This is a genomic window from Amantichitinum ursilacus (assembly GCF_001294205.1).
Lineage (GTDB): Bacteria > Pseudomonadota > Gammaproteobacteria > Burkholderiales > Chitinibacteraceae > Amantichitinum > Amantichitinum ursilacus.
In genome coordinates this window covers 1-56,863 of record NZ_LAQT01000031.1, presented here as the reverse complement: position 1 = coordinate 56,863, position 56,863 = coordinate 1, and the positions used below count along the sequence as shown (strand labels likewise).

Annotated in this window: 55 protein-coding genes and 1 riboswitch (1 of these 56 cut by a window edge); of the genes, 35 read left to right on the top strand and 20 right to left on the bottom strand. The window is 58.2% G+C overall.

Annotated elements, in window-relative coordinates; all coding sequences use genetic code 11:
* Positions 1-333: the 3' portion of a DNA topoisomerase (ATP-hydrolyzing) subunit B gene (gene gyrB / locus WG78_RS18195; protein ID WP_053939261.1), read on the top strand. It extends 2,094 nt beyond the left edge of the window; 333 of the gene's 2,427 nt are visible here — the last part of the coding sequence; the start codon falls outside the window, past its left edge; it ends in the stop codon at positions 331-333.
* A 139-nt stretch (positions 334-472) separates the two neighbouring features.
* Here gyrB and WG78_RS18190 read toward each other — a convergent pair whose 3' ends face one another.
* A complete protein-coding gene (locus WG78_RS18190; RefSeq protein WP_053939260.1) occupies positions 473-3,637 on the bottom strand; it encodes a DEAD/DEAH box helicase in 3,165 nt (1,054 codons plus the stop codon).
* Positions 3,627-4,445, bottom strand: coding sequence for a Hachiman antiphage defense system protein HamA (locus WG78_RS18185; RefSeq protein ID WP_053939259.1), 819 nt, complete (start codon positions 4,443-4,445; stop codon positions 3,627-3,629). Before WG78_RS18185 ends, WG78_RS18190 begins: the two co-directional genes overlap by 11 nt.
* An 869-nt stretch (positions 4,446-5,314) precedes the next feature.
* Between WG78_RS18185 and WG78_RS22550 the strand changes: the two genes are divergently transcribed.
* From WG78_RS22550 to WG78_RS18170, 3 genes are all read left to right on the top strand, one after another.
* On the top strand, positions 5,315-5,557 hold the full coding sequence (locus tag WG78_RS22550) for a hypothetical protein (protein WP_152969286.1): 243 nt from the start codon (positions 5,315-5,317) through the stop codon (positions 5,555-5,557).
* Between the two features lie 97 nt (positions 5,558-5,654).
* Positions 5,655-6,476 carry a DUF3800 domain-containing protein gene (locus WG78_RS18175; RefSeq protein WP_201782483.1) on the top strand — a complete coding sequence of 274 codons (822 nt, stop codon included), beginning with the start codon at positions 5,655-5,657 and terminating at the stop codon, positions 6,474-6,476.
* Between the two features lie 314 nt (positions 6,477-6,790).
* The gene (locus tag WG78_RS18170) at positions 6,791-8,152 is read left to right on the top strand and encodes a GPI anchored serine-threonine rich family protein (RefSeq protein ID WP_201782482.1); all 1,362 of its coding nucleotides are present in this window, start codon (positions 6,791-6,793) and stop codon (positions 8,150-8,152) included.
* 146 nt (positions 8,153-8,298) lie between these two features.
* On the opposite strand, the gene WG78_RS18165 is transcribed toward WG78_RS18170, so the two are convergent.
* The 5 genes from WG78_RS18165 to WG78_RS18145 form a co-directional block, all read right to left on the bottom strand.
* Positions 8,299-11,415, bottom strand: coding sequence for a type I restriction endonuclease subunit R (locus WG78_RS18165; RefSeq protein ID WP_053939256.1), 3,117 nt, complete (start codon positions 11,413-11,415; stop codon positions 8,299-8,301).
* Between the two features lie 44 nt (positions 11,416-11,459).
* Positions 11,460-12,395 (bottom strand): DUF5655 domain-containing protein, encoded by a 936-nt coding sequence (locus WG78_RS18160; protein WP_053939255.1) that lies wholly within the window; start codon positions 12,393-12,395, stop codon positions 11,460-11,462.
* Positions 12,392-12,772: a YggL family protein gene (locus tag WG78_RS18155; RefSeq protein WP_053939254.1), complete on the bottom strand. Its 381-nt coding sequence runs from the start codon at positions 12,770-12,772 to the stop codon at positions 12,392-12,394. The genes WG78_RS18160 and WG78_RS18155 overlap by 4 nt, the downstream gene beginning before the upstream one ends.
* A 23-nt stretch (positions 12,773-12,795) precedes the next feature.
* Complete coding sequence (locus WG78_RS18150; RefSeq protein WP_161805149.1) at positions 12,796-14,031, bottom strand: restriction endonuclease subunit S; 1,236 nt, start codon at positions 14,029-14,031, stop codon at positions 12,796-12,798.
* 98 nt (positions 14,032-14,129) lie between these two features.
* Positions 14,130-15,968 carry a type I restriction-modification system subunit M gene (locus WG78_RS18145; protein WP_053939252.1) on the bottom strand — a complete coding sequence of 613 codons (1,839 nt, stop codon included), beginning with the start codon at positions 15,966-15,968 and terminating at the stop codon, positions 14,130-14,132.
* Positions 15,969-16,675: 707 nt separating this feature from the next.
* Here WG78_RS18145 and WG78_RS18140 point away from each other — a divergent pair.
* The 5 genes from WG78_RS18140 (at position 16,676) to WG78_RS18120 (ending at position 19,501) form a co-directional block, all read left to right on the top strand.
* Positions 16,676-16,918, top strand: a complete 243-nt coding sequence (locus tag WG78_RS18140) for a hypothetical protein (protein ID WP_053939251.1) — start codon at positions 16,676-16,678, stop codon at positions 16,916-16,918.
* Positions 16,919-17,046: 128 nt separating this feature from the next.
* Positions 17,047-18,183 (top strand): helix-turn-helix domain-containing protein, encoded by a 1,137-nt coding sequence (locus WG78_RS18135; RefSeq protein WP_201782481.1) that lies wholly within the window; start codon positions 17,047-17,049, stop codon positions 18,181-18,183.
* Positions 18,184-18,687, top strand: a complete 504-nt coding sequence (locus WG78_RS18130) for a PIN domain-containing protein (protein WP_053939249.1) — start codon at positions 18,184-18,186, stop codon at positions 18,685-18,687.
* A 51-nt stretch (positions 18,688-18,738) separates the two neighbouring features.
* On the top strand, positions 18,739-19,038 hold the full coding sequence (locus WG78_RS18125) for a DUF3144 domain-containing protein (protein WP_053939248.1): 300 nt from the start codon (positions 18,739-18,741) through the stop codon (positions 19,036-19,038).
* A 112-nt stretch (positions 19,039-19,150) separates the two neighbouring features.
* A complete protein-coding gene (locus tag WG78_RS18120; RefSeq protein ID WP_053939247.1) occupies positions 19,151-19,501 on the top strand; it encodes a hypothetical protein in 351 nt (116 codons plus the stop codon).
* Between the two features lie 24 nt (positions 19,502-19,525).
* Here WG78_RS18120 and WG78_RS18115 read toward each other — a convergent pair whose 3' ends face one another.
* Positions 19,526-20,659: a DUF4034 domain-containing protein gene (locus WG78_RS18115; RefSeq protein ID WP_083459347.1), complete on the bottom strand. Its 1,134-nt coding sequence runs from the start codon at positions 20,657-20,659 to the stop codon at positions 19,526-19,528.
* 52 nt (positions 20,660-20,711) lie between these two features.
* A complete protein-coding gene (locus WG78_RS18110) occupies positions 20,712-21,746 on the bottom strand; it encodes a DUF4034 domain-containing protein (protein WP_161805148.1) in 1,035 nt (344 codons plus the stop codon).
* Between the two features lie 212 nt (positions 21,747-21,958).
* Between WG78_RS18110 and WG78_RS18105 the strand changes: the two genes are divergently transcribed.
* The 7 genes from WG78_RS18105 to cyoD all read left to right on the top strand — a co-directional run bounded on the left by WG78_RS18105 (position 21,959) and on the right by cyoD (position 28,366).
* Positions 21,959-22,531 (top strand): helix-turn-helix domain-containing protein, encoded by a 573-nt coding sequence (locus WG78_RS18105; protein WP_053939244.1) that lies wholly within the window; start codon positions 21,959-21,961, stop codon positions 22,529-22,531.
* Between the two features lie 5 nt (positions 22,532-22,536).
* Positions 22,537-23,094: a GNAT family N-acetyltransferase gene (locus WG78_RS18100; RefSeq protein WP_053939280.1), complete on the top strand. Its 558-nt coding sequence runs from the start codon at positions 22,537-22,539 to the stop codon at positions 23,092-23,094.
* A gap of 100 nt (positions 23,095-23,194) precedes the next feature.
* Positions 23,195-24,328, top strand: a complete 1,134-nt coding sequence (locus tag WG78_RS18095; protein ID WP_053939243.1) for a Fic family protein — start codon at positions 23,195-23,197, stop codon at positions 24,326-24,328.
* 110 nt (positions 24,329-24,438) lie between these two features.
* Positions 24,439-25,311, top strand: a complete 873-nt coding sequence (gene cyoA / locus WG78_RS18090) for a ubiquinol oxidase subunit II (RefSeq protein WP_053939242.1) — start codon at positions 24,439-24,441, stop codon at positions 25,309-25,311.
* A 3-nt stretch (positions 25,312-25,314) separates the two neighbouring features.
* Positions 25,315-27,303, top strand: coding sequence for a cytochrome o ubiquinol oxidase subunit I (gene cyoB / locus WG78_RS18085; RefSeq protein ID WP_053939241.1), 1,989 nt, complete (start codon positions 25,315-25,317; stop codon positions 27,301-27,303).
* On the top strand, positions 27,300-27,926 hold the full coding sequence (cyoC, locus tag WG78_RS18080; protein ID WP_053939240.1) for a cytochrome o ubiquinol oxidase subunit III: 627 nt from the start codon (positions 27,300-27,302) through the stop codon (positions 27,924-27,926). Before cyoB ends, cyoC begins: the two co-directional genes overlap by 4 nt.
* Positions 27,926-28,366 (top strand): cytochrome o ubiquinol oxidase subunit IV, encoded by a 441-nt coding sequence (gene cyoD, locus WG78_RS18075; RefSeq protein ID WP_083459341.1) that lies wholly within the window; start codon positions 27,926-27,928, stop codon positions 28,364-28,366. Before cyoC ends, cyoD begins: the two co-directional genes overlap by 1 nt.
* A 68-nt stretch (positions 28,367-28,434) precedes the next feature.
* Here the strand turns inward: cyoD and WG78_RS18070 are convergent, their stop codons facing one another.
* Positions 28,435-28,794 carry a helix-turn-helix domain-containing protein gene (locus tag WG78_RS18070; protein WP_053939239.1) on the bottom strand — a complete coding sequence of 120 codons (360 nt, stop codon included), beginning with the start codon at positions 28,792-28,794 and terminating at the stop codon, positions 28,435-28,437.
* Positions 28,781-30,070 (bottom strand): HipA domain-containing protein, encoded by a 1,290-nt coding sequence (locus WG78_RS18065; RefSeq protein WP_053939238.1) that lies wholly within the window; start codon positions 30,068-30,070, stop codon positions 28,781-28,783. The genes WG78_RS18070 and WG78_RS18065 overlap by 14 nt, the downstream gene beginning before the upstream one ends.
* Positions 30,071-30,271: 201 nt before the next feature.
* Here WG78_RS18065 and WG78_RS18060 point away from each other — a divergent pair, with 201 nt between their 5' ends.
* From WG78_RS18060 to WG78_RS18005, 12 genes are read left to right on the top strand one after another with little or no spacing between them, the layout of a single operon-like run.
* Positions 30,272-30,922, top strand: a complete 651-nt coding sequence (locus WG78_RS18060; RefSeq protein ID WP_053939237.1) for a cytochrome c3 family protein — start codon at positions 30,272-30,274, stop codon at positions 30,920-30,922.
* Between the two features lie 4 nt (positions 30,923-30,926).
* Entirely contained in the window at positions 30,927-33,791 is a 2,865-nt protein-coding gene (locus WG78_RS18055) for a 4Fe-4S dicluster domain-containing protein (protein ID WP_053939236.1), read from the top strand.
* Positions 33,778-35,145, top strand: coding sequence for an NrfD/PsrC family molybdoenzyme membrane anchor subunit (gene nrfD / locus WG78_RS18050; protein WP_053939235.1), 1,368 nt, complete (start codon positions 33,778-33,780; stop codon positions 35,143-35,145). The genes WG78_RS18055 and nrfD overlap by 14 nt, the downstream gene beginning before the upstream one ends.
* Positions 35,142-35,657 carry a DUF3341 domain-containing protein gene (locus WG78_RS18045; protein ID WP_053939234.1) on the top strand — a complete coding sequence of 172 codons (516 nt, stop codon included), beginning with the start codon at positions 35,142-35,144 and terminating at the stop codon, positions 35,655-35,657. The genes nrfD and WG78_RS18045 overlap by 4 nt, the downstream gene beginning before the upstream one ends.
* A complete protein-coding gene (locus WG78_RS18040; protein ID WP_053939233.1) occupies positions 35,654-36,226 on the top strand; it encodes a c-type cytochrome in 573 nt (190 codons plus the stop codon). The genes WG78_RS18045 and WG78_RS18040 overlap by 4 nt, the downstream gene beginning before the upstream one ends.
* A complete protein-coding gene (locus tag WG78_RS18035) occupies positions 36,223-37,230 on the top strand; it encodes a hypothetical protein (protein WP_053939232.1) in 1,008 nt (335 codons plus the stop codon). The genes WG78_RS18040 and WG78_RS18035 overlap by 4 nt, the downstream gene beginning before the upstream one ends.
* Complete coding sequence (locus WG78_RS18030; protein WP_053939231.1) at positions 37,227-37,580, top strand: hypothetical protein; 354 nt, start codon at positions 37,227-37,229, stop codon at positions 37,578-37,580. The genes WG78_RS18035 and WG78_RS18030 overlap by 4 nt, the downstream gene beginning before the upstream one ends.
* Entirely contained in the window at positions 37,577-38,359 is a 783-nt protein-coding gene (locus WG78_RS18025; protein WP_053939230.1) for an SCO family protein, read from the top strand. Before WG78_RS18030 ends, WG78_RS18025 begins: the two co-directional genes overlap by 4 nt.
* Positions 38,356-39,273, top strand: coding sequence for a cytochrome c oxidase subunit II (gene coxB / locus WG78_RS18020; RefSeq protein ID WP_053939229.1), 918 nt, complete (start codon positions 38,356-38,358; stop codon positions 39,271-39,273). The genes WG78_RS18025 and coxB overlap by 4 nt, the downstream gene beginning before the upstream one ends.
* A 6-nt stretch (positions 39,274-39,279) precedes the next feature.
* Complete coding sequence (ctaD, locus tag WG78_RS18015) at positions 39,280-40,866, top strand: cytochrome c oxidase subunit I (RefSeq protein ID WP_053939228.1); 1,587 nt, start codon at positions 39,280-39,282, stop codon at positions 40,864-40,866.
* Positions 40,863-41,480, top strand: coding sequence for a cytochrome c oxidase subunit 3 (locus WG78_RS18010; protein ID WP_053939227.1), 618 nt, complete (start codon positions 40,863-40,865; stop codon positions 41,478-41,480). The genes ctaD and WG78_RS18010 overlap by 4 nt, the downstream gene beginning before the upstream one ends.
* Positions 41,477-41,866, top strand: a complete 390-nt coding sequence (locus WG78_RS18005) for a cytochrome C oxidase subunit IV family protein (protein ID WP_053939226.1) — start codon at positions 41,477-41,479, stop codon at positions 41,864-41,866. The genes WG78_RS18010 and WG78_RS18005 overlap by 4 nt, the downstream gene beginning before the upstream one ends.
* 12 nt (positions 41,867-41,878) lie before the next feature.
* On the opposite strand, the gene WG78_RS18000 is transcribed toward WG78_RS18005, so the two are convergent.
* Together WG78_RS18000 and WG78_RS17995 are read right to left on the bottom strand one after the other, a co-directional pair.
* Entirely contained in the window at positions 41,879-42,205 is a 327-nt protein-coding gene (locus WG78_RS18000) for a hypothetical protein (RefSeq protein WP_053939225.1), read from the bottom strand.
* A gap of 27 nt (positions 42,206-42,232) precedes the next feature.
* Complete coding sequence (locus tag WG78_RS17995) at positions 42,233-42,451, bottom strand: hypothetical protein (protein ID WP_053939224.1); 219 nt, start codon at positions 42,449-42,451, stop codon at positions 42,233-42,235.
* Positions 42,452-42,631: 180 nt separating this feature from the next.
* On the opposite strand from WG78_RS17995, the gene bla reads away from it, so the two are divergent.
* The 4 genes from bla to WG78_RS17975 all read left to right on the top strand — a co-directional run bounded on the left by bla (position 42,632) and on the right by WG78_RS17975 (position 46,055).
* Positions 42,632-43,471, top strand: a complete 840-nt coding sequence (bla, locus tag WG78_RS17990) for a class A beta-lactamase (protein WP_161805147.1) — start codon at positions 42,632-42,634, stop codon at positions 43,469-43,471.
* A gap of 132 nt (positions 43,472-43,603) precedes the next feature.
* On the top strand, positions 43,604-43,957 hold the full coding sequence (locus tag WG78_RS17985; protein ID WP_152969285.1) for a hypothetical protein: 354 nt from the start codon (positions 43,604-43,606) through the stop codon (positions 43,955-43,957).
* A 232-nt stretch (positions 43,958-44,189) separates the two neighbouring features.
* Complete coding sequence (locus WG78_RS17980; RefSeq protein WP_053939221.1) at positions 44,190-45,074, top strand: EamA family transporter; 885 nt, start codon at positions 44,190-44,192, stop codon at positions 45,072-45,074.
* Between the two features lie 39 nt (positions 45,075-45,113).
* Positions 45,114-46,055, top strand: a complete 942-nt coding sequence (locus WG78_RS17975) for a 5'-nucleotidase (RefSeq protein WP_053939220.1) — start codon at positions 45,114-45,116, stop codon at positions 46,053-46,055.
* A gap of 114 nt (positions 46,056-46,169) precedes the next feature.
* Here WG78_RS17975 and WG78_RS17970 read toward each other — a convergent pair whose 3' ends face one another.
* Both WG78_RS17970 and WG78_RS17965 read right to left on the bottom strand, forming a co-directional pair.
* A complete protein-coding gene (locus WG78_RS17970; RefSeq protein WP_201782480.1) occupies positions 46,170-47,477 on the bottom strand; it encodes an aspartate aminotransferase type Ic in 1,308 nt (435 codons plus the stop codon).
* Positions 47,478-47,661: 184 nt separating this feature from the next.
* On the bottom strand, positions 47,662-49,638 hold the full coding sequence (locus WG78_RS17965; RefSeq protein ID WP_053939219.1) for a peptidase U32 family protein: 1,977 nt from the start codon (positions 49,636-49,638) through the stop codon (positions 47,662-47,664).
* 250 nt (positions 49,639-49,888) lie between these two features.
* Between WG78_RS17965 and WG78_RS17960 the strand changes: the two genes are divergently transcribed.
* Entirely contained in the window at positions 49,889-50,224 is a 336-nt protein-coding gene (locus tag WG78_RS17960) for a YegP family protein (RefSeq protein ID WP_053939218.1), read from the top strand.
* 95 nt (positions 50,225-50,319) lie between these two features.
* Here WG78_RS17960 and thiC read toward each other — a convergent pair whose 3' ends face one another.
* Positions 50,320-52,233: a phosphomethylpyrimidine synthase ThiC gene (gene thiC / locus WG78_RS17955; RefSeq protein ID WP_053939217.1), complete on the bottom strand. Its 1,914-nt coding sequence runs from the start codon at positions 52,231-52,233 to the stop codon at positions 50,320-50,322.
* 60 nt (positions 52,234-52,293) lie between these two features.
* Positions 52,294-52,389: riboswitch (TPP riboswitch) on the bottom strand.
* 90 nt (positions 52,390-52,479) lie between these two features.
* Between thiC and WG78_RS17950 the strand changes: the two genes are divergently transcribed.
* Positions 52,480-53,133, top strand: a complete 654-nt coding sequence (locus WG78_RS17950) for a protein-L-isoaspartate O-methyltransferase family protein (RefSeq protein ID WP_053939216.1) — start codon at positions 52,480-52,482, stop codon at positions 53,131-53,133.
* 95 nt (positions 53,134-53,228) lie between these two features.
* Positions 53,229-53,552, top strand: coding sequence for a rhodanese-like domain-containing protein (locus WG78_RS17945; protein ID WP_053939215.1), 324 nt, complete (start codon positions 53,229-53,231; stop codon positions 53,550-53,552).
* 19 nt (positions 53,553-53,571) lie between these two features.
* Here WG78_RS17945 and urtE read toward each other — a convergent pair whose 3' ends face one another.
* The 4 genes from urtE to WG78_RS23185 form a co-directional block, all read right to left on the bottom strand.
* Positions 53,572-54,264, bottom strand: coding sequence for an urea ABC transporter ATP-binding subunit UrtE (urtE, locus tag WG78_RS17940; protein WP_053939214.1), 693 nt, complete (start codon positions 54,262-54,264; stop codon positions 53,572-53,574).
* A 19-nt stretch (positions 54,265-54,283) separates the two neighbouring features.
* The gene (urtD, locus tag WG78_RS17935) at positions 54,284-55,114 is read right to left on the bottom strand and encodes an urea ABC transporter ATP-binding protein UrtD (protein WP_083459335.1); all 831 of its coding nucleotides are present in this window, start codon (positions 55,112-55,114) and stop codon (positions 54,284-54,286) included.
* Positions 55,111-56,286, bottom strand: a complete 1,176-nt coding sequence (gene urtC, locus WG78_RS17930; protein WP_053939213.1) for an urea ABC transporter permease subunit UrtC — start codon at positions 56,284-56,286, stop codon at positions 55,111-55,113. The genes urtD and urtC overlap by 4 nt, the downstream gene beginning before the upstream one ends.
* Positions 56,287-56,485: 199 nt before the next feature.
* Positions 56,486-56,863: hypothetical protein (locus WG78_RS23185; RefSeq protein ID WP_236692074.1), on the bottom strand; the 378-nt coding region annotated here is incomplete at its 5' end.

Sequence of the window (56,863 nt, the reverse complement as noted above, 5' to 3'; positions counted from 1 at the left end):
GAACTACTGGCCGGCCTGCTGGCCGAAGACGCCAAAATGCGCCGCGGCGAAAACACCATCGCCATCAAATCGTTTAAGCAAGGCCTGGACTGGCTGCTGAACGAAGTGCGCCGCAACGTCACCATCCAGCGCTACAAAGGCCTGGGCGAGATGAACCCGGAACAGCTGTGGGAAACCACGATGGACGTGACGGTGCGCCGCTTGCTGAAGGTGAACATTGAGGACGCGATTGCGGCGGATGAGGTGTTTACGACGCTGATGGGCGACCAGGTGGAACCACGTAGACACTTTATTGAGCAGAATGCGCTGGTGGCGAGGAATATTGATGTTTGAGTTGTAGAGCTGCCCAGTAAATGGCGTCTCAGGCGGCATAAAGCGACGTGCGAAAAGGCCCCGCCAAACTGCGGGGCCTTTTGCTTTACGCATTTTTCGAATTATGCACATTAGACACACTTTTTGAGCGTGTAGGAAATTATGAATTCATCGCGAGCAGGAGGTTCTGAAAATAGCGAGGGTATTTGGATAAAAGCTGAGTTATAAGTTCCTCATACTTACCGAGAGGCGATATAAGGAAATCTAGAGCGTAGCCGTTTTCTCTTAGAGCCATAGTTAAATCTTGGGCCAAGACGCGGTCGGAAAAACCCCTTTCAAAGCAAGAAATCGATAGCGGATCTGGCAGTCCGTATTTGAGTGCTTTGTGAAAAAAGAGTATCGGTTTCGCCGTCTCCAAATCCGATGAATTCTCCCCAAACAGCAGCTCGGTAACGGCAGCCAACACAAGGGGACAATCAAAACCAAGTGTTCCTTCGCAAAACTCAATGATATCGTGTTCCGTCACCTGTCTCGTGCCATGTTCGCCCCATGGCTTCGTTGGTCGAACATTTTTGGCCAGCTGGAATATTTTTTTATAAGGTTCTCCAGAAACCCACATCTTGGCAACATCAAAAAAGAATGGACCAGAGTTGGAATTGGAGATTAATTTATTATTACCAAATGAAACAAAAATAGGCCATAAACATTCGAGGAAAGTAGCAGAATCATGGCAATTCAACAATATATCCCAATTAGAATTTAACCATGCCTCGACTTGTAAAATATCCACAATTGGCATAAGCGTTTTGGAAAATAGACGCTGTCGACCGGTGTCTGGCTCTTTATTCTCGATATATTTTGCAACAGCAAAGAAGAGGCCTACTATGCCGACCCTCTCTTCTTCCGAGGCAATGGAATACGCCAATGACCGTGCTGCTAATTCGGCAATATCTCCTTGGAATTCCTCGAAGGAACCGTCCCCACGATTTGCCATCATGTAGCTCTCAAGCGCCGATATGAGATTCCTTCTATGGGACAAGATGCCTAGCAGATTTTTGGTATTAAAATTTTTATTTTTTATGGGTAACCGAGAGATCAGCTGATCTACCCATTCCCTCCACCTATTCCGCTCATATAGGATAACGTCAATCAGCTCTACTGGATTGATAGGGATAAGAAGCCCGCCCCTAATTTTAAGCGGCTGAACAATTGATAGTATCGAGCTTCCCGTTGTATCTTTTGAGTCGGAATTCAAAAGCTCAAGGGCGGTTAAGAAACGCCATCTTTGATATTTTTCATATCTGGACTCATGAACATCCGGATCTGAAAAAATTACAAGACCCTCTGTATGCATTCCTGCACGGCCTGCCCGGCCCATCAGATTTTGAAAGTCGCGGGGTTTAATTTTTTCCCCTGCTTGATAAAGCCCAGAAACAATTAAGTACCTGATAGGTAGATTTACCCCTTGAGCTAAAGTTGACGTACATACCACATACTGTATATAGCCGCGCTGCATTGCATGTTCTACGGACAGGCGTATGCCTTGTGGGGTATTGCCATGATGACTAAAGAAACCTAGGCGGGCTGCTTTATAGATGTCGGAGCCTTCCCCGAAATGTCCCGAAATAAGATGACATAGGCGAGATATTTCTGAGCTGTCCGATGCGCTCGCCGGGGCGTCAAGGGTCAGACCGCGCGAATAAACCTCAACAGCGCGATTAAGGATTTTTTCTGCTGTTTCTGGCCTTCCGCAAAAAATTGCAACTGCCCCATGACCAACGAGACGGATACCCAAGAATAAGCCTATATCAATAGGAGTGGCTTTTTCAGGAAATTGCCTGTCTTTTTTTTCACCCTTTCCGCGCGTCAACCTATGGGGCTCAATAATCTGCTCCAAGCTATAATCGGGGGAGGAGAACCTGTCTCCCTCGTAGAACAACAATTCACCAGCCTCTTCTGCCCATCTTGCAAATGCAATCGAGCGAGATGTAGGCAGTAAACCGTTTCCCCTAACAATTTTCCCACCTTCACCAATAAGCCAATTCAAAATGTCTTCGGCGTTTTCTATTACTGCGGAAATCAAAACAGTTTGTGCTGAAATTGGTAAAATACTGGATATTTCAGTTAACAAGAGCTCATACGTAACACCACGCTTTCCGGTATCAAATTGGTGCCCCTCGTCATAGATGACCAGCCCGACACTGTCCACAATTTTTGGCGACTGGCGCAAGATGTAAAGAAACTTTTCCGGCGTAAGTACCAATATGTTGGAATTAGCGATGCCCTCAACTTCTACTGATTCATCCTGAAGCCAATCCGAAATGTCCTCCATATAATCCATTTGGAACACATCATTAACATCATTAACAGAAATTTGATCGCGCAAAAATGCGGTACGTAAACTATGGGTAATTTCATGGCATAGCGCCTTGAAAGGCGCCACAACTACAACCAGCTTTGTTCTGTTAGCCAAAAGAGCACTACGTATAATGATCTCAATAGAGCGCGTTTTACCCGCACTGGTCGGCATCTGTACGATACCTGAGCTCCCTCTGAATATACCCGCCTGTCCAAGCATCATCTGAGATGGCCAAAGTTCCGTTGGGAACCCACTCTCCCCTATGATTGGGCGCCAAGCATCTATGGCTAAATCTGTGAAATCTTCGAGGTTATTCCACGAGGAATATTGCAGGCGCATATAAGTTATTGCCAAGCAAACATCTATTAGAAAAATTTCCTTAGCAGAACCAAATTGGTAAATATAGCTCTTTAGCTCGTGCAGAGCCTCTAAGGCGTCGCTGCTATTTTCCCCGAAAAAAAAATGCTTCGCGACGCATAATGAGATTTCTTTTAAATATTCGCTGTATTCACCTTCTAGGTAATTGGACACCGAAGCCCAATTGGAAGTCAAAATCCAAAGTAGAAAATTTTCAAGCGGTGAATCAAAAACATGACCACTTAATCTACGAGCCAAGACCAGGCTGCTGCCAGGTCGACTAGCCAAATAATAAGCTGCAGATGCAAGCAACGAAACTTCGTGGCTAATTAATGGATTATAGTTTGAGGCTAAATAAGCATCAAAGAAGCGAGCTGAAAACTGCAACTCACTTAAGTTCTTCTCTTCAAGCCCTTTTCCTTGCTCTAGATTATTACATATCCAGTTGGCACAATCGCCCAGCGTCCCGATTGTTAAAATGAACAGCTCCTCGGGTTTCGTTTCAGCTGGTGCCTTCAATTTTTCCGGGTCTTGAATACCAAGCTCTTGCTTTTTCCCCGTTGAGCGGGTAATCCCATATAGATCTTGGCTGGCTTGACTATGCTTCATTTGCTGCCAACTCATAAAGTGAATGAACGAGCTGCATAAGTTCTGTCCCGCGAATAACTATTAGGGATAAGTTAGCTTGATTTTCGTGCTCACCCGTTTGTGTAGCTTTTTGGATTTCTTCAGGGCAATATGAAATGCCCGACAATAGTGCTACAGCGCCTGATTCTAAGACATAGGGGTGGTCTGTTTTGTTTTGAAAACGAGCCACCTTGGCGACCCCTGCATAGTCTTTCATGTCTTTTAATCTTTGTTTTGTTGCATTTAGCGTATAGCCCATGCGGATGCAATCCTTCGACGAGTCATCTATCGCTGTTTGAAGCCGCGCATTATATTTAGTGCTGCTCAATTGTGCTTTAACTTCGTACACTAATAATCTGTCGATTTCTTGCGTGTGCTCAGCGTTGATCTTAAATGCTAATACATCCGCGCCCTTTACAGATTCATTCGGAGATGATTTGTTTCTATATCTAAAGCGGGGTACCCACATTTGGCAGAAATACTCTAAATAATCAGCAACTAAAATTTCTGCAAAATCTCCAGACCTAATTGACGGGCCTGGCGATTTCTTTGCGTCCGGGAAAACTAGCTCTAAAAGATAGTCACGCCGACTAAGCCCGGTCCCATCCCTCATTACGTCTATTTCATCATCGAGGCAATAGTGCTCTCTAAAGTGTCTTGCCCACTCCGTCAACAAAAGAGGGTCAACAGGCTGCTCGAGACACCATATCTCTATATCTTTTCCATCCGAAGTCTTAAGATTTTCCTGTTGCTTAACCAGTAATGAGCAGTGTTTGGGTATCGACGTCATGAGCGCGCTAACTTATGTTTATGGATACAGCTTTACACTCGAATTGAGTATATGAGAACGGGCTTCCATATGAGCTGAACGGGGTAAGTCCACTGTATCAGATGAGTGCTTCGTATGTCGAAGATGATGGTGATAGGAGACGTATACACGCAGGCGTTATTGGCTTTCCAATCTCGCGGAGGAACCGATAATCTTTAAGCTAGCGGATATGGCGAATTCGCTTCTACGAAGAGATGGCCAAACCGTCGTGGCCACACGCACAATAGTCCATAAGCGCGCCCAGTTTCTTCTCTTCTTAGGTAGTAGCATATCGCAACAGTGCGTGGCGACTGGTTTCCTTCCGGAGGCTTGAAACTGATCAGCGGAGGCAAACAGCGACCATGCTGGCTAAGTATGCGGTGTTAGTTTGGCGCCTTCATTTAGCCCGAGCATATAAAGCTCGGGTCTTCGTAGACTGGATATCGGCTAAGAGGTGGGTTCTGACGTAAGCGAGTCTGCACTAAACCCGAGACGTCGAGTGAGCTACAGCGCGTTCTTATAGCGAGTTCTCATTTTTTTCTTGATTCGTCGTAACTACTTCGATAAAAAATTAGACGTATTCCGATTAAATTTATCGCGTAATTGAATTCGAAAATAAGATAATTGATTACCGTCAAATCTTTGAAGAATTATTTATCTCGGATGATTCTGAAGTGCTAGGATAGCTTCGTTGTTGCGCATCCAGCCATTTTTAATGCGCAAGAACAAATCTCTAAATGATCAATAAAGGAAAAAACGATACAGAAAGTTTAGATCAGAAAAGGCGCGAGCCACCGGTGCAACGAACACCGATGACCCGCTAACCACAATCACTTGACTAGGAAGTAACTATGGCTACCGCAGAGTATAAGTCAGTACCGCACTCGTCTTCAAATTCCCGCATTCTGGGAATTGAACAAAACGAAGATAATCCCGAAATCATCAAACTCGTTTTCGATAAAGCAGATTTAATCCGCGCAGGTTTATTGCCGGATATTCCTATCCTCGCCAGTTTGCTCAATGGCAATGTCGTGCTGTCGCCCTATCCGTATGACACGGCAGATTTCGACGCCGCTACGGGCCGGCCGCTTTAAGCATGATATTGGCGGGCGTGCAGATTACGCGTCCGCCTGAATCCGGGCTCTCAAGCCCGCCTTTTGCACGCTGGCGTTCACCAGGCAGGCGCTCATTTTGGAATCCAATAACAACCGCCGGCAACGGCACGCTATCGCGCAGCCGCAAACCGTGGCAGATGCATCTGGCGCGCAACCCGCCGGCCTTGGTGGCTTTGGGGATTTTGTCGTCTACGTGGATGAAAGTGGTGACCATGGTATGAAAACCCTGGATCCCGACTATCCCGTTTTCGTTTTGGCCCTTTGTGTTTTTCAAAAGCGCCACTATGCAGAGAACGTCGTTTCGGCCCTGCATCGATTTAAATTCCAGCACTTTGGTCATGATGTTGTGGTGTTGCACGACCACGAGATTCGGAAAGAGAAGGGGCAGTTTCGATTTGCCAGCCGGCTGCACAAGGACTGTTTCATCGCCGACCTGACGCAATTTATAGCGGCGAGCGAATTTGTATTGATCTGCTGTGCTGTGGATAAAATCCGCTTACAGTCCGACGGCAGGCTTTTTGATAACCCCTATCACATTGCGCTTGGGGTTTGCCTCGAAGCGCTTTACTGCTATCTGCAAGAGCGACAACAAGAATGCCGTTGTACTCACGTGATCGTAGAATGCCGCGGGAAGAAAGAGGACGCAGAGCTGAAACTCGAATTTCTGCGGATTTGTGCCGGCGAGAACCGGATCGGTAAATCGCTGCCGTTTGAACTTGTCTTTGCCGACAAGCGCATTAACTCCGCAGGTCTCCAGATGGCTGATCTTGTCGCCAGACCCGTCGGAATGAGCGTGATCCGCCCCGATCAAAGCAATCGGGCATTCGCACTTTTGCGCCAGAAACTTTACGCAGGCGCGAAAGGATCCAGCGCCGCAGGATTGACGATCTACCCCTGATAAAAAGCGAAAAGCCCCGGTTTTGCAACCGAGGCTTAGCGCCGACCAGGATCTCCCAGTCCACTTACGACGTAGTGTGCCTTCGTCTGGTCATAAAGGGAAGCCTTTAGCGATTGCGATTGCAATAGCGAAAAGCGCGGCGAACAACGCGCCTTCCGTTTCTTCGATGTATGACCAGCTCGCTGGTGTTCGCCCGGCAGCGTCCAACCGCCAAAACATACAAACGTGTATATAAAACAAATCCAAAATTCTTTGTAGTTATAAAAATAAATTCCTAATCTCCGTGGGTTCTTACACAAACCCCCGGATGGAACATGAAATCACCCCAAGCCCTCACCGCCCTCGCACGCCAGATTCGCGGCGGTTTTCTCGCCCCCGGCCTGGTGCTGGCCGGCGCATTGCTCAGCGGCCATGCGCTCGCGGCGTCGGTGCTCGACACCAGCGACCAGCAAACGCTGGACGCCAAAGCCATCAGCATTAACGCCAGCAACAACTTCTCCGCGCAGCGCGCCGGCGTTGGCACTGCGTACGTGACGGCCTATGGCCTTATCCTTAGCCCGCAGGCCGCCTTGCGCTTGAATCCGGCGCTCAATGAACTGGTGTTCAGCGCGGTGCAGAAGGCGGTTAACAATGATCCGCTTTACCCCAAGGTGTACTGGCTGAATGCGCCGCCGCACAGTGGCTTTGGGCAGCAGGTGCCGGGCGGGCGTTACTCGTTTGATAATCCGGACAATATCTATCGCACCATCCCGATTGACGGTGCGTCCAGCTACGTCATCCACGGGCAGCGCAGCGGCAGCGGGCCCACCGACGTGACGTTTTCGCTGATCAATAACCCGAATTCGCAGCAGACCATTGCCGTGCTGACGGGCAATGATCTGGTGGTGAATGCCGATGGCAGTTACGTCGTCACCGTCGATAACCAACCGGCCAATGGTCGCGTTAACCATATCCAGTCCACCGATCAGGCGGTGCAATTGTTTGTGCGCAACAACCTGGGCAACTGGAATACCGAAACGCCCGATCAGCTGAGCGTAACCCGCGTCGGCACGCCCAGCCGCGCGCCACGGAGCGATGCGGAGATCGCGGATGACGTGCGCACCAATCTCAACGAATCGGCGCTGGATTACGGCGTGGGCGCGCTGGGCATCAAAACGTATATCAATCCGGTGAATACGCTGGCGCAGCCGTCGTCCTCCAGCACCCTGGGCACGCTGACCACGCAGGCCAGCTCTTTCGGCCACTTCAAGCTGGCCAACGACGAGGCGCTGATCGCCACGGTCAACACCGGCGGCGCGGGTTATTTTGTGTTTCCCGTCACCGACCCGTGGAGCGTGACGGTGGACCCGATCAACCACCAGAGCAGCCTTAACAACAAGCAAGCCGTGCCCAACGCGGATGGCACGTTCACCTTCGTGCTGTCGCTGCAAGATCCGGGCGTTTACAACTGGATTGATCCGGTGGGCCTGAAAGAGGGCACGATCATGGCGCGTTGGCAGAACATCCCCGCCACCACGCCCGCCACCGGCGGCCCGGCCATCACCACGCAGGTGGTCAAACTGGCCAACCTGGCGGCGTATCTGCCGCCGGAGACGCAGTTTGTTAATAGCAGCCAACGCGCGCAGCAATTGCAGAACCGGGTTGCGGGCTATGCGCGGCGGGTTGCGGGGCAGTAAGGCGGGGCTGGGTTGGCTTCGGGCTGGGCGGGCCCAAACTCACCAGCAATGAAAAGAGGCCGGGTCAACGACCTGGCCTCTTCGCTGTCGACGCTGCCTGGGTACCCATACGCCAAGACAGGCGCTGAAAACTCCTGCACACCCGATCAAACCCGAAGCTGGTGTCTTGCCTTCATCCGCAGCGCTTCATACAACTGGCCCGGCCCTAGCAGCACCTCCTTGATCTGATCACGGACGCGATCCGAGTTCATCGCTTGGGAGCTCATGCGGTTGTGGGCATCAAGTCCATCCATGATGGCCGTCAACAACCCTTCGTCGAGGTCGGGCGAATTGGTAAGCTGCTCTTTGCTGTTTTTATCGGCTTGCCGGATCAGGGTTTCGTTTTCCAGCAACTTGCCTTTGAGGACGCCGTTGACGTAGACCAACGGATCGTCATTCGTCAAATCGCCCTCGAACACCTCGTTCAGCGCCCGAACAATTTCTTCCAGCCGTGCTTTTTCCTCGTCCTGCACGGACCCGCTGCCGCTCGCAAGGACAGGTTGCAGTTTGGGCGCGTCGCCGTGGTCCAGCGTCAGCGGCTGCTTGCCTTTGTTGCGCAGCGCATGGTGGGTCAGTTGCAGGCGAGACAAGTCCACGCTGTCGCGTTCCCGGCCGAATTCCAGCAACGGAATCAAGCGCTTGTAAAACAGAAAGCGCTTTTCGATATCCGTGTTGCCGTAATCAAAAATCTGCGACAAAAACGCATACAAGCGCACGAAAGCGCCCATATCCCGCTTGAACAAGGTCAGCGCGTCCATGCGGTCTTTCGCCGCTTGTGCAGCGACGGCGTCTTTGTTGATTTCGGCATTTACGCGGGCATCCCGGGCCGCCTTGAAGCGCTTTAACAGACGGTCCGCCACCGATGCAATCGCTTTGATCAGCTCGGCTTGTCCGGCGGTAGCATCCGTTTCCACGCGGGCAACGCGGTCGACTTCGAAATCATCGTAATAACCCGCAGCATCCAGTTTTGCGCGCAGGTCATAGACCAGATGCGGGTCGGTGGTCGCTTCCAGTTCTGCGGTTTCGTAATACGTTTTGAAGGCCGCCAGGATATCGCCCGCATCATTTACAAAGTCGAGAATATAGGTGGTGTCCTTGCCCGGATGCGCGCGGTTCAGGCGCGACAGCGTCTGCACCGCCTGAATGCCGCCCAGCTTTTTATCGACATACATGCCGCACAGCAAAGGCTGATCAAAGCCGGTCTGGAATTTGTCCGCCACCAGCAACAGGTGAAAGCCCGGTTCCGCAAAGGCTTCCCGGATATCGCGACCGTTCAGGCCCGGGTTCAGCGCTTTGCTATGTTCAGTGACGGGGCCGTCCGGATAAGAGTCCGGGTCATCCACTTCGCCCGAGAACGCCACCAGCACGCCCAGCGGATAGTTCTGCGCACGGATGTACGCAGCGGTCGCTTTTTGCCAGCGCACGGCTTCCTTGCGGCTGGACACCACAATCATCGCCTTGGCTTTGCCATCCAGCAGGGGCTGCACGTTTTCCCGGAAATGCTCGACCACCACTTTCACTTTCTGGGCAATGTTGTACGGATGCAGCCGTACCCATTGCATGATGCCTTTCACGGCCTCGCTTTTGGCCACCTGGCGCTCATCCAGCTCCACGCCGTTATGCGCCAATCTGAACGCCAGCGAATAGGTGATGTAGTTCTTCAGCACGTCCAGGATAAAGCCTTCCTCGATGGCCTGGCGCATCGAATACACATGGAACGCCTGCGGCTTGCCATCGGTGTCGTTGCGGCCGAACAGCTCCAGCGTCTTCGATTTCGGCGTGGCAGTGAAAGCCACGTAGGTCAGGCCGGCCTCGCCGCCTGCACGTGCGGCCATCCGGCGAGCCATCATGTCCACCGCATCCTCTTCGTCACCTTCCTGCGACGGGGCCTGCTCGTCGCCCGACAACATTTGCCTGGTCATGGCTGCGGTATCGCCGGTTTGCGAGCTGTGCGCTTCATCCGCAATCACAGCAAAGCGTTTGCCCTTGGTGGCCGCCAGTTTCTCTACCGCCTCAAGCGCAAGCGGAAAGGTTTGAATGGTGCAGACGATAATTTTCTTGTCGTCTTTCAACGCCTGCGCCAGCTGCGCGTTTTTGCTGCCGCGAGCGCCGGTAATGGTCTCGACCACGCCCGTGGTGCGCTCGAAGCTGAAAATCGCTTCCTGCAATTGCGCATCCAGCACGTTGCGGTCCGACACCACCAGCACTGAATCGAATACTTTGCGGTGCGCCGCATCATGCAAATCCGCCAGAAAATGCGCGGACCAGGCAATGGAGTTGGTCTTGCCCGAACCGGCCGAATGCTGGATCAGATAACGTTGCCCCGCGCCGTGGGTCGCCACATCGGCCAGCAGTTTGCGCGTGACGTCCAGCTGGTGATAGCGCGGAAAGATCACGCTGGTCAGTTGCTTTTTCTCGTTTTGGCGGCCAATCAGGTAGCGGCCCAGAATGTCCAGCCAGCTTTCCACCGCCCAGACGTCTTCCCACAGATACGCCGTGGCATAGCCGTCCGGATTGATGGGGTTGCCCGCCGCGCCATGGTTGCCGCGGTTGAAGGGCAAAAATCGTGTTTCGGTGCCAGCCAGCCGGGTGGTCATCATCACTTCAGACTGGCTCACCGCAAAGTGCACCAGCGCGCCACCCATAAAGGACAGCAACGGTTCAGCCACGCCGCCTTTGGGCAGCGGATTGCGGTCCAGCCGGTATTGGTCGACCGCGTCGCCCACGCTCTGGGTGAAGTCCGATTTCAACTCGGCGGTCGCCACCGCGATGCCGTTTACAAACAACACCAGGTCGATGGCGTCGCTACGGTTATTGAGCGAATGACGTACCTGCCGCACCACGCGCAACCGGTTGGCGGCGTAGCGCGCCGCAATCTGTGGATTGAGGCCCAAGGCAGGTTTGAACTGAACCACGTCCAACGGCCGGGGCGCGCCCATCATTTCTATGCCACGGCGCAGCACATCCAGCGTGCCAACCTGGTTAAGCCGCTTGCGCACCCGCTCAGCCAGACACCCCGGCAAATCGGCGCCATGCGTCTTGTTCAGGCCTTGCCAGTACTCGGGCTGGGTTTGCTCCAGCCACGCCACTAAATCGGGCATAAACAATCCGTTCTGCCGGTCGTAGCGGTTGGCGTCGCCTTCGGCATAGAGCCAGCCGTGGGCGGCAAGGTGTTCGCAAATTGCGGACTCGAAATGGTGTTCCTGGTGCAGGTTCTGGCTCATGGTGTTCCTGACTTGTTCTTATTGTGCGGGCCTGATTGCGGCGCTCAGTTTTCGGCGTAGCTGCGTTCAAGCAGTGCCTGGGCCCGTTGCAGGTCTTGGGGGCCCAGAAGACAGAGTTCGACGTTGCCCGTGCCCCAATGGCCCACCTGGCTTATGTCGCGGCTAAAGCCTTCTTGGAACGCGACCGTGGCGGGGTCCAGCTTGAGCGTGACAAGCAAGCGGTTGGGATAGACGAGGACGCAGGCGAAATTCTTCAACCGCCGGAACGCGGTGTAGAGCTTGAGCGACTTCTGCTGCACATCGTCGCCCAGCGACATCAGCAGCGACGCGGTCTGCTCGTACAGCGCACGAATCTCCGGCGTGGCCAGCGTCAGTTGTTCGGCCAGCGACTTGTCCTTGCCCTGCGGCTTGATCGCGTCCGGCTCGGCGGCAGGAAGGTCGGTTGGCGCGGGCTTCGCCGCCGTGGCATCGGCCACGCTTTGCGCGTTGACCAGTTCCAGCAGTAGCAGGTCATCGCCGAACAGCTTGTAGCGGATCAGTTCGATATTGCGCGGTATCTGCTGCACCGCGTGCTGGTCGTAACGCGTGAAATCGGACGCAATGCACAGCAGCCGCGTGCCTTTCCATTCGATGTGCTGGGCAGTCTCTTTGCCAAACTTTTCCATGACGAGCCAGCGGAATTCGGCCTGATGGTCCAGCAGCCAGTCCAGGTAGAACAGCCCCTGGTTGATAACGTTTTCGGTACTGTGGCGTTTGTATTCGACGATAACCGGACAGCCGTTCTCGTCCAGGCCCAGCGAGTCGATCCGGCCTTTATGGGTCTTGCCGGTGGCGTATTCGGTGGCAAGGAAGCGCACGCCGAGCAAGGCTTCCATCTGGCCCTCGATGAAGCCCTGCAAATCACGTTCAAGGGGTACGGCCCGGCCAGCCAGTTCTGTGGCGGTGCCGTTGCTCAGGCGGAAAAGTTGAATATCACTCATACATCGCCCCAGCCATGCCAGGCATCGACCAGCTCACTGGCGCGGGCTTCTTTCACTTCAGCACGGGCGCTGCACCAATCCAGCAGGCTGGCTACCTGTTCTGGTGTGGCGGTCCCGCGCTCCCAGCCAGAAACAAAGCCATCGGTCTCAGCAATGGGGAGTGAGCCACCCAAGCCACCAACACATAAACCCTGTCCCGCAATGCACTTGATGATGGCGTCCCAGTGCTGCTCATAAGCAGTTTCATCGAGCGGGTTATGGAAGGTCAGGTACAGGGTAAAGCCCAGTTCCTGAAACTCGCCGAGACGCAGCTTTTTGCGTTGGCGCCGATTCCAGCGGTTCAGGCGGGTACGAGGGGCGGTCTGGAAGGTTTTCATGGTTGTTCTTCAGTGAAATATCTTCAGGCTGCTGTGCGGACGCCGATTTGGCCGGTGACGGCGGCGGCAATTAATGCGGACCGGCGTTCGTTTAATAATGCGGCCGTTCTCAGGCACTCCGAAACCAGCTGGTCAAGCTTGCCTATTTCTTCATCTACAAATGCCATAATTAATTGTTGCTCAGTTAGTTCAGGGGTCGGAATCAACAAATTACGTAATGCGCCCAAGCCCACAAATGACTGCACGCCACCGGAGCGCTGAAGGTCAAACTGTAAATGTGCAACCTTACTATTGAGAACATGTTGCAGCCATCCTCCAACAAATGCATTGTTGACCTTAAATAGAGCAATATTTTTTATTGCAAATTCGCTGTCGGTATTGACAAGAACAGCGCCACCGATACTTCCAATCATTGGCATAATAATATCCCCTCGCTGTACTATCGAACGCTTTGCAATTTCCCCATAATCAACGGTTGAGATATGTTTTGCATCATCCAAAGAAATCAACCCATCAGAAATGTCCTTAGTTGTGACCAATGGGTATGTATTAAATGAAGGCTCAACAAATTCAGGTGTATCGTGTGTGCCATCGCGCACATCGCATATTCGCTTTAGTGATAACAGAACCCAATGCGCTGGCACCTCCCCCAGCCACGCCACGCCGGAATCCTTCATCGGCGCATCTGGGTTAAGGCCGCGGGTGACAGCGTGGGAGATGGTGGCCTGGCGCTTTTCGGCCAGCAGGGCGATGAGCTTTTCCTGCTCGGCAATCAGCGCATCGATTTTCGCGGTCTCGCTGTCGAGGAAGGCGGCGATGGCAGTTTGCTCGTCGTGTGGCGGAAACGGCAGTTCGACGTTTTCCAACGCATACTGACCCAAGCCGACTCGGGTTAACCCGTTGGCAGCAATTGCGAATCGTGCTTTTGCATATGCGGAGTCAAACAATCTCTTCACGAAACCACCAGCCGTCCCAGACTGAGGGCGAACCATTGACAGGTGATACCCGCAGACCACGCCCGGCAGGTCGTCGGGCACATACGCTGATATCGCGATGTCGTCGGCCGTTTCAGAGTCCTTGGTGATGATGGTGTCACCCGCCCTCAGCGTGAACTTGGCAATTTGCTCCACGGAAGCCGTCGCTTCCATAAACTGCATGTCGCCTGTAATGCGCTCGTTGTAATAGACGTCGGTGTAATTGCAGAGCCGAACCATGAGCTCGTCATCTCGGGAGTGTTTGTCAATGTTGCTGGGAAACACGATGCACGCGTGCTTAAGGCGGAGCACTCTCCAATGAGCCGGCACATCACCAAGCCATTCAACTCCACTGTCCTTGTACTCCGTATGCCTCGCCAAACTCATTCCGCCAACCCCCCAAGCATCTTCACAATGCTGGCCGAAACGGTCTGCAGTTCTTCGTCGATGGTGTGCAGGCTGCGCGGCGGCTCGAACACATAAAAGTGGCGGTTAAAGGGAATCTCGTAGCCGACCTTGCTCTTGGCTTCATCAATCCAGGCATCCGGCGCGTGCGGCTGCACTTCGCGTTTGAAGTAGGCCGCAATGTCGTCGGACAGCGGCACGTTTTCGGTATCGCGCAAAGCGCTGTCGGCCTGCGGCTTGCCTTTCTGTTTGCCCTTGCTACCAAGGATGATCTGGCCATGTTCATCCCGTAACGGGCGTTCAACGGTAATGGTGGTGTAGCCAAAATCCTGATTGCGGAACACGCGCGAAATCGGCACTACCCTGACTTTGCCGCCCTCTGGCGCAATGGGCGCAGATGCGCCACTCAGCATCAAACTGCGGCTGACTTCCTTGCCATGAGCGTCCAGCACGATGGCCTGGTCGGCCTCGGCAAAGTCGCCGAAGAGTCGGGTGATCTCGGCGATATGTTCATCCGACATTTCTTTGCGTTTGCTGCCCAGACTTTTGCGCATCTTTTGCCAGAAGCTGCTGCCATCAATCAGTTGCACCCAGCCCTTGCGGTCTTCCGGTTTTTTGTTGGACAGAATCCAGATATAGGTGCTGATGCCGGTGTTGTAGAACATGTCGGCCGGCAGCCCGATAATGGCTTCGACCAGGTCGTTTTCCAGCACATAACGGCGGATTTCGCTTTCCCCGCTGCCCGCGCCACCGGTAAACAGCGGCGAGCCGTTCAGGACGATGCCAATACGACTGCCGCCATCGACGGCCGGGCGCATCTTGCTGATCAGGTGCAACAGAAACAGCATCGAGCCATCCGACACGCGCGGCAGACCGGGGCCAAAGCGGCCAGCAAACCCTTTGTCGGCGGCCTCTTTGCGCACTTCTTTTTCGACCTTTTTCCATTCCACGCCAAACGGCGGATTGGACAGCATGTAATCGAACTTGCGCGCGCCGTGGCCATCGTCGGACAACGTGTTGCCGACCACGATATTGCCGACGGGCTGCCCCTTGATCAGCATGTCCGCCTTGCAAATGGCGAATGACTCATCGTTCAGTTCCTGGCCGAACAGGGTCAGTCGGGCGTCCGGGTTATGTTGCAGCAGGTATTCGCGCGCCATGGAGAGCATGCCGCCCGTGCCCGCCGTCGGGTCGTAAAGGGTGCGCACCACGGCGTTGCCGGGAGTCAGCACATCGTCGTCTTCAATGAACAGCAAATTCACCATCAAACGGATGACTTCACGCGGGGTGAAATGCTCCCCGGCGGTTTCGTTAGAGTCTTCCGCAAACTTGCGAATCAGCTCTTCAAACGCCAGCCCCATCTGGCCGTTGTCGACGGCATCGGGGTGCAGATCAATATTGGCGAATTTCTTGAGGACCAGATAAAGCAAACCCGCCTTGGCCAGGCGTTCGACCTGGGCATAAAAATCAAAGCGCTCAAAAATATCGCGCGCGGCGGGCGAGAACGCCTGAACGTAGGCGTACAGGTTCTGGCGGATATTGTCCTGGTCACCGAGCAGTCGGGTCAGGTCAAGCGGCGACGTGTTGTAGAACGGGCACTGCGTTTTGGCGGTAAGAAACGAGTCGGGCTTGAGGCCTTGTTGCGTTCTGGCGGCAAACTCCGCCAGCACGGCGGGCTTGGTGCTTTCCAGTACGCAATCCAGACGGCGCAATACCGTAAACGGTAGGATAACTTTGCCAAAATCCGAGCGCTTGTAATCGCCACGCAACAGGTCGGCAATTGACCAGATGAAAGAAGACAGGGCTTGGTGATTCATGAAATAACTCAAATGAGGCATTCAATTCGGCACACGTTGAACGCATCGCAAAAAGATTCAGGAAAATAAGGCCGGGCAATCAATTCTTGTATGCAGCGGCATAGCGGCATTCATAGGGGAACGCAGCTTTTAATCTGCGGCCCAATGTTTTCGGGGTATTCGAACGAAACATTTCTTTGAATGTGGCGGAGCCAATGCGCTGAATTGGAAATTCCAAAATATCCGCTTTTGCTTGGGATTGCGCCCTAGGAATAATCCAGCCAATCAGAAAGTAATATGTACCACTCGGGATTTTGCGATCTGAAACTCTGAAGCGATGCAATTGATTAGACTTTTTATTTCTTCCTGACTTTCAAAAGGAGCCGGCGGCGGGCGCGAAATGGCCCTCTACGGCGATTAGCCAAGCCAGCTTGTGAAGCTGCAGTGTCAAAAACCGAGCGGTATTTTGATTTTTATAGATAACGGTGGGTGGAATTTGAGAATTGACGTCGATCAAGTCAGCAAATGATTTATCCGGATCGGATGTTTCCGAGGTGATAGCATGTTTTTGTTTGGGTATCCGGCGACAGCGGATGTGCAAAACACATTATCGTAATAGCAATAGGGAAATTAAAGACTAATAGAATAAAAACCTGAGAAGACGCGAGCCACCGGCGCTACCAACACCGATGACCCGCTAACCACAATCACTTGATAAGGAAGTAACTATGGCTACCGCAGAGTATAAGTCAGTACCGCACTCGTCTTCAAATTCCCGCATTCTCGGAATTGAGCACACCAAAGATAATCCCGAAATCATCAAACTAATTTTCGATAAAGCCGATTTAATCCGCGCAGGCCTATTGCCGGATATTCCAATCCTCGCCAGCTTGCTTAATGGCAATGTCGTGCTGTCGCCCTATCCCTATGACACGGCCGACTTCGACGCCGCCACGGGCCGACCGCTTTAAGCATGGCGTGGGCGGACGTGCAGCATAGGCGTCCGCCTTTTGACTGTTCCATCAAGCTCCGCAGCGACAGTTCGCCTGCGTGCACGCAGGCAGACCCAGGTAAAGCACCGTTTATGAGAGAGACACCCATGCAAGAGATGATGCAAACACCGGCCAGACGCCCCGTGCCTTGGTTGACAAAAACAATGGCCAGCGCCATTTTGTCAACCAAGGAGGTCGCAATGATCAATGACCGGATTCGTAGCGCTCGCTTGTTGCGTGGCTTAAGCCTTGATGAACTGGCGGCACGCTTGGGGGATATCAGCAAGCAGGGCCTCAGCAAATTTGAGAAGGGGCACGCCAAGCCGAATATGGCGCGCTTGATTCAGCTGGCCCACGTACTGGAGGTCAAGCCGGAGTATTTTTTTCGCGGCGAGGAGGGGGCGGCAACGTTCACGCTGATCGGGCCCGCCAGATGGTCGAAGCCGCACCAGGCGCAAATCGTTGAACAATTGCGAGAGCAACTCGAGCGTTACAACGCGCTGGAGCAATGGTTTGCCGTGCAGGATGAACGAGCTGCGCCGCCGCCAGCGCAATCCATTCTCGTCAGCGCTGCGGATGAGGTCGAACAGGCCGCCGCCACCTTGCGCGATGACTGGAGGCTCGGCAGCGACACCATTTTCGGGTTGCTGGATTTACTGGATCTGCACGGTATCAAGGTTGCATTGCTCCGTGCGCCGGACAGCCTTGAAGGAACCATGGCCTCGGTCAATGACGGCGAACAGGTCGTGCTCGCGTTGAATGCAGGGGATTCGGCTGCGGCATTGCGCTGCTTTGCAATGCGCGAAGTGGGGCGCTGGCTACTGGAGTTGCCCACCACGATGTCGCCCAGGCAGCGTGAAGTCGCCTACGAACAATTTGCGCAGGCGTTTCTTTACCCCAAATCTCAGGTCCATGCCGATTTCGGCGCGCAGCGGCGCTCGCGGGTGCATGCGCAGGAATTGCGTCTTGCTATGCAGCGCTACGGCTTGTCGGCGGCTGCGGTGGTCGACAGGTTGAAAACGTTGGGCCTCTTAAGTAGTGCCGCACTCAAATACGCCGTGACTGCAGCGCAGAATCTGGATGCCCAAGCCTTGGACACCCGCCCTGCCGAGCGCCCGAGCCGATTCGAATCGCTGGTTTATCGCGGCTTGGCCGAAGGGCTATACACCGCGTCGCGCGCTGCAGAATTGCTGCAAGTGTCGCTCACCGATCTGGCCAGTTTCAGCGGTAAGGTCAGCGCGTGAATGTCGCGAATTTATTTCGGTGATACCAATGTGTGGATTCATTTCCAGCAGGGCGGCTTGCTGGACGAGTTATTCCAGTTGCCGTTTACGTTTTGTTCAACGCAAAACGTCATGGACGAACTGATCAAAATGGATGGCGCTTGTTTGCTGGAGCGGGGATTAGTGGTTGAGGCGATCGGCGAATCTGAAATTGATCGCCTCAACGCGCTCCGGATTGCGCATCGCAATAGCTCGATCGCCGATGTGTCGTGTTATTTGCTCGCAACCATCACGGGCTGGCCTTTGCTGACCAGTGACGGCCCTCTACGCGCCCAGGCGCTGAAAGACGGCATTGAAGTGCACGGCGCACTCTGGCTGCTGGACCAGATGGTGGGCTACGGCGTAATCGCGCCGGTAAGCGCTGCGGCCGCGCTGGAAGAAATGTTGAGTGAGGGTGCACGGTTTCCCAAGCGCGAATGCGATGCAAGGCGGGTGGCCTGGTCGCGCAAGAAACCGGCAGAATAGGCGCCTTCGCATCGCCATCTGCCGTCCCGTCTCCGTAACCCGAGCCCACCCATGCCGCAAAACACCGACGACCAGTTCTACACCCGCGCCGACGCCCACATTCATCTCGCCAACGAGCATTGTCTGGACACCAGCCGCGGCAAAGTTAGCGCCTCGATGATGTACGCGCTCGCGCGCTTCAATGCCTGGGTCAGCGCCTGCGGTTTTGAAAACGGCGCCGACATGCAAGCCGCCCGCGCAGAAACGCTGGATTATTTCGTCGCGCAATATCGGGCGATGCTCGAAGAAAACCTGGACGAATACATCGCGCATTTTGCTGAGTACATGGACAAGACTGAGCCCGAATCCTGATGCGCGTCCGCAGACACGGCCGGGCCATCCCACAGCGGGTTGCTCACTTCGCCGACTTCGGCCACGCACGCATCTGCGCAGAATGGCTGCATGGACTAACCGGAGAATCACCATGCAAGTCGCAGACTGGAACGCCAACAACAAAGCGCTGGGCCAATTGTCCGTGGTGTTACTCGGCAAAACCGTGCCGGTGCCGGAAGAGGGCTACGGCACCGAGCGCGCCACGGTACAACAAGTCCTGTCAGTGGGCGATACCGAACCCGACAACGACCACCCCGACACCGCGCTGTGCACGCGCGACGTCAAGCTCAAAATCACCTACACCGATAAAGACGGGCTGGAGAAAGAAGGCTTCGTCACCGGCGATCTGCGCTTTGGCGTGGAATCGGCCTCGGAAACCATCGCGCTGAGCGCGGATGCGATTGATTTCCGGGCTTATATTGATGGGCCGGATGAGACTTGATCCATCGCGGCCCAGCGCCGGACGTTAATGAGCCGGTTGCGGAGGTACGGGCATTCCGGTCGGCTGCTGGTGCCGCCAGATGACCGAATTGCGCGCGTTGGGCGCCTCGTCAGGTTTTTGACCCGGCAGATCGCGGCGGCTTAACTGCAAGCAGTATTGGAAGAACTGGGGCGTCTGGCCCCACCAGACCGAATCAAAATGGGTTGCATCAACATGCGGCATTGCCTGCTTTAGCGCATCAATATCCCCATATTGGCAGGAGAAGCGTGCATAGGCAGCGTAATTGTCTTTGGCCGGATAGTCATGAATCAATCGCTCAAAACCGGCACGCATCCGGGGCCAATCCACCATGGCCGCCAATTCGTCTTGGGGCCCTTCAATTAATTCGCTTGAATACAAGCGGGCATAAAGCGAATCGCCCCAGCGTGGATAGGTGCGGCGCGCCGATTGGTCGATAAACGTGCTTAAAGCTTCATTTGACCCGCCCCACTTGGGCTCAAATATATAGCTGCCGGTGGTATATACCGGCAAGTAATAGGGAAATTTAGTCATGGCCTCTTTGAGAACGTCCAGATACTCGTCCTTATGATCGCCTTCACGATAACGGGTCAGTTTCAGCATGGCGATATACCAGCCCGGATCCTGACGTGCAGGGCCGGACATCTGTTGCAGCTTTTGGTAAGCCTTTTCAATATTCGCGCCCAGCTCTTTCCATTGTTCCGGCGTTACGCTCCTGGCCCAACCGCTGCCACGCACGTATTGCCCATAGGAGATGTCATAGGTTGCATCCAGAATTTGCGCAGACACCGAGCGTGGGTACTGCGCGCGCCAATCATTCAGATTCTTGCGCCATGTAATCCAGTCCATCGCATCGGTCTCCTGCGGTGTGCAGCCGCAGCCCTGGCTGAATATGTTGTAGTAGATCTGCAGCTTGGGGTAACCCAAAGCAATCGTCAGATGATCCCGGCGCGCTTGATCAATGCGCCGATCAAGCTCCACAAAATTGCGCGCTTCTAACAGCTTGATGAACTGATTGCGTAACTCCATCGCTTCGGTCGGCTTGGCCGGCGTAGAGCCCGCATTCGCTACCGTGCTGGAGCAAACGCACAGTGCAAGCAGTGGTAACAACAAGCGATAAAACAGTCTGGGTATGTACATGGATATACCGATAGCGGGAGATTGCAATTAACAAGCGTTGTAAATGAAATGATCACACCGGTTTTTTATTAGCCGTGCCGGATTTTGCGTAGGCCATGCAACGATTGAACAAATCGCGCGAATAGCCCCACGTATGGATCAGCGGTTGCGCTGAATCAATGTGTTTGACGGCAGAGCGTAGCGCCTTCAGATCGCCATATTGGCAGGCAAAGCGGGCGTACTGGCTGTAATTAACGGCTGCCGGAAAGTCATGCACAACACGCTCAAAGCCTTTACGCATGCGCGGCCAATCCACAGCGGGATCCAGTGTTTGGTCATAGCGCATATCTCGAGCGTAAAGCCGGGCATATAAAGACTCGCCCCAAAAGCTTTGTGTTAACGCCACCGCGTGCTCAATCAGCGCTTTTTCTTCTTGCTCAGAACCCATCCAGCGCGGCTCAAAATAGCCCGCGGCCAAAGTATAAAGCGGCAAATAGTCCGGATATTTTTGGGTGGCTTCTTGCCACAGCAAAACGTATTCGTGGCGATTGTCGATGCCTTGCAATCGCAGTAAACGCAGCTTTGCGGCATACCAACCGCGGTCTTCGCGGGCAGGGCCGCTCATGCTTTGTAACAGCGTTGCAGCGCGGTCCAGGTAGGTCTGCATCATTTTCCACTGGTCAGGCCGCACATCTTTCGCGTAATCGGTGCCGCGGGCATATTCGCCATACGAAATATGATAAGTGGCGTAAAGGATTTGCGCGTTGATCGATTGCGGCGCCAGGCGGCGCCATTGTTCCAGCGCCTGCCGCCAACGCACCCATTGCAACGCATCGGGCTCTGCAATGCTGTGCTCGGTGCAGCCGCAATTGACGGTGAACGCGCTGTAGTACAGCTGTAACAGCGGCGTACCGTCGGGGGCGGTGGAGTGGCTTTTGCGTGCGGCATCCATTTGCGCGTCCAGCTCGGCAAAACTGCGCGCGTCGAGTAATGCGGTTATCCGGTTATGAACATCGGTCTGGTCGGCCAGCGCATCGGCATACGCGGGCTGGACCACAAGGATGAGGGCAGATAGCAGCCAACGGGCGAGCGAGTGAGTCGTGGTCATGGTTATGCGCGGGCGGTTGATATTTGATTTGCCCCGAGTTGTAGAGAAAGGCATTCGCGCAACTGCCTTACCAGCATGTCAGGATTTTTGATGGTGCGAGTGTGCCATTGACCCAGCCTGTCAGGTTGCCCGCTAGTAAGCGCCAAGCGGCGACTGCGGCTAACGCGCCACAGCCTTGACCCAATTTCCATATGGGGAATATATTCCCATATATGGAAACCCCATCCCCCCACCCCGACCCTCTCGACCAGCACCTCGCGCTGCGCCTTAAATCGCTGCGCACCGAGCAATTCTGGTCGCTCGACGAACTCTCCCGCCGCAGTGGCATCAGCCGCGCCACCTTATCCAGGCTGGAGAATGCCGAAGTCAGCCCTACCGCCAGCGTGCTGGGCAAGCTCTGCGCCGCTTATGGCCTGACCGTCTCAAGATTGATGCGCATGGTCGAAGCGCAATTTGAGCCGCTCATCCGCCCCGACGCCCAAGCGATCTGGTCCGATCCGCAACAAGGTTTCCGTCGTCGTTCCGTTTCGCCGCCCGCCGCCACGCTCGCTGGCGAAGCGCTGCTATGCGAACTGGACCCCGACACCCACATCCGCTACGAAGCCTCGCCGCGGCCGGGACTGGAACACCATCTGGTATTACAAGAAGGCCAGCTGCGCATCACGGTGGATTGCCACACTTACGATCTGCAACCGGGCGACTGTCTGCGCTACCAACTGCACGGCGCCAGCGCTTTCGATACGCCTGCCGATTCTGGCGCCCGCTACTACCTGTTCATTGTGTGATGCCCATGTCCAACCCGACCCCGACCCAAGCTTCAACCATCGCCGTCTTCACCGCCGCCGACCTCGAAAGCTATCTGCCCGCGTTGACGCGCCTGCTGCAGGATTGCGTCGCCGCCGGAGCCAGCATCAGTTTTTTGATGCCGTTTTCAGCGACGCAAGCCGAAGCATTCTGGCGTGGCAACGTGCTGCCCGCGCTGCAATCCGGCACGCGCAGCTTGCTGGTGGCCCTGCAAGACGGCCAGCTCGCAGGATCGGTGCAGCTTGATTACGACACGCCGCCCAACCAGCCGCATCGCGCCGAAGTGCGCAAGCTGATGGTTCATCCGCAATTCCGCCGCCTGGGCATCGCCAAGGCCCTGATGCGCCAGCTCGAAACCCTCGCCGGCGAATTGAACCGCACCTTGCTGACGCTCGACACCCGCAGCGGCAGCGAGGCCGAACCGCTGTATATCGGGCTCGGCTATCAGGTGGTCGGCCGGATCCCCGATTACGCGCTGGATGCGCCGGAAATCGAGGCGGGCCGCGGCTTGCATGCCACCACCATCATGTACAAGCAGCTCTAGATTGCGCGCGTGAGCCGAATAAGGCTCATAATCGGCTCATTCTGTGAGCCGATTAGCGCATTTAATCGGCTCATTCCCCTTGTCCGCCCAAGGCGAGCGTATGCAAAAACAACCGTGGATCTGGCAACACCCCGATTGGCCCCGGCTACATTGGGAGGCCGATGCGTTGGCGCCGTTATTGCTGCAATGTGTGGCCGCGCAAGCGCGTTTGCTCGGCATGGCGGGTGCGATCGGTGCGGATCTGGACCGTCAGGCACAGCTGGATGTGCTGTTGCAGAACATCATTACTTCTAGCGAAATCGAAGGTGAACATCTCAACGTCGAGTCGGTGCGATCGTCGCTGGCACGGCGGCTGGATGTGCCCGCTGCGGTTACCCAGCGCACAAGCGCACGCAGCGAAGGTCTGGCTGAGCTGATGCTTGATGCCACGCAGCAGGCTGATATTGCGCTGACGCTGCAACGTCTTTTGCATTGGCATGCGCTGCTGTTTCCCGAACAAGAACCACTGCTGCTGCCGCGCAAAATCCGCGTGGGTGCATTGCGTGGCGACGAAGTCATGCAAGTGGTGTCGGGGCGGCAAGATCGACCTGTTGTGCATTTCGAGGCGCCGCCGGGCGAAGGCCTGGCCGAACAGCTAAACGTGTTTCTCACGTGGTTTGCTGCCTCGCTGAGCGATGCCACCTTGCCACCATTGCTACGCGCTGGCGTCGCGCATTTCTGGTTTGTCACCTTACATCCGTTTGAGGATGGTAATGGCCGCCTCACCCGCGCGCTGACCGACCTGGCGTTGGCGCAAAGTGAGCCGCTGGCGATCAGGTTGTACACGATGTCGGCCAGCATTCTGGATGATCGCAAAGGCTATTACGCGATTCTCGAATCCAGCCAGAAAGCCACGCCCGACATTACGCGTTGGCTGCAATGGTTTCTGCAAACGTTGCTTGATAGCCTGCTCGGCGCACAAGCACGCATCGAACGCACCCTGGCCGAGGCGCGCTTCTGGCAAATACATCGTGGCCAAGGGCTCAGTGCCGAGCAAATCAAGGTATTGAATCGGCTGTTGGACGGCGGTCAACGCGGTTTTGAAGGCGGCCTGTCCGCAGCACATTATCAAGCGGTGGCTAAGGTCTCCAAGGCAACCGCCACGCGCCATCTGGCCGATCTGGTTGAAAAAGGCTGTCTGGAACGCCTGCCGGGGGCGGGCCGCAGCACGCGTTATCAAATCAAACCCGCCTGACCCGGCGATGTCCCTCCCATGCGGCAGCGCAATATCAGCCATCGCCCGACACGCCCGCCGCCTCGCATCCGTTACCATCGCTAACAAACGATGTAAGCACAGGAACAGCGGTGTCGGTCATCTCATCCCTGCAGGTTGGCGTGCTGGACCCTCAAGGCCCGGTAGCGGCCGCCGAGCGCACGATTTTGCTCAATGCCACGGTCATCATGCTGGCGGTGATCATCCCGGTGATCCTGCTGACGCTGGCGTTTGCGTGGTGGTTTCGTGCGGGCAACGCCAAGGCCAAACGCTCGCCTGACTTTGCCTATTCCGGCCCGGTCGAGGTGGTGGTGTGGGCGATTCCGATGCTGATCGTGCTGTTTCTTGGCGGCATCGCGTGGATCGGCTCGCACGATCTCGACCCGCCCAAACGCATCCTGGCCAAGCATTCGCCCATCGACGTGCAAGTGGTGTCGCTGGACTGGAAATGGCTGTTTATCTATCCCGCGCTGGGCGTCGCGTCGGTCAACAAACTGGTGGTGCCTGCCGGCGCGCCGCTGCGTTTGCAATTGACGTCCGCGACGGTCATGAACAGTTTTTTTGTGCCGCAATTAGGCAGCCAGATTTATACGATGGCGGGCATGTCCACGCGGCTTAATTTATTGGCCGATAAGCCCGGTGTTTATCCTGGACTGTCAGCGCAATTTAGCGGGCAAGGTTTCTCCGATATGCGTTTTAACGTGCAGGCATTGCCGGAAGGCCAGTTCAACCAATGGGTGGCGACAGCCAAACGCAATCCGGCGCAATTAACCGCTGCCACTTACGCGCAATTGGCTAAACCGGGCCTGCAAGCCACGCCGCTGGAATTTGGCGCCATCGGCCAGGGCGTATTCGATGCCATCGTCGATGCGCGGCCTTTACCGGTTAGCGCCAGCGCCACCGAAAGCGCCGCTTCCCCCGCAGACGATGCCTCTACTTCCGATCATTCCGCAATGGCGATGTAATCCATGAGTTCAAGCGTATTACTGGGCAAGCTGGATTGGAGCGCCATTCCGTTAAACGAACCATTACCGTTGATTTCCGCCGCGGTGGTGGTTGCGGTGATTGCGGCGATTCTGGGTCTGGTCACCTACAAGCGCGCCTGGCCGTATTTCTGGAAAGAATGGATAACCAGCGTCGACCATAAGCGCGTTGGCGTGATGTATGTGGTGCTGGCCCTGGTGATGTTGCTGCGGGGTTTTGCCGACGCATTAATGATGCGTTCGCAATTGGCCATGGCGGCGGGCACGGCGCACGGTTATCTGCCGCCCGACCATTACAACCAGATTTTTTCTGCGCACGGCACCATCATGATTTTCTTTGTGGCCATGACTTTTATGGTTGGCCTGATGAATTTTGTGGTGCCGTTGCAGATTGGCGCGCGCGATGTGGCCTTTCCGGTGCTCAATTCAGTCAGTTTCTGGCTGACCGCATCAGGCGCGTTGTTACTGAATATGTCCTTGGTGATCGGCGAATTCGCGCGCACCGGTTGGCTGGTTTATCCGCCATTGTCGGAGCTGGCGTATTCGCCCGGTGTCGGCGTCGATTATTACTTGTGGTCGTTGCAGATATCGGGCGTGGGCACGCTGTTGTCGGGCGTCAATCTCACCACCACCATTCTTAAACTGCGCGCGCCGGGCATGGGTTATAGCCGCATGCCGATCTTTACCTGGACGGCATTGGCATCCAATTTATTGATCATTGCCGCATTCCCGATTTTAACCGCCACCTTGGGCATGTTATTGCTCGACCGTTATCTGGGTTTCCACTTCTTTACCAATGACGGTGGCGGCAACGCCATGATGTATATCAATCTGATCTGGGCTTGGGGCCATCCCGAAGTTTATATCCTGATCCTGCCGGCATTTGGTGTGTTCTCTGAAGTGATTGCCACATTCTCCGGCAAAGCGTTATTTGGTTATCGCTCGATGGTGATTGCCACGATGGGCATTTGTATTCTGTCGTTTATGGTCTGGCTGCATCACTTCTTTACCATGGGGGCGGGGGCCGACGTTAATGGCTTTTTCGGCATCATGACCATGATTATCGCCATTCCCACGGGCGTTAAAGTGTTTAACTGGTTGTTCACTTTATACGGCGGCACGGTGCGGTTTAATACGCCGTTATTGTGGGCCATCGGTTTTATGATCACGTTTGTGATTGGCGGCATGACCGGCGTTTTAATGGCGGTGCCACCGGCCGATTTTGTTTTGCATAACAGCCTGTTCTTGGTAGCGCATTTCCACAATGTGGTGATAGGCGGCGTGGTCTTTGGCGCGTTTGCGGGTTACACCTATTGGTTTCCCAAGGCTTTCGGCTTTACCCTGGACGAACGCTTGGGCAAAGCCAGTTTCTGGTGCTGGTTAATTGGTTTTTACCTCGCCTTTATGCCGCTATATCTGCTGGGATTAATGGGTGCGACGCGACGTATGCAGCATTATCCCGAAACCGGCTGGCAACCGATGATGATCGTGGCTCTGGTCGGCGCCTTGGTCATCTTTGCCGGAATTTTGCTCACGATTGCGCAATTGGTGGTCAGCATCCGTACGCGCGATCAGCGGCGTGATCACAGTGGCGACCCTTGGCAAGGCCGCACGCTGGAATGGTCCACCCGCTCGCCGCCGCCGGAATATAACTTTGCCCGTCTGCCGCAAATCAAAGGCCTTGATGCCTGGCATCAGGCGCGCGAAGAGGGCCGTAAAACGCTCGAAGCCGCGCCGTATGATCCCGCCGAAAAACTGCATGTGCCGCGTGGCAGCGCCACCGGTTTTGTCGCCGCGTTCTTCTCGGTGGCGATGGGGTTTGCGCTGGTCTGGCATATCTGGTGGCTGGCCATTATTGGCTTGGTCGGCATCGTCGCCACCGGCCTGGTGCACGCCTGGCGCACCGTGCACGACATCGAAGTGATCCCCGAAGACACCGACCTCGCCCGATTGATTGGACCCTCGCCGCCATGACCGACGCCCAGATTTCGCAAATGACGCCGGAAGGCAGTGAGATTCCCATCTCCGAACGCGGCCCCGCGCCCACGCGCGTAGTGGTCAGTTATGGCTTCTGGCTATTTATCCTCAGCGACATCATCTTGTTTGCCGCGCTGTTTGCGGCGTATGCGGTGTTGTCGGGGCAGACGGCGGGCGGGCCCTCGGGCCACCAACTGTTTGATCGCGGCCATGTGCTGATCGAGACCGCATGTTTGCTGCTCTCCAGCTTTACCTGCGGCATGTTCTCGCTAGCCATCGACCAGCGCAGTGCGCGCTATACCTATGTGTTTGGGGCGATCACGTTTGCGCTCGGGTTAGGCTTTATCGGGCTGGAACTGAGCGAATTCACCGAAATGATCGCCCATGGCAATGGCCCGCAACGCAGTGCCTTCTTGTCGGCTTTCTTTGCGCTGGTTGGCATGCACGGCACGCACGTTACGCTGGGGCTGGCGTGGTTGTTGGGCATGCTGGCGCAAGTGGCCACGCTGGGCTTTACGCCACGCGTGGTGGGCCGCTTACGCTGTTTTAGCCTGTTCTGGCACGCGCTCGATGTGGTCTGGATCGGCGTATTCACCATCGTTTATCTGGGAGCGCACTGATGGCCAATGCAAATGATCGCTCGTCCAACATCCCGGACAACACGCCGGAACAGCACGGCCACGCCGAGGGCCAAGGGCACGACGCCCAAGGCAAGCCGCCTGGCGAGACGCCCGATCTACGCGCGGGCGTGCTCAAATATCTGGCGGGCCTGGGCGGCTCCATCATCCTGACGCTGGCCTCGTTCTGGGCGGCCGGCACCGATCAGGTATGGGGCCCCGGCATCCCCGTGCTGCTGGCCGCGCTGGCCATCGCGCAAATGGGCGTGCACCTGGTGTTTTTTCTGCATATTTCCAGCGGCCCGGAAAACACCAACAACATCCTGGCGCTGGCATTTGGCGTGTTTGTGGTGGCGCTGGTGGTGTTTGGCTCGATGATCATCATGGCCAATCTCAACAGCCATATGCTGCCGATGGATAAGTTGCTGCAGATGCAGCGGTAGTGGATAAGAGATCATAAAAGACTTCATAAACGCCGATTTGGGTGTTTACGGACTCATTTGTGATTTCTTTATCGCTCGTCGGTGGATTTGGTACCAAAGTCGAGTAATGGGATCGGGCGCTTGGGCGGAGCCGTCATTGTGCTGGGGGGGCCCGCTTCCTGCGAATGATAAAACCCGATCTGCAAGCCGTAGGGTTTGCCCACCGCTTGCAAAGTCTCCAGTGTGGGATTGGCTTCGCCACGCTCCAGCCGCGCGATCTGCACTTTGCTTAGCCCGACCAGTTTGGCGAATTGCTGCTGATTTAATCCGATCGATTCTCGAATCATGCGCGCAGCGACACCCACAGCTGGACGCTCCTGGGTCAGTTTTTCAATCAGGTTTACCCGTAGCTCGCGTAATTGCTCAGGCGTTTTTTTAGCGGATTTCATCAAGCCGCTCCAGGGCGATATCAAACAGGCGTACGCATTGATCGGTGCGCGGGTCACGCGGTGTGTCGATAAAGGATCGACGAACCGTCTCCAGCAGCGGCCGCCATGCACGCAATGCGTCGGCCAGGCCAGCCGCATTGGCCGGGCCTATCAGCTCTGGTAAAAACGAATCGAACAGGCGGGGCCATTGCGCATGCTCGCCGTGGCCAAAGTTGCGCCAGCGGGTTGAGCGGGCGGGCGGGTCATCGGCCAGAAACATGGGCGAAAAATCAAACAGGGGCGTCAGCCGTAGACCTGTGTTTGTTAAAAAGAACGCGGTGTTGCGGCCGTGATTGTCTTCCACCCGCAAGCAGTAGCTCAAAATATCGCGCTTGATGTATTCCAGCAGGCCGCTTGCCAGATGGTGCGGATCGGCCACGTCCAGCCAGCGCGTCAGGATGTCTTCATGAAACAGCGACGCACCCGGTGTGGCCACGTTCATCAAGCTATAGGCGCTCTCCATGGCATGGCGCACGACTCCGCTGGCCCGATAGTCGCGATCAAAACGGGGAATGAACAGCAGGTCGCCCTGCATAAAGGGCTCGCCTTCCAGATCAAGGCCTGCTTCAGCCGCAAGTGTCAGCCACAGGTGTTCGTGTTGCAGCAGCACTGCGTCGCTGTCATTGCGCGGCATTTTTAATAAATACGCGGCTTCAGCTTCGGCATCGGTCACCAATGCATCGGCAAAATAATGCTTCCCCACGCGCGTCAGCCACATTTTGGCCGCTTGGCCTTGCGTGCTGGTGCCACCGACCAGGCTGCCATGCAGGCTGGCATATTCAACAAAATCAGCATCATGGCGCTGCATATCTTGCAGCAACCAGCCTTCCCGGCGCGCGGGCAACTGGCCTTGCAACCATTGCCAGGCTTCAAGGACGCGGCTGTTGCCTGCGGGATTGCTGGCGCCACAGGCCAGAACGCGCGCGTCATTGTGCGCGCCATCGGGACGGGGCCAGTTTTCACGCGCCACCAGATAATCGCGGCCGAAACCGCTGGGCAGCAAGTCCAGCAAAAACGCCGGCCAGGTCGTGCATTGGTGGATCTTAAAGCCGACCGGAAAATGAATGCTGAGCGCATCCATGCCATCGCGATCGGCTTGCAGCATTCCATTGAGTACGTAGGCCTCGACATAGTCGAGTACGCACGGCGACGCGCTGCCCAGTTCCGGTTTGCGAATATGCAGCCGCGCCGCATCGTGCCACGCGCCATTGAAGTATTTCTGTAGCGTCAAATCCATTTCGAGATACTCAATGAGTCCATAACCGCACTCTAAGGCCACTTATGGATTCATACAAGAGTTCATTCAAGACCTCACGCTATCCACAGCCCGAATCAGCGCGCGTCCTACACCGGCCCACCGATCGTTTCCGCTAGTATCGTTACCAAATTTGTAAGCATCTGGTTTTTAACCCGACTCAAACCCTAACGGCCCCCGCTCATGGCGCAGGTGTTCAGCCGGCACGACGTGCTCTGGCTCAAGCTGTTTCTGTTGGCTTTGCTGGCGCTGGCTGCGGCTGGGGTCGGGGTGGTGACGTGGAGCATGCAGCCGCAAGATGTCGGCGGCGCGGCGGTGTTGCAGCCGGTGCCGTTCAGCCACAAGCACCATGTGGCCGATGACGGCATTGATTGCCGCTTTTGTCATACCTCGGTGGACAAGGGTCGGGTGGCCGGGCTGCCCGCGACGGAAGTGTGCATGACCTGTCATTCGCAACTGTTTAAAGACGCGCCCTTGTTGCAGCCGGTGCGTGACAGCTGGGCCAGCGGGCGGCCGATAGCGTGGGCGCGGGTGCATGATCTGCCCGATTTCGCCTATTTTGATCACAGTATTCACGTCAACAAGGGCGTGGCCTGTATGGAATGCCATGGGCGCGTGGACCAGATGCCGCTGACCTGGCGCAACGCCAGTCTAGAAATGCAATGGTGTCTGGACTGCCATCGTAATCCAGGCCCGCATTTGCACCGGCCCGAGCAGGTTTATCACATGCCCGCGCAGGCGGTGCTCACGCAGTCCGAGATCGACGATCTACTGCAGCAATATCAGATTGCCGACCGGCGTCGGCTAACCGATTGCTCCACCTGCCATCGCTGACGCCATGTCTTCTGATCAGTCCAACTCGCCATTTCGCCCCACCAATACCGTGATCAAGCTGCACCCGGTAGCGGCCGCGCCTGGGCTGGACCGGCGCACGTTCATGAAGTGGATGGCGGCGTCGGCCGCGCTGGCGACCGCCGCCTGCAGCGGTCCGCCCGAAGAAAAAATAATGCCGTATGTGCATATGCCCGAAGGCATGGTGCCGGGTCAGCCGCAGTTTTACGCCACGATGTATCCAATCGACGGCGTGGCGCAGCCGGTGTTGGTGCAAACCAATATGGGACGGCCGGGCAAGGTGGAAGGCAATCCGCGCCATGCGTTTAGCCAGGGCGGCAGCGATATCTATAGCCAGGCGGCCATCCTCGAACTGTGGGACCCCGATCGGTCACGTACGCCACTGCGCGGCGCGGTGCCTGCCAGTCTGGATAGCGTGCTGGCGCTGCTCAACCAACAGGCGCCCCACTGGCAACACAATGGCGGCGCGGGTTTGCGGCTCTTGCTGGGGCCGTCCACCTCGCCGACCTTGCTGGCGCAATTGCAGGCGCTGCAGCAGCGTTATCCGGCCATGCGCTGGGCGGTGCACCACCCGTTGCGTAATACGGCACTCGATAACGCCAGCCGCGACGCCTTCGGCCAGGCCGTCAGCTGGGATTATCGTTTTGATCAGGCGCGGGTGATTGCCAGTTTTGATTGCGATTTCCTCAGCGATTTGCCCGGTGCCACCGCCTATGCGCGGCAATGGGCAAACAGCCGCAAGCCGGAGCGCGCGGGTGGTCTCAGCCGTTTGTATGCCTGGCAATGTGTGCCGGGCCTGGTGGGGGCGATGGCGGATCATCGCGTGCTGGCCACGCCCGCGCAGGTCGAGGCCGCATTGTGGCAACTGGCCGCCGCGCTGCAATTGCCGGGCGCGCCAGCCGATGCGCCTGCCACGCCGCAAATCAGCGCTTTGGCCGCAGATTTGCGCAAGGCGCCGGGCGCCAGCGTCATCATCGCCGGGCCGCGTTTATCCAGCCAGGCGCATGCGCTGGTGATTGCGCTGAACCAGCATCTGGGCAATCTGGGCCGCACGGTCTTGCCCTTGCCTGCGATGGATATTGCCAGCCACGCGCCGCAAAGCGTGTCGGCGTTGATTGATGATTTACATGCGGGCCGGGTGCAGACCTTGCTGATTCTCGATGCCAACCCCGCTTACGATCAGCCGCAACTGGCCGCAGCGCTGGCCCGCGCCGGGCAGCTGATTCATCTAGGGCTGTATCGCGACGAGACCGCCTTGCGCGCGCATTGGCATCTGCCGATGGCGCATGCGTTTGAGAGCTGGAGCGATGCTTATGCCGCCGATGGCAGCGTGTGCATACAGCAACCGGTGATTACGCCACTGTATGACGGGGTGTCGCCGCACTGGCTGCTGGCGCAATTGCTGCAGGCGCAGGCGACCGATGATTACGCGACGGTGCGTGCGTATTGGCAGCAGCAGTGGGGCGCGGCCGATTTTGAACCCGGCTGGCAACAGGCGCTGCAGCACGGTGTGGTAGCGGGCTGGCCAGCCGCGCGCCCGTTAACGCCAGGCCACATTACGATTAGCACCGGCTTCAAATCGTCGGCATCGTCCAGCCCGTACATCCTGGCCTTCGCCCCCGATCCGCGCGTGCGCGATGGCCGTTATGCCAACAATGGCTGGCTGCAGGAACTGCCCAAACCGCTCAGCAAGCTGACGTGGGGCAACGCCATCGGCCTGAGCGCCCACACTGCGGACCAGCTCCAGCTGGACGATGGCGATCTGCTGCAAGTCAAAGCGCAAAACCAGCAGATCGAGGCACCCATCCGGCGCATGTCGGGCGTGCCGGATGGCGTGCTGGTGCTGTATTTCGGTGGCGGCCGCCAGACCGGCAGCGTGGGCCAGAACGTTGGCCACAATGTTTATCCGCTACGCGGCGCGCAACCGGGATGGACGTTGCCGGCCGAGCGCGTCTGGGCCACGGGCGAGAAAGCCGAACTGGCCGCCACGCAAACGCATTTTGATGACGAAGGCCGCGCGCCAGTGCTCATGCTGGCGGCGGGCGCAGGCCAGGCGCATCCCGCCTTGCCGCCGGACCCGCATGCGCGGCAAGCCAGCCTGTATCCGCCATTCAGCTACGACAGCTATAAATGGGGCATGACGCTGGATCTGAACGCCTGTATTGGCTGTGGCGTCTGCACCATCGCTTGCCAGGCCGAAAACAATATTCCCGTCGTCGGCCCCGGCGAAGTGGCCAAAGGCCGCGCCATGCACTGGATTCGCGTGGATGTGTATGAAGGCGGGCCGTATCCGCTGCCGACGCGCTTTCAGCCGGTCACCTGTATGCATTGTGAGAATGCGCCATGCGAAGAAGTCTGCCCGGTGGGCGCCACCGTGCACGATAGCGAGGGCCTGAATGTGCAGGTGTACAACCGTTGCATCGGCACGCGTTATTGCTCCAACAATTGCCCGTACAAAGTGCGGCGCTTTAACTGGCTGCAATACGCCAATGTGGCGCAAGAACCACTAAAGGCGCAGCGCAATCCGGAAGTCACCGTGCGCCGCCGCGGCGTGATGGAAAAGTGTTCATATTGTTTGCAGCGCATTACGCGCGCGCGGCTGAATGCCGAGAAAGACCAGCGCCGCATTCAGGACGGCGAAATGGTCACCGCCTGCCAGGCCGCCTGCCCCGCGCAAGCCATCCACTTTGGCGATCTGAACGATGCGGGCAGCGATATCCGCCATATCAAAGCGTCGCCATTGCATTACACGCTGCTGGAAGAACTCAACACCCAACCGCGCACCACCTATCTGGCGCGGCTGACCAACCCCAACCCCGCGTGGCCGGAGGCGAGCCATGGCGCTACCTGATCAGCCCGCCGTGTCGCGCGGCACGCCCGAACTGGCGCCTGGCTATAGCGCGGGCTCGATCACCGAGCGCATCGCGCATATCGTGCTGCACGATCCGCTGGGCTGGCGCTGGACTGCGGTGTTTGGCGTGGCTAGCCTCGGCGTGCTGATGTTTGTGGTGGCCACGGCCTATTTGTTTGCCGTGGGCGTGGGCATCTGGGGCGTTGATATGCCGGTGGCGTGGGGCTTTGCGCTCACCAACTTTGTCTGGTGGATCGGCATTGGCCATGCCGGCACGTTTATCTCGGCCGTGCTGCTGTTGCTGCGGCAGAAATGGCGCACCTCAATCAACCGCTTTGCCGAAGCCATGACGCTGTTTGCCGCGTCGATTGCGGGGCTGTTTCCTATCCTGCATCTGGGGCGGCCGTGGTTCTTTTACTGGCTGGTGCCGTACCCCAACAAGATGACGCTGTGGCCGCAATGGCGCAGCCCGCTGATCTGGGATTTCTTTGCCATCTCCACCTATCTGACCGTGTCTTTGCTGTTCTGGTACGTCGGGTTGATTCCGGATCTGGCGGCCTTGCGCGACAAGACCCACAACCGACGCAAGCAATTCTGGTACGGCTTGTTTGCGCTGGGCTGGCGCGGCGAAACGCGGCAGTGGGTCAGCTTTAACCGTACGTACTGGCTGCTGGCCGGGCTGGCGACGCCGCTGGTGGTGTCGGTGCACACCATCGTGGCGATGGATTTTGCCATCGGCAACACGCCCGGCTATCACTCGACTTTGTTCCCACCGTACTTTGTGGCCGGGGCGCTGTTCTCGGGCTTTGCCATGGTGATTACGCTGGCGATTCCGCTGCGCGCCGCCTTCAAACTGCAGGCGTTTATCACGCCCACGCATCTGGCCAACGCCGCCAAGGTGGTGCTGGCCACCGGCTGCATCGTCGGTTATGGCTACATCACCGAGACCTTTACCGCGTTTTACAGCGGCAATGAATACGAACGCGCGATGACGCTGGACCGCGCCGTCGGCACTTACGCGCCGCTGTTCTGGCTGATGCTGTTTTGCAATGTGGCCGTGCCGCAATTGCTGTGGCTTCGCCGCGTGCGGCATCACATTCCGGCGCTGCTGACCATCAGCATTCTGGTCAACGTGGGCATGTGGCTGGAGCGTTTCATCATTGTTACGCAAAGCCTGCATCGCGACTTCTTGCCCTCCAGTTGGGGCAGTTACACGCCCACGCGCTGGGACGTGATGTTGTATGTCGGCTCGATTGCGTTGTTTGTGTTTTTGTTCATGCTGTTTATCCGCTTCTTGCCACTGATTTCGATGGCTGAAATGCGCGAGCTGGTGCAAGAGGAGAAACAGCCATGAGCGGCTTTGGCTATCTGGTGGGCCTGCACAGCGCCGATGCCTTGGTGGAGGCGGTGAAGGCGGCCAAGGCGGCGGGCTTTGTGCGCATCGATACCTTTACGCCGCAAGCCATCGAAGAACTGGAAGAGCTATTGCCCTCGCCCAATCGGGTGCCGTTGCTGACTTTGCTCGGTGGCATCGTCGGCGGCGCGGCGGGCTATCTGATGCAGTGGTATTCGGCCACCCAGGCTTATGCCATCAATGTGGGCGGGCGGCCGCTGCACAGCTGGCCGTCGTTTATTCCGATTACGTTTGAGACCACCGTGCTGGGTGCGGCGCTGGCGGCGGTGGTGGCGTTTTTATGGGGCAGCGGGCTGCCGCGCTTACATCATCCTTTGTTTGATATCGACGCATTTGCGCTGGCCAGCAGCCGCCGCTTTTTTATCTGCATCCGCGCGCAAGACCCCAAGGCCGATCAAGCCCAGGCATGGCTGCAAACGCTGGGCCAGCCGGTGTACGAGGTCAAACAATGACGCGCCTGCTGTGGCTCTGTCTCGCCCTGGCGGCCTTGCTGTGCGGCTGCGAAAAAGCCAAACAGGATATGTACGACCAGGCGCGCTACAAGGCGTATGCCTCGTCGCCGCTGTGGGCCGATGGCACTTCGGCGCGCACCGCCCCGGCGCATACCGTGGTGGCGGCGGTGGGGGATAGCGCGGGCAGCTCGTCCGGGCGGCAAAGCGCAGCGCTGGATACCGCACAGCCCGCGCTCACGCCAGCCTTGTTACGCCAGGGCCAGCAGCGCTACGACATCTTCTGCGCGCCGTGCCATAGCGTAGTGGGGGACGGCGATGGCTATGTGGTGCGGCGCGGTTTTCCCCGACCGCAGAGCCTGCATAGCGATCGCTTGCGCCAGCTGGACGACGCCAGCCTGTATCGCATCATCAGCGATGGGTATGGCGTGATGCTGCCATTTGCCAGCCGCTTGAATCCGCAAGAACGCTGGGCGACGGTGGCGTATATCCGCGCGCTGCAGCTCAGCCAGCACGCGTCGGTGGCGCAATTGCCGCCCGCGCTGCGCCAGACTGTGGAGGCCGCGCGATGAAGTCACCGTTATGGTCTTTGGCGGTGTTGCTGGCGCTGGCCGTGTTGCTGTTTGCGCTGGATGCGCATGGCTTCTGGCTGGCGTGGCTGGTGGCGTGGTGGCTGGCGCTGGGCGTGTCGCTGGGTTGCCTGGCCAATCTGTGCCTGCATGATTTAACCGGCGGCGATTGGGGCTGGCCGCTGCGGCCTGTGTGGCAGGCTGGGGTGGCGCAACTGGGCTGGATTGCACTGGCTGGGCTGCCGTTGTGGTGGGCCGTGCCCGATATTTTTGCGTGGGCCAGCCCAGGCAGCTCGCCCGAACTGGCGCGCGCGCATTGGTGGCTTAACGTCGGGTTTTTTCGGGCGCGCTTGCTGTTCGATCTGCTGCTGTGGTGCTTGCTGGGGCAGTGGCAACGGCGCACCACCGGCCGCGCGCGCGCCGGGCTGATCCTGCTCCTGTATGGCTTGAGCATCACGGCCGCCAGCTTTGACTGGATCGCTTCGCTGCAAATCCAGTGGTATTCCACCGGGCTGGGTTTGCTGGTGGCCATCGGCCAGATGCTGGCGGGCATGGCGTGGGCGGTGACCATGGCGGGCGGCGGCAGCGCGCGGCTGGGGCGCGATCACGGCAATTTGCTGCTGATGTACACGATGAGCTGGGCTTATCTGGCGTTCACCCAGTTTTTGATTATCTGGGCGGAAAACCTGCCGGACGAGATTTCCTGGTATGTGCCGCGCCTGCAATGGCCGTGGCAGGGCCTGGCGTGGCTGCTGTTGCTGGGGCATTTTGCGCTGCCGTTTGCCTTGTTGCTAAGCCGCGCATTCAAACAACGCATCGCCGCGCTGCGTGCGCTGGCGGGCTGGTTGTTGCTGATGCATGCGCTGGATGTGCTGTGGCTGATCTGGCCTTCAGCGCAACCACAGGGGCAACGGCTGTGGATGCCGCTGGTTTTGCTGCTGCCGATGCTGACCTTATGGCTCACGCTGGCGCTGCGACGCTGGCCCGCACGCGAGGTGACCGTATGAGCGAACCGCGCACCCAACCCGACCAGATCAACGCCAAACCGATCTATCTGGTGGGCCTGACCGTGCTGGCGCTGTTGGTAGCGGCCGGGCTGGCGGTGGACGTGCTGTTGCAGCATGTCGGGCCTGCCAGTTCGGGCCAGGATGTGCAGCAGGCCATCAAGCCACCGGGGCCGGTATTGCAAACAGCGGGGCCGGATGATTTGCAGCGCTATCAGGCCAGCAAAGCCGCGCAATTGCATGGCAATGGCTGGGTGGACCGGAAAGCGGGCATCGCGCATATCGATATTGATGTGGCGATGCAATTGCTGGCCTCGGCCCCCGTCGCCTCGGGTAAAGGAGGTCGCCGATGAGCGTGCGCTCGATACGGTTCGGCGTGCTGCTGCTGTGCGGCGCGCTCTGGATGCCTGTGTGGGCCACCACGCTGGGCCCCGCGTCGCAAGCCGGTTTGCAGCAGAAACTGGGCGCGGCCTTGCCGCTGGCGCAAACCTGGCAAGACCAGCACGGCAGTACGCACGCCTTGGCTGATTACGCGGGCGGCGCGCCGATCTTGCTGGTGCCCACCTGGTATCGCTGTAGCAATCTGTGCGGCGCGTTGCTTACCGGCACGCTGCAGTCATTACGCGCCACGGCCTTGCAGCCTGGCCGGGATTATCGGCTGGTGCTGTTCAGCATCGACGCGCAAGAAACACCGGCCGACGCGCGCCAACGCGCCACTGACTTTGCCGGTTTTAATGCGGAGCTGGTCGATAGCGTCTGGCTTACCGGCTCGGCCGAGCGTATCGCCGCGCTGCAACGCGCCATCGGTTTTAGCAGCCAATATGATGGTGCGCAGCGCCAGTACATCCACCCCGCCGTGCTGGTGGTGGCCGACGCGCAAGGCAAGGTCAGCGCTTATCTGCCGGGCGTGCGACCGATCCCATCCGAATTGAGCGCCGCCTTGCAGGCCGCGCGTCAGGCGCAGCCGTGGAGTCTGTCGCAGCAAGTGGCGTTGATTTGCGCGGGCTTTGATCAGCATGTCGGGCGCTATAGCGGCGTGGTGTTTAACGCCTTGCGCGCAGCGGCATTGCTGGCGGCGCTGGCGTTAGGCGGCTGGCTATGGCGGCGGCATCGCCTGGAGGGGCTGCGATGAGCGACTTCCAGTTGCATCCGGTCGCGGCCACCGCGCATGCGGCGCAGGTGGATACGCTGTTCTATTGCATGTTGGCGCTAACCGGCACGGTGGCGTTGGCGCTGGCGTTTCTGATTACGTTTTTCAGCATCAAATATCGCAAAGGCTCCAACGCGCGCCGCGATCATCCGCCCACGCAGAACCGCGCGCTGGAACTGAGCTGGATGGCGATTCCGCTGTTGTTGTTTCTGGGCGTGTTTGGCTGGGCCGCGTGGTTGTACGCGCAGGCCTATCAGCCCGCCGCCAACGCGATGACCGTATTTGTGGTGGCCAAGCAGTGGATGTGGAAAGTGCAGCACGACAACGGTCGGCGCGAGATCAACGAGTTGCATGTGGCGGTGGGGCAACCGGTGCGGCTGATGCTGGCCAGCGAAGACGTCATCCACAGCTTTTATGTACCGGCGTTTCGCATCAAACAGGATGTGATTCCGGGCCGCTATACCTCGATCTCGTTTAACGCCGATCGCGCGGGCACGTACGAGCTGTATTGCGCCGTGTATTGCGGCACTGCGCACGCCACGATGGAAGGCCGCGTGATTGTGATGCCACCGGCTGATTACGCGCGCTGGCTGGAAAGCGGCGACCAGGCCGACGGCCTGAGCAGCTATGGCCAGACCTTGTATCGCCAGTACGGCTGCAGCGGCTGTCATGACGCGGGCGCTGGCAATGCGCCCGCTTTGACCGGCTTGTTTGGCCAGCCGGTGCAACTGGCCGATGGCCGCCGCGTGATCGCGGATGAAGGCTGGCTGCGCGAGGCCATCTTGCAGCCGCATGCCAACCGCGTGGCGGGTTATCCACCGAATATGCCCGCCTTTGCCGGCCAGTTGCAGGAAGAAGAACTGGCCGCCTTGATTGCTTATCTGCGCAGGAAATAACGCACCGTGTCCAGCTATCTGACTGAAGGCCCAACGTTGCGCCAGTGGCTGACCACCACCGACCACAAAAAGGTGGCGATTCTGTACGCCATCGCCATCACGCTGTTCTTTTTTATCGGCGGCGCGGCGGCGGTCATCATCCGGCTGGAACTGGCCACGCCGCAGGGCGATCTGGTGCCGGCGCAAACCTATAACGAGCTGTTTACCGCGCATGGCGTAATCATGGTGTGGTTTTTTCTGATTCCGTCGATTCCGTCGGTGCTGGGTAACTTTTTGATTCCGTTGATGATCGGCGCGCGCGATCTGGCGTTTCCACGGCTGAATCTGGCCAGTTGGTATATCTATCTGATTGGCGGGGTGGGCACGCTGTGGGGCATGTTGCTGGGCGGCGTAGATACGGGCTGGACCTTCTACACGCCGTTTTCCACCATGTTCAGTAATTCGCACGTGATCATTGTGGTGCTGAGCGTGTTCTTTACCGGCTTCTCGTCCATCCTGACCGGGCTCAACTTTATCGTCACCATCCACCGTTTACGCGCGCCAGGGCTGACGTGGTTCAAGCTGCCGCTGTTTGTGTGGGCGCATTACGCCACCAGCATCATTCTGGTACTGGCGACGCCGGTGCTGGCCATGACCATGGTGCTGATCGTGATCGAGCGGCTGTTCCAGGTGGGCATTTTTGATCCGGCGCTGGGCGGCGACCCGCTGTTATTCCAGCATCTGTTCTGGTTTTACAGCCACCCCGCCGTGTACATCATGGTGTTGCCGGCCATGGGCGTGGTCAGCGAAATCATTCCCACCTTTGCCCGGCGCAAGATCTTTGGCTATCGCTTTATGGCCTACGCCATCATGGGCATCGCGCTGCTGGGCTTTCTGGTGTGGGGGCATCACATGTTTACCAGCGGCATGTCGATGTATGCGGGCATGACGTTTTCGCTGCTGAGTTTTTTTGTGGCGGTGCCCTCGGCGATCAAGGTGTTTAACTGGACCGCCACCTTGTACAAGGGCTCGATTACCTTTGATGCGCCGATGCTGTATGCGCTGGGCTTTATCGGGCTGTTTACCATTGGTGGCCTGACCGGACTGTTTCTGGCGGCGCTGGCGCTGGATGTGCATCTGACGCACACCTATTTTGTGGTGGCGCACTTCCACTACATCATGGTCGGCGGCGCGGTGGCGGCCTATCTGGGCGGCATTCATTTCTGGTGGCCCAAGGTCACCGGCCGCATGTACCCGGAAATGTGGGCGCGGGTGGCGGCGGCGATGCTGTTCTTTGGTTTTAATCTGACGTTTTTTCCGCAATATCTGCTGGGCTATGAAGGCATGCCGCGGCGCTATCACAGCTATGCGCCGGAATATCAGCTGCTGAATGTGTTGTCTTCGGCCGGTGCCTCCATTCTGGCCATCGGCTATCTGCTGCCGCTGTGTTATCTGGCGTGGTCGCTATTTTATGGTCGGCATGCACCGTCCAATCCGTGGGAAGGGCGCGGGCTGGAATGGAAAACGCTGTCGCCGCCGCCGGTAGAAAACTTCAGCAATCCGGTGGTGGTGCATAGCCATGTGCACGAAGTGGCCGGGGAGGGCGCGGCATGAGCCTGACCACGATAGACGACGCTGGTCGGCTGGAAACCGTGCGCTTGGGGATGTGGGCGTTTCTGGCCTCCGAGCTGATGTTCTTCGGGCCGTTACTGCTGGGCTGGGCCTATGGCCGCATCAGCATGCCGGATGGCTTTGCCTGGGCCAGCCGCCAGACTGATTTATGGCTGGGCACGCTGAACACCGCCATCTTGCTGAGCAGCAGCGCGGCAATGGCGCTGGCGGTGCAACTGAGCGCGCTGCAGCTCAAACGCCAGGTGGGGCGCTGTTTGCTGGCGTGCGCGGCGCTGGGCGTGGTGTTTTTGCTGATCAAGTTTTACGAATGGCATCGCGAATGGGCCGAGCATCTGTTTCCCGGTCCCGACTTTGCTGGCCCGGCGCATACCGGCGCGCCGTATTTCTTTGTGGTGTATTTCAGCGCCACGTTTTTGCATGCCATCCATTTGACTATCGGCATCGGCGTGACGCTGACCATGTGGCGCCGCGTGCATAAGTCGCTGGGGCCGCTGCCACAGCCCGCGCTGCATGCCGCCGGTTTGTATTGGCACTTTGTCGATGTGGTGTGGGTGGCGTTGTTTCCGATGCTGTACCTGGTGGAGCGCACGCCATGACTGAGCGCAGCGCCGTCGGGATCGTGCGTAATGTGGCCAAAGTATGGCTGGCGTTGCTGGGTTTGCTGGCGCTAACGGTGGGCACGGCGCTGCTGCCGTTGGGACTGTGGAATACGGTGTTGAACACTGTGATTGCGCTGATCAAGGTCGTGCTGATCGGGCTGTGTTTTATGGAACTGCTGCGGCACGACAGTCTGCCGCGTTTGATGGCGGTGGTGGCGCTGTTTTTTTTGCTGATTCAGCTGGGGCAAACCATCAGCGAACATCTGACTCGCGGCATCAGCACAACGCCGTGGACGCCACCCGCGCAACGCGCGCCGCTGCAGCACGGGGGCGTGGATGCGGCCACACCGTCCAGGCGGGCTTATCCGGCGCCGGGCCATTGATGCGAGCCAGCGCTAGCGCAGGTCCAGCGGAAACAGGCGGCGCGCCATGGTGGCAAACACCATGCCCGCCTGGGCCACGGTGCCCGCAATCAGCGCCAACAACACGTGCTCGGTGATGATGCGCGGGCCAATAAAGATTTCCGCCAGCCAGACCACCACCACCAGCGCCATCACCGCGCTGTTGAGCCGCACAAAAATCTGGATCATGGCGTGCGCCAGCTTTTGCTGCAGCGTGATGTTGGAGAGGGTTTGCCAGTCGTCGGGGGTGAGTTCGGCATCGTGCTCGGGCATCAAACGCCGGGTCTGCAAATCGTCATCAATCGGCACTTCGGGCTGCATGTCGTAGGTCCGGGTTGCGGGTAGCGCTCATTTGCGTCTGAGCAATACCTCCGTGGTGTCTCCATCAGGATGCCTGAGGAAAATCTGGTCGCCCGCTTTGACGTGTTCGCAGAAGTACGCGGTCAGCCGCAAGCTGTAGCGGCACGCGCGTGATAACGTCGGGGCGTCCAGATTTTCTTTACAAAAATGCAGGTCCTGGTCCATGTCTGAATCGACATCGAATTTAATCAGGCGAACGTTGGGCATGTGTAACTTCCTGGGCGATGGGTTGGATCAACGCGGCGGCCGATGCGATGGGGCGAGCGCGTACACAATCACGAGCCGGACAAGCTACCCTTCAGACACTTCCGAATCGACGCAGGAATTACCATGCTGCTTTTGAGTCGCCGCCGATTGCTTTTTTGCGCTGCGCTGTACACGCCAATTTTGAGAACGTGGGCTGCGCCCAATGTGCCGCCCACGCCGCCGGGGCTGGATGCCGCGCGCCAGCTGGCGCAGATTGAGACCACCGCGGGTGGCCGGCTGGGCGTAACGGCGCTGGATACGGGCAGCGGCAAATGGCTGACATATCGGCCGGATGAGCGCTTTCCGTTGGCGGGCGCGTTTACGCCGTTACTGGCGGCGGCCGTATTGGCGCGCGTAGAAAAAGATCAGGAACAACTATCTCGGCCGATTCTGTTTACAGCGGCCGATCTGCAACCCTGGGCGCCCATCGCACGCACCAGGCTGAAAGCGGGCCAGATGACGGTGGCCGATCTTTGCGCGGCAGCGATCCAGTTTGACGATCACGCCGCCATTAACCTGCTGCTCAACAGCGTGGGCGGCCCCACGCAGCTGACCAACTGGTTGCGCACCCAAGGCGACGACATCAGCGAAATCGACCGCTTTGAGCCCGAGCTGACCAGCGCCATCAAAGGCGACGTGCGCGATAGTTCGACGCCCGCGATGATGCTGAAAATGCTCAACCGCTTTTTGCTCAGCGACGCGCTGGCCATCGAATCGCGTGCGCAATTGCAGGCCTGGTTGGTAGGCAACGGCAACGCCACTACGCGAATTCGCGCCGGTTTGCCGCCGGAATGGCGTGTCGGCAATGCCACGGGCAATGGCGAAAACGGCACCACCAACGATCTGGCGATCATCTGGCCCCCCGAGCCGCGCGCGCCGATCTTGCTGACGGTGTGGCTGACCGACAGCAAAGCCACAGGCGCCGTGCGCGATGCCGCGCTGAAAGAAGTGGCGCGCGTGGTGTTTGCGCGTGTGGCGTAAGTGCAGATTTTTCAAATAATCAGAATGAACGGTGCCGACTGTCGGTCATGTAATTAAAACGGAACGACTACATCCGCAGCGTCGTCCAAACTGGGTGAGTGGGTTGCCCTCGCAACCTGCCCGGATGAGGGTATGACTATGGATAACCAAAGCCAGTCGGCGGATGTGCATCTGGGGCCGCTGCTACGCAGCCGCGCCGAGCGCTATCTGGCCGAGCACAGCGTGCGCGAAGCATTGCTTAACAATGCCACCGAGCAAGAGCTGCAGCAGGCGCGCGAAATATTGCGCCAGAAAGAGCGCGCCGAGCAGATCAGCAACGAGCGCTTTAACGCGTCGCTGCATCAGATGTCGCCGCGTTTTCATGCATTTCGCCAGAGCCCGTTGCCAGAACGGCAACTGGAATATCACGCGGTGTGCGAGTTCCAGCTGACCGGCGATCCGCGCGATTTTCCGGTGCGCAAAGAGATGCTGATCGGGCGGCATTAACGCATCGAGCCGTAATCACCCACCATGTCGCGCCCGTCTGATCGGTTGGACGGGCGTCATTGCGTTGTATCTCGGGCGTTGCGGTGCGGCCAGATTGCATAGCGCCGGCACGCAGGATGGACGAGGGGCAGCGGCCCTTACCTCTGTTGTGGCGTGGCGCGAGCGTGGCTGTATCTGCTGACCCTCTGGCCATCCCTCTATACTCACTGGCTCCCACCCCCCGGAGCCGCACATGCCCATCAAAGACTGGATCACCGCCCTGACCGTTATCCTGGTGTGGGGCGTTAATTTTGTGGTGATCAAGGTCGGCTTGCATGGCGTGCCGCCGATGTTGCTGGGCGCGCTGCGCTTTTGTCTGGTGGTGTTTCCCGCGATCTTGTTTGTGCCGCGACCCAAAGTGCCGTGGCGTTGGCTGCTGGTTTACGGTGCCAGCATCAGCCTCGGGCAGTTTGCGTTTTTGTTCAGCGCCATTTATGTGGGCATGCCAGCTGGACTGGCGTCGCTGGTGTTGCAGGCGCAGGCATTTTTTACGGTGATTCTGGCGGCGCTCTTTATGCATGAAGCCATCCGTTGGCATCACCTCACCGGCATGCTCGTTTCGGCTTGCGGCCTGGCGCTGATCGGCAGTGGCGCAAGCACCGGCTCGTTTTCATTGTTGGGGTTCGGGCTGACTTTGTGTGGCGCGCTGTGCTGGGCTACCGGCAATCTAACCATCAAAAAGATTGGCCCCGTCAATCCACTGAGCCTGGTGGTGTGGGGTGGCCTGGTGCCGCCGCTGCCGTTCTTCGCGCTGTCTTATTTGCTGGAAGGGCCGGCCCGCATCAGCGAAGCGTTGGCGCATTTCAGCCTGAACAGTTTTCTGGCGGTGTCTTATCTGGCCTATATCGCCACGGGCGTCGGCTATATGTTGTGGGGCCGTTTGCTGGGCAAACATCCGGTGGGCCGCATTGCGCCGCTGACTTTGCTGGTGCCGGTGGTGGGCCTGATCAGCGCGTCGGTGCTGCTGGATGAGCGCTTGTCCGCGCTGCAATGGCTGGGGGGCGCGGTGGTGATGCTGGGCTTGCTGATCAATGTATTCGGCCCGCGCTGGCTGGCCGCGCGCACGGTGGCGGCCTAAGCGCTATCATCGCGCATCGCCCACTGTCGGGATTGCTGTATGCCGTATTCGCTCGAAAACCGTCTTGTGATTGGCGTTGCCTCCAGCGCCATGTTTGATCTGGCTGAGTCGGACGCCGTGTTCCGGGCTGAAGGCGAGGCCGCCTATCGCAAGTATCAGGAAGACCATCTCAACGACACGCTGCGCCCCGGCGTGGCGTTTTCGTTTGTGCGGCGTTTGTTGTCGCTGAACGATTTACGCGCTGATCCGGACGACCCGTTGGTCGAGGTGGTGCTGCTGTCGCATAACGACCCCGATACCGGCTTGCGCGTGATGAAATCCATCGAAGCGCACAAGCTGGGCATTACGCGCGCCATCTTCATGCAAGGCCGCGCGCCGTATGAGTACATTCCGGCGCTGGAAATCTCGCTGTTTTTGTCGGCCAACCAGGACGATGTACTCAAAGCCATCCAGCGCGGTTATCCGGCGGGCTATGTGATGGCCTCGACGCTGGTGGATGACGAAGACGATGCCGATCTGCGCATTGCCTTTGACTTTGACGGCGTGCTGGTCGATGACGAATCCGAAAGCGTGATGCAGGCGACCGCCAGCGTGGCGCGTTTTCATGAGCACGAAACGCGCAATCTGTTAACGCCGCATAATCCCGGCCCGTTGCAGGATTTTTTGATGCGGGTGGCGCGCATTCAGGCGGTGGAAGTGCAGCATCGGCGGGACGACCCCAGCTATCAGAACCGGCTGCGCGTATCGGTGGTGACGGCGCGAAATGCGCCGTCGCATGAACGCGCGCTCAACACGCTGAAAAGCTGGGGTGTGATGGTCAACGATGCGTTTTTTCTGGGCGGCATCGAAAAGCGCAAAGTACTGGCGGTGCTGCGACCGCATATCTTTTTTGATGACCAGAGCGGTCATTTACTCAAGTCCGCCAGCGTGGTGCCCAGCGTGCATATTCCGTTTGGCGTGACCAACCGCGTGCTGGAATAGCGGGCCGCCTGGGTCTGCCCGCCGGGCATAAAAAATCGCGCGATTCCTTGATCAGAATCGCGCGATTTTTATTGCATGCAGCCCGCTCGCTCGCGGCTCCTTACTTCGGCTTGATCAAGCGCGCTCGGCCAGCAATGCTTCGCTGACGCCCACCAAGGTCGCCAGCGCGATGCCTTCCGCCGCCAGCTTCACCGAATCCAGCGGCGGAAAAGTCGGTGCTACGCGGATATTGGCGTTGCGCGGATCATTGCCGTTGGGGAAGGTATTGCCCGCCGGCACCATGGCCACGCCGGCCTCTTCGGCCAGTTGCACCACGCGCTTGGCGCTGCCGTCACGTACATCCAGGCTGATAAAGTAGCCGCCTTCCGGCTTGGTCCAGCTGGCGACGCCGCGGCCGGCCAGCAGGCTCTCGAACACATCCAGCACGGCGTTCATTTTCGGATTGATCAGCGCGGCGTGGCCCTTCATCAGGTTGGTCAGGCCAGCGATGTTCTGGATGAAATGCACGTGGCGCAGCTGGTTGGGCTTGTCCGGGCCAATCGAGCGGAAACCCATATTCTTGCTCATCCACGCCACGTTGGCTTTGGACGAACCAAACAGCGCCAGGCCCGCGCCTGCAAAGGTGATCTTGCTGGTCGACGCATACACAAAGGCGCGATCCGGGTTACCGGCAGCGGCGCAGGCGTCGAGGATGTTGGCGACTTCGTGCGGGGTGTCGGTCAGATGATGCACACCGTAGGCGTTGTCCCAGAACAGGCGGAAATCCGGCGCGGCAGTTTTCATGCGCGCCAGGCGTTCCACCGTTTCGTCGGAATAGCTTTCGCCGGTGGGGTTGCTGTACTTCGGCACGCACCACATGCCTTTGATGCTGGCGTCTTCCGCCACCAGCTTTTCCACCAGATCCATGTCCGGGCCTTTGCCGGTCAGCGGAATGGCGATCATCTTGATGCCGAACTGTTCGCAGATGGCGAAGTGGCGATCGTAGCCCGGCGCTGGGCACAAAAAGGTCACCGGCGCGGTCGACCACGGCGCATTGCCGCCCGGCACGCCTTTGAGCAATGCGTACACGATGGTGTCGTGCATCAGTTCCAGCGATGCATTGCCCGCCACAATCACTTGCTCGGCTGGCGCGCCCAGCATTGGCGCAAACAGCGCACGCGCTTCGGGGATGCCCGCTACGCCGCCGCCGTAGTTGCGCAGATCGCCGCCGCCGCGTGCGGCTTCTTCATCGGTGGCGCCCAGCAGCGCGTTGGACAGATCCAGCTGTTGCGCGGACGGCTTGCCACGAGTCGAGTCCAGCTTCAGACCACGCGCCTTGAATGCGTCATAACGTGCGCGCACGGTGGCGTGAAATTGCTTCAGGGCTTCGTTGTCCAGAGCGGTGAGATCACCGGCAGGCAACAGCGGCTGGGCTTGATCCATGACATCCTCATAACGGTTGTAAGAGCCGACGCGGGCTCGAAAGGGTAGCCCGCTATTGTGCCAGCACCCGCGCGGTTTGGCAGGGCGGGTTTGGCGGCAAGTTGAGAATTTTCGGACAAATGTGAAGCGGCAAACGCAACCGGCCTCAGGTTGCGTTTGCCAGCTGCGGCGGGTTTGCGGGAGATCAGGCCGGGCGTTTGGCGTAAAACTGGATGGTTTGCAGCGAGGCCGCTGTGGTCGGAGGCGGCGCATCAAAGATATGCGGTTTCATCGCACCCACCACGTGCATCTCACAGGGTTTGCAATCAAAACGCAGCGTGTAGGTTTCGTTGCCGGTTTTCAGCGTCATCGGCTCGGCCTTCACCTGGCCCTGTACGCCTTTGACGCCCTTGGCCTGCTTGGGGCACAGGTTGTAGGAAAAGCGCAGGCAATGCTTGGTGATCATCAACGACACTTCGCCCGGCTCTTCATGTGCCTCGTAGGCGGCGGCGATCAGTTGCACACCATGGCGCGTATAAAAGTCGCGCGCGGCCTGATTGTAGACGTTGGCCAGGTAGGACAAAGATGTTTCCGGGTACGGCGCGGGCGGCGTCACTTCGGCCTTGCGCGGCAAGCGCTGCCACGCTTTCAGGCGCGCGTTTTCCAGTAATTCGACCGCATCACGGCGTAAGGCATTGATCGCCCCGGCGGGCACAAACCAGGTTTGCGCGGTCTGGATATCGATATGCACCGCGTTGAACATAGTGTTGCCCAGCTTGGCCAGGTTGTCGTGCAGCGTGGTTTGCGCTTTCTCGACGTTCTGCGCGGGTTGCAGTTCCAGCGCCGCATGCGCGGTGGCGCTACAGCCGTCTTCGTCAGTCAGCGTCAGCGCCAGCCCGCTGGCCTCGTCGCGCAGCTGCAGCCACACATCCACCTTGCGCTCGGACGATTTGCGCGTCAGCGCCAGCTCCCAATTGTGATCACGGTTGCGGTGTACGGTGACGCCGGGCTTGAGGCCTTCCAATGCCTGCATCGGCTCATTGGGCGACACGCGCCACAGATCGCCGCGCGCGCCGGTGCCGGTTTTCTCCACCGTGTTGGCTTGCAGGCCGACCACTTCGCGCTTCTTCATATAGTTAAGGCCATCGCCATTGGCGAGGGGCGCGGCGCTGTCGAGTTCAAACCACGTCGGGCCCAGCCGCGTGACGGTGCCGATTTCCACGCCCACATATTTGGGCGATTCAAACGCGCCGATGTCGGGCAGGCGGCCATTTACAAAATAATCGGTGTGGCCGCGATGGAAGTTCTTGTCGACATCGGGCGTAAAAAACACTTCGGTCTGGCCGCTGGAGGCGCGCGCCAGTTCGGGACGGCGGGTCAGGATTTCGTCCAGTAACACGCGATAGTGCGCGGTGATGTTTTTGACGTATCCCATGTCTTTGTAGCGGCCTTCAATCTTGAAGGAACGCACGCCGGCATCGATCAGCGCTTCCAGGTTGGCGCTCTGGTCGTTGTCTTTCATCGATAACAGATGCTTGTCGAAGGCCACCACGCCACCCGCGTTGTCGGTCAGCGTGTACGGCAAGCGACAGGCCTGCGAGCAATCGCCGCGATTGGCGCTGCGGCCGGTATCGGCATGGCTGATAAAACACTGGCCGGAATACGCCACGCACAAGGCGCCGTGGATAAAGAATTCGAGGGTGGTGTCGGTGGGCACGGCATCGCGCACCTTGCGGATCTTGTCCAGCGTCAGCTCGCGCGCCAATACGATTTGCGAAAAGCCACTATCGGCCAGAAACCGCGCTTTTTCTGGCGTGCGGATATCGCATTGGGTGGACGCGTGCATCTGCATCGGCGGCAGATCGAGTTCGAGGATACCCATATCCTGCACGATCATCGCATCCACGCCAGCGTCATACAGCTGGCGGATCAGTTTGCGCGCGGGTTCCAGTTCGCTGTCGTGCAGGATGGTGTTGAGCGTGACAAAAATGCGCGAACGATAGCGATGCGCAAAGCGCACCAGCTCGGCAATTTCGCTGACTTCGTTGCTGGCGTTGTGGCGCGCGCCAAACGATGGGCCACCGATATACACGGCATCCGCCCCATGCAGAATTGCCTCGCGGCCGATTTCGACAGTTCGGGCGGGGGCCAGCAATTCAAGTTGATGGGGCAGTAAGCTCATAAAAATCAATCCGGTGGGGCATCAAGGGGCAGAACTATACAGGGGCAGCCCCGGCCACGCCAAAACGCTGGACGAGCGCGGGGCAGCGCGCCTTATCGTCAGTACTCATCAAGAGCGCCAAAGTGGTGGGCAGTCGTTATTTGACGGGTAGTTTTACCGCATGATCTGGATCAAGCCATCCGCTGATCCGGATGGTGCCGATGGACGTGGCGGCCCAGATTGGCGGCTTTCTGACTGCCGGAATGTTCTGATGCTTACCCGCTTTATGCTCAAGCGCTGCCCCGAAGGCTACTTCGTATTCCGGCTGGAAAGCCGTAAAGGCAAAACGCTGCTGACGGGCGAACCCTGCGCCAGTCGTGCCGAGGCGCTGGCCGCGATTGCCGCCGTCCGTGGCAGCGCATTGCGTATGACACGCTATCTGCGTCGCACCGATGACTTTGGTCTGCCCTACTTTGTGCTGGTTGATGCCAACGGCTGCGTACTGGGTGCGGGTGAATCGTATGGCAGTTGGCGTGCGGTGGAACTGGCGATTACCACGGTGTCGCGCGATGCGGGTAAAGCGGTGATTGAGGAGGTGGAATGCTGACGGCGGGGGATGTTCAGCGCTGGCGGGAACTGGCGGCGCGGGCTGCGAGCAGGCAAAACGGACGCGCGCCGTGCTGGCGTGCGCCCGTGTGCGGCTTACTCTTTGTGGTAAACCTCAGCGCCGCGTTTTACAAACTCGATCGATTTGGCCTGCATGCCTTGCTCCAACGCCTTGGCCTCGTCCAGGCCTTGCTGTGCCGCATAGTCGCGCACGTCCTGGGTGATTTTCATCGAGCAGAAATGCGGACCGCACATCGAACAGAAGTGAGCCAGCTTGGCGCCTTCCTGCGGCAGCGTTTCGTCGTGGAACGAGCGCGCCTTGTCCGGGTCCAGGCCCAGGTTGAACTGATCCTCCCAGCGGAATTCAAAGCGCGCTTTCGACAAGGCGTTGTCGCGAATCTGTGCGCCCGGATGCCCCTTGGCCAGATCAGCGGCGTGCGCGGCCAGCTTGTAGGTGATGATGCCTTCCTTCACGTCGTCCTTGTTCGGCAAACCCAGGTGCTCTTTGGGGGTGACATAACAAAGCATGGCAGTACCGTACCAGCCAATCTGCGCCGCACCGATCGCCGAGGTGATGTGATCGTAGCCGGGGGCGATATCGGTGGTCAGCGGTCCCAGCGTGTAGAACGGCGCTTCGGAGCAGTCCTGCAGCTCCAGATCCATATTTTCTTTGATCAGCTGCATCGGCACGTGGCCGGGGCCTTCGATCATCACCTGCACATCGTGCTCCCACGCAATCTGGGTCAGCTCGCCCAGCGTGCGCAGTTCGCCCAGTTGCGCTTCATCGTTGGCGTCCCAGATCGAACCGGGGCGCAGACCATCGCCCAGGCTAAAGCTGACGTCATACGCCTTCATGATTTCGCAGATATCGGCGAAGTGCGTGTACAGGAAGTTTTCTTTATGGTGCGCCAGACACCACTTGGCCATGATCGAGCCGCCGCGGCTCACAATGCCGGTCATGCGGTTGGCGGTCAGCGGCACATACCGCAGCAGCACGCCCGCGTGGATGGTGAAGTAATCCACCCCTTGTTCGGCTTGCTCGATCAGCGTGTCGCGGAACAGCTCCCACGTCAGGTCCTCGGCCTTGCCGTTCACTTTTTCCAGCGCCTGATAGATCGGCACCGTACCAATTGGTACCGGGCTGTTACGCAGAATCCACTCGCGCGTTTCGTGGATGTTTTTGCCGGTGGACAAATCCATGATGGTGTCCGCACCCCAACGGATGCCCCAGGTCATCTTGTCGACTTCTTCATTGATCGAAGACGTGACCGCCGAGTTACCGATATTGCCGTTGATCTTCACCAGGAAGTTGCGGCCAATAATCATCGGCTCCACTTCGGGGTGGTTGATGTTGGCGGGGATGATGGCGCGGCCGCGCGCGATTTCGTCGCGCACAAATTCCGGCGTGATCTTCTCGGGAATGGAGGCGCCAAAGCTCTGGCCCGGATGCTGGCGCAGCATCAACTCAGCCATGCGCTTGCCCTTGCCGCCCAGCGCCAACAGGCTCTCGATATATCGTTCGCGGCGCAGGTTTTCGCGGATGGCCACGTATTCCATCTCGGGCGTAACAATGCCGCGACGGGCGTAATGCATCTGCGACACATTGGCGCCGTCTTTGGCGCGGCGCGGCTGGCGGTGCAACTCAAAGCGCAGCGGGTCCAGGCTCTGGTCGGCGGCGCGCAGGCGGCCAAATTCGCTGGTCAGGTCATCCAGCAAGACGGTGTCGTTGCGTTCTTCAATCCACGGGCCACGCACGCTGGGCAAACCCTTGCGCACGTCGATGCTGGCGGTGGGGTCGGTATACAGGCCGGAGGTGTCATAGACGGTAATGGGCGGGTTTTGCTCGCCACCAAACGCGGTGGGCGTATCGCTCTGGCTGATTTCTCGCATCGGCACGCGGATGTCCGGGCGACTGCCGGTTACGTAAACCTTGCGCGAATTGGGCAGCGGCTGAATGGCCGCAGCGTCGACATGGGCCGTATCGGCAGTGAAATCCAGGCGGGTATTCATGGCGTCTCCTAAACAGAAAGACGGCGCAGGGTGCGCGTAAAGACGCCAGGATGGATGAGATGCGAGGCGGCTTCGCTTCCCTACGCCGGTGTGAACCGGATCAGGTGCTGAGGGACTCTCTCATCCGCGATCTACGCGGAACCCCTAGCGAAACTCAATGCTGTGAACGGTATCCAGTTTATGCAATAATCGCAAGCTAATTTCGAGCGCAAACGCCGGTTTGCTGTCAGGTCTTAAGGTGAAAAAATGGATTGGGAACACGCCCGTTATCTGTTGGTAGAACAACAAATCCGCCCGTGGGATGTACTGGATCAAAAGGTACTGGAACGGGTACTGACCGTTAAACGTGAAGACTTTGTGCCCGCCGATAAGAAGGCGCTGGCGTTTGTCGATACCGATCTGCCGCTGGGCCATGGTTCGGTGTTGATGTCGCCCAAGCTGGAAGCGCGCATGGTGCAAGACGCTGAAATCCAGCCCACCGACAAGGTGCTGGTGGTCGGCGCCGCCACCGGTTATGTAATGGCGATGGTCGCAGGTCTGGCCAACCAGGTGTACGGCATCGAAATCGAGCCCGAACTGGCGGCGCAAGCCGAAGCCAATCTGGCCCGCGCCGGCATCCGCAACGCGCGCGTTATCGTCGGTGACGGCATGGGCGGCATCCCCACCCAGGCCCCGTTCGACGTGATTATCGCCACCGGTTCTTTCTACGAAGTGCCGCAAGCGCTGAAAGACCAACTGGCGGTCGGCGGCCGTTTGATCGCCATCATCGGCGAACTGCCGATCATGAGCGCCACGCTGCTGACCAAGGTCGACAATGCCGCATGGCGCAGCGACAAGCTGTTTGAATACAACCTGCCGCGCATGAAGAACGCCCCGGCCAAGCCGGTGTTCCAGTTCTAAGCGCTGCGGTCGATGCCCCAAAGGCGTGGTCATGCACCACGCCTTTTTAACGTCTGGCGCTATGCCTGCGCCAGCGCCTTTGTGGATAAAAAAACATGCAGCAAATGCCCGCCGTTGATCTGGCCGCCCGCCTGGCCGATACCAGCAAACCCAAGCCCGTGCTGCTGGATGTGCGCGAGCCGTGGGAATACGCGCTGTGCCATCTGGCCGATAGCGTGTCGCTGCCGATGAACGAAATCCCCAATCGGTTCAACGAACTGGATGAAGACGCCGAAATCGTCGTCATCTGCCATCACGGCATGCGCAGCTACCAGGTCGGTGTGTTCCTGGAGCGCCAAGGCTTTGGCCATATCGTCAATCTGGCGGGCGGCGTGGATGCCTGGGCCAACGACGTTGACCCGGCCATGGCGCGCTACTGATCCCGCCTGTTGACGCGCATTACAACGACAGCAAATCGCGCACGCCATCGGCATCCATCTGATCGCCCCGGCCGCGCGCGATGATTTCGCCGCGTTCCATCACCAGATAATGGTCGGCCAGCGAACGCGCGAAATCGTAGTACTGCTCCACCAGCAAAATCGCCATCTCGCCGGTCTCGGCCAGGGCGCGGATGGCGCGTTCGATGTCCTTGATGATCGACGGCTGGATACCCTCGGTGGGTTCATCGAGGATCAGCAACTTGGGCCCCATCGCCAACGCACGGCCGATCGCCAGTTGCTGCTGTTGGCCGCCGGACAAATCGCCACCGCGCCGTCGCAGCATTTGCTTGAGCACCGGAAACATTTCAAAAATCCGCGGCGGAATCGGCGTGCTGCCCGGCCGTGACGCCAGCCCCATGCGCAGATTTTCTTCCACCGACAGCCGCGAAAAAATCTCGCGCCCTTGCGGCACATAGCCGATGCCAGCGCGCACGCGGTCATACGACGCCAGCTTCGTGATGTCCGCGCCGCCAAACTGGATACTGCCGCTACGCGTGGGCACCACGCCCATCAACGATTTCAGCAGCGTGGTTTTGCCGACACCATTGCGGCCCAGCAGCGTGGTCACTTTGCCCGGCTCGGCGGTAAAGCTCAGGCCGCGCAGAATATGGCTGCCGCCGTAATATTGATTGAGGTTTTCGACTTGGAGCATGGCGGGTTCCTTTGCTTTGTTAGCGCCCGAGATAGACTTCAATCACACGATCATCAGCCTGCACCGTGGCCAGATCGCCTTCGGCCAGCACGCTGCCTTCGTGCAATACGGTGACCTTGCCGCCCAGTTTTTCCACAAACGCCATATCGTGCTCGACCACGACCAGCGAATGCTGCCCGGCCAGCGAGACAAACAACTCCGCCGTGCGCATGGTTTCGTCATCGGTCATGCCCGCCACCGGTTCATCCAGCAGCAGCAATCTGGGTTCCTGCATCAGCAGCATGCCGATTTCCAGCCACTGCTTTTGCCCGTGCGACAACAGCCCGGCCAGCCGATGCGCTTGTGCGGTCAGGCGGATTTGTTCCATTACCGTTTCGATGCGACCACGCGCCTCGCTATCCAGCTTGTAAAACAGGCTGCGCCAGACGCGCTTGTCCATTTTCATCGCCAGTTCCAGGTTCTCGAACACGGTGTGCTGTTCAAACACGGTGGGTTTCTGGAATTTGCGGCCGATGCCGGCATGGGCGATTTCCGGTTCTTTAAGCCGCGTCAGATCCAGCGTTTGCCCAAAGAAAGCCTTGCCGCTATCGGGCCGCGTTTTGCCGGTAATCACATCCATCATCGTGGTCTTGCCCGCGCCGTTGGGGCCGATAATGCAGCGCAATTCGCCCACGTCGATATGCAGGCTGAGCTTGTTCAACGCCTTGAAACCATCAAAGCTGACCGAGATTTCGTCCAGATACAGGATGACGCCGTGGGCAATATCCAGGGCCCCGGGTGTGACGGCGCGTGCCTGGCCAGCGCTGGCATCGGCCCACTGCGGGCGGTCTTCAATCGCGGGCGTGATCATGCGGCGTGCTCCTGAGTCAGTGGGGTGGAAGGCGTTGCTTCCGTCGGGGCGGGCGCATTGGGCGCGTCCGGCGTGCGGCGTTGGGTCAGCTTCTGGTACAGACCGACGATGCCTTGCGGCAAAAACAGCGTGACCAGGATGAACAGAAAGCCGAGGAAAAACAGCCAATACTGCGGAAACGACACGGTAAACCAGCTCTTGGCCAGGTTAACCACCACTGCGCCGATCACCGCGCCAATCAAGGTGCCACGGCCGCCGACCGCCACCCAGATCGCGATTTCAATCGAAGACGCCGCCGACATTTCGCCCGGATTGATAATGCCCACCTGCGGCACATACAACGCGCCCGCCACGCCGCACAACGCGGCCGATAGCGTCCAGATAAACAGCTTGTACCAGAGCGGGTTGTAGCCGATGAACATGACGCGCGATTCGGCATCGCGCGTTGCCGCCAGCACCCGGCCGTAGCGCGAGGTGACCAGCCAGCGGCCCAGCAGCAAGGTGCCCGCCAGCGCCAACGCGGTCAGCCCCAGCAGCACCACGCGGGTTTCCGGTGCGGTGATCGAATAGCCGAGGATGCGTTTGAAATCGGTAAAGCCGTTGTTGCCGCCAAAGCCGGTTTCGTTGCGGAAGAACAGCAACATGGCGGCGTAGGTGAGGGCTTGGGTGATGATCGAGAAATACACGCCCTTGATGCGGCTCTGGAAGGCGAAATAGCCAAACACGCCCGCAACCACGGTGGGCACGCCGACGGTGAGGACGATGGCCCAGACCACGTTGTCGGTGCCTTGCCAGTACCAGGGCAGCGCTTTCCAGTCGAGGAAAACCATAAAGTCGGGCAGGGCGCTGTGGTAGTTGCCCTCCAGGCCTATCTGCCGCATCAGATACATGCCGAAGGCGTAGCCGCCGAGCGCGAAGAAGAGTCCATGGCCCAGCGACAGGATGCCGGCATAGCCCCAGATCAAATCCATCGCCACCGCGACCATGGCGTAGCACATGATCTTGCCGGTGAGGGTGACGGCGTAGTTGGACACATGCAGCGCGCTATCGGGCGGCGCGAGCAGGTGCATGGCGGGGACGATGATGAGCATGAGGGCGAGGAACGCGAGCATGGCGGTCCAGCCTTTGGGGCCCAGCAATCTGACGCTACGTTCGGTGTATGACTGGCGCATGGTGGTTTTTTCCTGGGTTGGTGCGGTGGTGCTTTTTTATTCGTGGTTGTAAAACCTTAACCGCTTAGCCTGCGGCGCATTTTTGATACCCGGGGGTGCCCGGGAGCACGTCACTTTTCTTTGCTTCGCCAAAGAAGAAGTAACCAAAAGAAAGGCGACCCCACTCGCGAATCCTTCGCTCGCCAGGGGGCCCGGTAGGTCAAAAACCGAAACGGACCGTCTTGCACTCACATGACTCAGCTGCCGCTCCGCGGAACTTCGGTCGGACGGAGCCCGAACTACCGGTCTCCTTCCCCTCCCTCGACAGGTAATGCCTGCTGTTTGCCAGGATTGCTGCCTCGTTGCTGCGCAACATCGGGTGGGCGTGGTTGCGGCGGGTGACAGTGAACATCGACACCGCCCGCTTAACGCTCCCATCCCGCATGGCCACCGCCGTCTGATTTGTCACCACTCCCTCCACGACCGCCAACATCTCATAGGGTGGGTCAAGACCCACCACCCAAAGCCACATGCAAGAACGCCCACCGCAATTCACCTTGATGACCACAGTGGCATAACCAAAATGTGCGTTGTCCCC

Excerpts from the sequence above, each read along its gene's own strand:
- WG78_RS18190 (WP_053939260.1), bottom strand. The coding sequence starts at position 3,637 with ATGAAGCATAGTCAAGCCAGCCAAGATCTATATGGGATTACCCGCTCA.
- WG78_RS18185 (WP_053939259.1), bottom strand. The coding sequence starts at position 4,445 with ATGACGTCGATACCCAAACACTGCTCATTACTGGTTAAGCAACAGGAA.
- WG78_RS22550 (WP_152969286.1), top strand. The coding sequence starts at position 5,315 with ATGGCTACCGCAGAGTATAAGTCAGTACCGCACTCGTCTTCAAATTCC.
- WG78_RS18170 (WP_201782482.1), top strand. The coding sequence starts at position 6,791 with ATGAAATCACCCCAAGCCCTCACCGCCCTCGCACGCCAGATTCGCGGC.
- WG78_RS18165 (WP_053939256.1), bottom strand. The coding sequence starts at position 11,415 with ATGAGCCAGAACCTGCACCAGGAACACCATTTCGAGTCCGCAATTTGC.
- WG78_RS18160 (WP_053939255.1), bottom strand. The coding sequence starts at position 12,395 with ATGAGTGATATTCAACTTTTCCGCCTGAGCAACGGCACCGCCACAGAA.
- WG78_RS18155 (WP_053939254.1), bottom strand. The coding sequence starts at position 12,772 with ATGAAAACCTTCCAGACCGCCCCTCGTACCCGCCTGAACCGCTGGAAT.
- WG78_RS18145 (WP_053939252.1), bottom strand. The coding sequence starts at position 15,968 with ATGAATCACCAAGCCCTGTCTTCTTTCATCTGGTCAATTGCCGACCTG.
- WG78_RS18140 (WP_053939251.1), top strand. The coding sequence starts at position 16,676 with ATGGCTACCGCAGAGTATAAGTCAGTACCGCACTCGTCTTCAAATTCC.
- WG78_RS18135 (WP_201782481.1), top strand. The coding sequence starts at position 17,047 with ATGCAAGAGATGATGCAAACACCGGCCAGACGCCCCGTGCCTTGGTTG.
- WG78_RS18130 (WP_053939249.1), top strand. The coding sequence starts at position 18,184 with ATGTCGCGAATTTATTTCGGTGATACCAATGTGTGGATTCATTTCCAG.
- WG78_RS18125 (WP_053939248.1), top strand. The coding sequence starts at position 18,739 with ATGCCGCAAAACACCGACGACCAGTTCTACACCCGCGCCGACGCCCAC.
- WG78_RS18120 (WP_053939247.1), top strand. The coding sequence starts at position 19,151 with ATGCAAGTCGCAGACTGGAACGCCAACAACAAAGCGCTGGGCCAATTG.
- WG78_RS18115 (WP_083459347.1), bottom strand. The coding sequence starts at position 20,659 with ATGTACATACCCAGACTGTTTTATCGCTTGTTGTTACCACTGCTTGCA.
- WG78_RS18110 (WP_161805148.1), bottom strand. The coding sequence starts at position 21,746 with ATGACCACGACTCACTCGCTCGCCCGTTGGCTGCTATCTGCCCTCATC.
- WG78_RS18105 (WP_053939244.1), top strand. The coding sequence starts at position 21,959 with ATGGAAACCCCATCCCCCCACCCCGACCCTCTCGACCAGCACCTCGCG.
- WG78_RS18100 (WP_053939280.1), top strand. The coding sequence starts at position 22,537 with ATGTCCAACCCGACCCCGACCCAAGCTTCAACCATCGCCGTCTTCACC.
- WG78_RS18095 (WP_053939243.1), top strand. The coding sequence starts at position 23,195 with ATGCAAAAACAACCGTGGATCTGGCAACACCCCGATTGGCCCCGGCTA.
- cyoB (WP_053939241.1), top strand. The coding sequence starts at position 25,315 with ATGAGTTCAAGCGTATTACTGGGCAAGCTGGATTGGAGCGCCATTCCG.
- cyoC (WP_053939240.1), top strand. The coding sequence starts at position 27,300 with ATGACCGACGCCCAGATTTCGCAAATGACGCCGGAAGGCAGTGAGATT.
- cyoD (WP_083459341.1), top strand. The coding sequence starts at position 27,926 with ATGGCCAATGCAAATGATCGCTCGTCCAACATCCCGGACAACACGCCG.
- WG78_RS18070 (WP_053939239.1), bottom strand. The coding sequence starts at position 28,794 with ATGAAATCCGCTAAAAAAACGCCTGAGCAATTACGCGAGCTACGGGTA.
- WG78_RS18065 (WP_053939238.1), bottom strand. The coding sequence starts at position 30,070 with ATGGATTTGACGCTACAGAAATACTTCAATGGCGCGTGGCACGATGCG.
- WG78_RS18060 (WP_053939237.1), top strand. The coding sequence starts at position 30,272 with ATGGCGCAGGTGTTCAGCCGGCACGACGTGCTCTGGCTCAAGCTGTTT.
- WG78_RS18055 (WP_053939236.1), top strand. The coding sequence starts at position 30,927 with ATGTCTTCTGATCAGTCCAACTCGCCATTTCGCCCCACCAATACCGTG.
- nrfD (WP_053939235.1), top strand. The coding sequence starts at position 33,778 with ATGGCGCTACCTGATCAGCCCGCCGTGTCGCGCGGCACGCCCGAACTG.
- WG78_RS18045 (WP_053939234.1), top strand. The coding sequence starts at position 35,142 with ATGAGCGGCTTTGGCTATCTGGTGGGCCTGCACAGCGCCGATGCCTTG.
- WG78_RS18040 (WP_053939233.1), top strand. The coding sequence starts at position 35,654 with ATGACGCGCCTGCTGTGGCTCTGTCTCGCCCTGGCGGCCTTGCTGTGC.
- WG78_RS18035 (WP_053939232.1), top strand. The coding sequence starts at position 36,223 with ATGAAGTCACCGTTATGGTCTTTGGCGGTGTTGCTGGCGCTGGCCGTG.
- WG78_RS18030 (WP_053939231.1), top strand. The coding sequence starts at position 37,227 with ATGAGCGAACCGCGCACCCAACCCGACCAGATCAACGCCAAACCGATC.
- WG78_RS18025 (WP_053939230.1), top strand. The coding sequence starts at position 37,577 with ATGAGCGTGCGCTCGATACGGTTCGGCGTGCTGCTGCTGTGCGGCGCG.
- coxB (WP_053939229.1), top strand. The coding sequence starts at position 38,356 with ATGAGCGACTTCCAGTTGCATCCGGTCGCGGCCACCGCGCATGCGGCG.
- WG78_RS18010 (WP_053939227.1), top strand. The coding sequence starts at position 40,863 with ATGAGCCTGACCACGATAGACGACGCTGGTCGGCTGGAAACCGTGCGC.
- WG78_RS18005 (WP_053939226.1), top strand. The coding sequence starts at position 41,477 with ATGACTGAGCGCAGCGCCGTCGGGATCGTGCGTAATGTGGCCAAAGTA.
- WG78_RS18000 (WP_053939225.1), bottom strand. The coding sequence starts at position 42,205 with ATGCAGCCCGAAGTGCCGATTGATGACGATTTGCAGACCCGGCGTTTG.
- WG78_RS17995 (WP_053939224.1), bottom strand. The coding sequence starts at position 42,451 with ATGCCCAACGTTCGCCTGATTAAATTCGATGTCGATTCAGACATGGAC.
- WG78_RS17985 (WP_152969285.1), top strand. The coding sequence starts at position 43,604 with ATGACTATGGATAACCAAAGCCAGTCGGCGGATGTGCATCTGGGGCCG.
- WG78_RS17980 (WP_053939221.1), top strand. The coding sequence starts at position 44,190 with ATGCCCATCAAAGACTGGATCACCGCCCTGACCGTTATCCTGGTGTGG.
- WG78_RS17975 (WP_053939220.1), top strand. The coding sequence starts at position 45,114 with ATGCCGTATTCGCTCGAAAACCGTCTTGTGATTGGCGTTGCCTCCAGC.
- WG78_RS17970 (WP_201782480.1), bottom strand. The coding sequence starts at position 47,477 with ATGGATCAAGCCCAGCCGCTGTTGCCTGCCGGTGATCTCACCGCTCTG.
- WG78_RS17965 (WP_053939219.1), bottom strand. The coding sequence starts at position 49,638 with ATGAGCTTACTGCCCCATCAACTTGAATTGCTGGCCCCCGCCCGAACT.
- WG78_RS17960 (WP_053939218.1), top strand. The coding sequence starts at position 49,889 with ATGCTTACCCGCTTTATGCTCAAGCGCTGCCCCGAAGGCTACTTCGTA.
- thiC (WP_053939217.1), bottom strand. The coding sequence starts at position 52,233 with ATGAATACCCGCCTGGATTTCACTGCCGATACGGCCCATGTCGACGCT.
- WG78_RS17950 (WP_053939216.1), top strand. The coding sequence starts at position 52,480 with ATGGATTGGGAACACGCCCGTTATCTGTTGGTAGAACAACAAATCCGC.
- WG78_RS17945 (WP_053939215.1), top strand. The coding sequence starts at position 53,229 with ATGCAGCAAATGCCCGCCGTTGATCTGGCCGCCCGCCTGGCCGATACC.
- urtE (WP_053939214.1), bottom strand. The coding sequence starts at position 54,264 with ATGCTCCAAGTCGAAAACCTCAATCAATATTACGGCGGCAGCCATATT.
- urtD (WP_083459335.1), bottom strand. The coding sequence starts at position 55,114 with ATGATCACGCCCGCGATTGAAGACCGCCCGCAGTGGGCCGATGCCAGC.
- urtC (WP_053939213.1), bottom strand. The coding sequence starts at position 56,286 with ATGCGCCAGTCATACACCGAACGTAGCGTCAGATTGCTGGGCCCCAAA.